This is a genomic window from Saccharopolyspora oryzae (assembly GCF_027853915.1).
Lineage (GTDB): Bacteria > Actinomycetota > Actinomycetes > Mycobacteriales > Pseudonocardiaceae > Saccharopolyspora > Saccharopolyspora oryzae.
The window spans coordinates 112659-159131 of sequence record NZ_JAQGLA010000012.1; the positions used below are offsets into that span (position 1 = coordinate 112659).

The 46473-nt window shown below is 69.8% G+C and carries 44 protein-coding genes, 1 tRNA gene, 1 pseudogene and 1 riboswitch (1 of these 47 cut by a window edge); of the genes and pseudogenes, 35 read left to right on the forward strand and 11 right to left on the reverse strand.

Annotation, left to right across the window (positions count from 1 at the left end; translation table 11 throughout):
• The 5 genes from OU415_RS11275 to OU415_RS11295 form a co-directional block, all read right to left on the reverse strand.
• A protein-coding gene (locus OU415_RS11275) for an antitoxin (RefSeq protein ID WP_270948593.1) crosses the window boundary here: on the reverse strand, nucleotides 1-232 show its 5' portion. Its footprint begins 44 nt before the window's first position; 232 of the gene's 276 nt are visible here — the first part of the coding sequence; it begins with the start codon at nucleotides 230-232; its stop codon lies beyond the left edge, outside the window.
• Between the two features lie 448 nt (nucleotides 233-680).
• Nucleotides 681-1148 carry a large conductance mechanosensitive channel protein MscL gene (gene mscL / locus OU415_RS11280; RefSeq protein WP_270948594.1) on the reverse strand — a complete coding sequence of 156 codons (468 nt, stop codon included), beginning with the start codon at nucleotides 1146-1148 and terminating at the stop codon, nucleotides 681-683.
• Nucleotides 1149-1236: 88 nt separating this feature from the next.
• Nucleotides 1237-1875, reverse strand: a complete 639-nt coding sequence (locus tag OU415_RS11285; RefSeq protein WP_270948595.1) for an SAF domain-containing protein — start codon at nucleotides 1873-1875, stop codon at nucleotides 1237-1239.
• Nucleotides 1876-2083: 208 nt separating this feature from the next.
• Nucleotides 2084-2392 carry an FmdB family zinc ribbon protein gene (locus tag OU415_RS11290; protein ID WP_270948596.1) on the reverse strand — a complete coding sequence of 103 codons (309 nt, stop codon included), beginning with the start codon at nucleotides 2390-2392 and terminating at the stop codon, nucleotides 2084-2086.
• A 97-nt stretch (nucleotides 2393-2489) separates the two neighbouring features.
• Complete coding sequence (locus tag OU415_RS11295) at nucleotides 2490-3086, reverse strand: 5-formyltetrahydrofolate cyclo-ligase (protein WP_270948597.1); 597 nt, start codon at nucleotides 3084-3086, stop codon at nucleotides 2490-2492.
• A 37-nt stretch (nucleotides 3087-3123) separates the two neighbouring features.
• Between OU415_RS11295 and OU415_RS11300 the strand changes: the two genes are divergently transcribed.
• The 12 genes from OU415_RS11300 to OU415_RS11355 all read left to right on the forward strand — a co-directional run bounded on the left by OU415_RS11300 (nucleotide 3124) and on the right by OU415_RS11355 (nucleotide 15923).
• On the forward strand, nucleotides 3124-4038 hold the full coding sequence (locus tag OU415_RS11300; protein WP_270948598.1) for a UTP--glucose-1-phosphate uridylyltransferase: 915 nt from the start codon (nucleotides 3124-3126) through the stop codon (nucleotides 4036-4038).
• Between the two features lie 98 nt (nucleotides 4039-4136).
• Nucleotides 4137-5360: a molybdotransferase-like divisome protein Glp gene (gene glp / locus OU415_RS11305; protein WP_270948599.1), complete on the forward strand. Its 1224-nt coding sequence runs from the start codon at nucleotides 4137-4139 to the stop codon at nucleotides 5358-5360.
• A 6-nt stretch (nucleotides 5361-5366) separates the two neighbouring features.
• Nucleotides 5367-6032: a GNAT family N-acetyltransferase gene (locus tag OU415_RS11310; RefSeq protein ID WP_270948600.1), complete on the forward strand. Its 666-nt coding sequence runs from the start codon at nucleotides 5367-5369 to the stop codon at nucleotides 6030-6032.
• Between the two features lie 300 nt (nucleotides 6033-6332).
• Nucleotides 6333-7100: a divisome protein SepX/GlpR gene (sepX, locus tag OU415_RS11315; protein WP_270948601.1), complete on the forward strand. Its 768-nt coding sequence runs from the start codon at nucleotides 6333-6335 to the stop codon at nucleotides 7098-7100.
• A 95-nt stretch (nucleotides 7101-7195) separates the two neighbouring features.
• Nucleotides 7196-7268, forward strand: a tRNA-Ala gene (locus OU415_RS11320).
• A gap of 388 nt (nucleotides 7269-7656) precedes the next feature.
• Entirely contained in the window at nucleotides 7657-8325 is a 669-nt protein-coding gene (locus tag OU415_RS11325; protein ID WP_270948645.1) for a GntR family transcriptional regulator, read from the forward strand.
• A complete protein-coding gene (locus OU415_RS11330) occupies nucleotides 8322-9113 on the forward strand; it encodes an aspartate/glutamate racemase family protein (protein WP_270948602.1) in 792 nt (263 codons plus the stop codon). The genes OU415_RS11325 and OU415_RS11330 overlap by 4 nt, the downstream gene beginning before the upstream one ends.
• A complete protein-coding gene (locus OU415_RS11335) occupies nucleotides 9110-10534 on the forward strand; it encodes an amidohydrolase family protein (RefSeq protein ID WP_270948603.1) in 1425 nt (474 codons plus the stop codon). The genes OU415_RS11330 and OU415_RS11335 overlap by 4 nt, the downstream gene beginning before the upstream one ends.
• Nucleotides 10531-11253 carry a maleate cis-trans isomerase family protein gene (locus OU415_RS11340; RefSeq protein ID WP_270948604.1) on the forward strand — a complete coding sequence of 241 codons (723 nt, stop codon included), beginning with the start codon at nucleotides 10531-10533 and terminating at the stop codon, nucleotides 11251-11253. Before OU415_RS11335 ends, OU415_RS11340 begins: the two co-directional genes overlap by 4 nt.
• 372 nt (nucleotides 11254-11625) lie before the next feature.
• Nucleotides 11626-13005 (forward strand): MFS transporter, encoded by a 1380-nt coding sequence (locus tag OU415_RS11345; RefSeq protein WP_270948605.1) that lies wholly within the window; start codon nucleotides 11626-11628, stop codon nucleotides 13003-13005.
• Nucleotides 13006-13033: 28 nt separating this feature from the next.
• The gene (locus tag OU415_RS11350; RefSeq protein ID WP_270948608.1) at nucleotides 13034-14485 is read left to right on the forward strand and encodes an amidase; all 1452 of its coding nucleotides are present in this window, start codon (nucleotides 13034-13036) and stop codon (nucleotides 14483-14485) included.
• A gap of 316 nt (nucleotides 14486-14801) precedes the next feature.
• Nucleotides 14802-15923, forward strand: coding sequence for a glycerophosphodiester phosphodiesterase (locus OU415_RS11355; protein ID WP_270948609.1), 1122 nt, complete (start codon nucleotides 14802-14804; stop codon nucleotides 15921-15923).
• A gap of 200 nt (nucleotides 15924-16123) precedes the next feature.
• Here OU415_RS11355 and OU415_RS11360 read toward each other — a convergent pair whose 3' ends face one another.
• Nucleotides 16124-16492, reverse strand: coding sequence for a hypothetical protein (locus tag OU415_RS11360; protein WP_270948611.1), 369 nt, complete (start codon nucleotides 16490-16492; stop codon nucleotides 16124-16126).
• A gap of 159 nt (nucleotides 16493-16651) precedes the next feature.
• Nucleotides 16652-17479, reverse strand: a complete 828-nt coding sequence (locus OU415_RS11365) for an IclR family transcriptional regulator domain-containing protein (RefSeq protein WP_408641836.1) — start codon at nucleotides 17477-17479, stop codon at nucleotides 16652-16654.
• Nucleotides 17480-17589: 110 nt separating this feature from the next.
• Between OU415_RS11365 and OU415_RS11370 the strand changes: the two genes are divergently transcribed.
• From OU415_RS11370 to lat, 7 genes are all read left to right on the forward strand, one after another.
• Nucleotides 17590-18159 carry a flavin reductase family protein gene (locus OU415_RS11370; protein ID WP_270948614.1) on the forward strand — a complete coding sequence of 190 codons (570 nt, stop codon included), beginning with the start codon at nucleotides 17590-17592 and terminating at the stop codon, nucleotides 18157-18159.
• Between the two features lie 45 nt (nucleotides 18160-18204).
• The gene (locus OU415_RS11375; RefSeq protein ID WP_270948615.1) at nucleotides 18205-19779 is read left to right on the forward strand and encodes a 4-hydroxyphenylacetate 3-hydroxylase family protein; all 1575 of its coding nucleotides are present in this window, start codon (nucleotides 18205-18207) and stop codon (nucleotides 19777-19779) included.
• A gap of 23 nt (nucleotides 19780-19802) precedes the next feature.
• Entirely contained in the window at nucleotides 19803-20654 is an 852-nt protein-coding gene (gene catA, locus OU415_RS11380; RefSeq protein ID WP_270948616.1) for a catechol 1,2-dioxygenase, read from the forward strand.
• A gap of 172 nt (nucleotides 20655-20826) precedes the next feature.
• The gene (locus OU415_RS11385) at nucleotides 20827-21612 is read left to right on the forward strand and encodes a cytidyltransferase (RefSeq protein WP_270948617.1); all 786 of its coding nucleotides are present in this window, start codon (nucleotides 20827-20829) and stop codon (nucleotides 21610-21612) included.
• Nucleotides 21613-21962: 350 nt separating this feature from the next.
• Nucleotides 21963-23420, forward strand: a complete 1458-nt coding sequence (locus tag OU415_RS11390) for a catalase (protein WP_270948618.1) — start codon at nucleotides 21963-21965, stop codon at nucleotides 23418-23420.
• 138 nt (nucleotides 23421-23558) lie between these two features.
• Entirely contained in the window at nucleotides 23559-23936 is a 378-nt protein-coding gene (locus tag OU415_RS11395) for an ankyrin repeat domain-containing protein (protein WP_270948619.1), read from the forward strand.
• Nucleotides 23937-24095: 159 nt separating this feature from the next.
• Nucleotides 24096-25463, forward strand: a complete 1368-nt coding sequence (lat, locus tag OU415_RS11400; protein ID WP_270948620.1) for an L-lysine 6-transaminase — start codon at nucleotides 24096-24098, stop codon at nucleotides 25461-25463.
• A gap of 43 nt (nucleotides 25464-25506) precedes the next feature.
• Here the strand turns inward: lat and OU415_RS11405 are convergent, their stop codons facing one another.
• Complete coding sequence (locus tag OU415_RS11405) at nucleotides 25507-26103, reverse strand: response regulator transcription factor (RefSeq protein WP_270948621.1); 597 nt, start codon at nucleotides 26101-26103, stop codon at nucleotides 25507-25509.
• Nucleotides 26100-27278 (reverse strand): sensor histidine kinase, encoded by a 1179-nt coding sequence (locus OU415_RS11410; RefSeq protein ID WP_270948622.1) that lies wholly within the window; start codon nucleotides 27276-27278, stop codon nucleotides 26100-26102. Before OU415_RS11410 ends, OU415_RS11405 begins: the two co-directional genes overlap by 4 nt.
• Nucleotides 27279-27412: 134 nt before the next feature.
• Here OU415_RS11410 and OU415_RS11415 point away from each other — a divergent pair, with 134 nt between their 5' ends.
• Both OU415_RS11415 and OU415_RS11420 read left to right on the forward strand, forming a co-directional pair.
• The gene (locus OU415_RS11415; protein ID WP_270948623.1) at nucleotides 27413-28306 is read left to right on the forward strand and encodes an ABC transporter ATP-binding protein; all 894 of its coding nucleotides are present in this window, start codon (nucleotides 27413-27415) and stop codon (nucleotides 28304-28306) included.
• Complete coding sequence (locus tag OU415_RS11420) at nucleotides 28303-29028, forward strand: ABC transporter permease (RefSeq protein WP_270948624.1); 726 nt, start codon at nucleotides 28303-28305, stop codon at nucleotides 29026-29028. The genes OU415_RS11415 and OU415_RS11420 overlap by 4 nt, the downstream gene beginning before the upstream one ends.
• Before the next feature lie 45 nt (nucleotides 29029-29073).
• Here OU415_RS11420 and OU415_RS11425 read toward each other — a convergent pair whose 3' ends face one another.
• Entirely contained in the window at nucleotides 29074-30648 is a 1575-nt protein-coding gene (locus tag OU415_RS11425) for a dolichyl-phosphate-mannose--protein mannosyltransferase (protein ID WP_408641837.1), read from the reverse strand.
• 227 nt (nucleotides 30649-30875) lie between these two features.
• Here OU415_RS11425 and rsmI point away from each other — a divergent pair, with 227 nt between their 5' ends.
• A complete protein-coding gene (rsmI, locus tag OU415_RS11430) occupies nucleotides 30876-31712 on the forward strand; it encodes a 16S rRNA (cytidine(1402)-2'-O)-methyltransferase (RefSeq protein WP_270948647.1) in 837 nt (278 codons plus the stop codon).
• A 70-nt stretch (nucleotides 31713-31782) separates the two neighbouring features.
• Here rsmI and OU415_RS11435 read toward each other — a convergent pair whose 3' ends face one another.
• A complete protein-coding gene (locus OU415_RS11435) occupies nucleotides 31783-33063 on the reverse strand; it encodes an aminodeoxychorismate synthase component I (protein ID WP_270948625.1) in 1281 nt (426 codons plus the stop codon).
• A gap of 92 nt (nucleotides 33064-33155) precedes the next feature.
• On the opposite strand from OU415_RS11435, the gene OU415_RS11440 reads away from it, so the two are divergent.
• The 13 genes and pseudogenes from OU415_RS11440 to OU415_RS11500 form a co-directional block, all read left to right on the forward strand.
• On the forward strand, nucleotides 33156-34178 hold the full coding sequence (locus OU415_RS11440) for a DUF4185 domain-containing protein (RefSeq protein WP_270948626.1): 1023 nt from the start codon (nucleotides 33156-33158) through the stop codon (nucleotides 34176-34178).
• Nucleotides 34179-34294: 116 nt separating this feature from the next.
• Entirely contained in the window at nucleotides 34295-35143 is an 849-nt protein-coding gene (locus OU415_RS11445; RefSeq protein ID WP_270948627.1) for a lipase family alpha/beta hydrolase, read from the forward strand.
• Between the two features lie 68 nt (nucleotides 35144-35211).
• On the forward strand, nucleotides 35212-37005 hold the full coding sequence (metG, locus tag OU415_RS11450; RefSeq protein ID WP_270948628.1) for a methionine--tRNA ligase: 1794 nt from the start codon (nucleotides 35212-35214) through the stop codon (nucleotides 37003-37005).
• A 115-nt stretch (nucleotides 37006-37120) separates the two neighbouring features.
• The gene (locus tag OU415_RS11455; RefSeq protein WP_270948630.1) at nucleotides 37121-37960 is read left to right on the forward strand and encodes a TatD family hydrolase; all 840 of its coding nucleotides are present in this window, start codon (nucleotides 37121-37123) and stop codon (nucleotides 37958-37960) included.
• 285 nt (nucleotides 37961-38245) lie between these two features.
• A pseudogene (locus tag OU415_RS11460) lies at nucleotides 38246-38491 on the forward strand (transglycosylase family protein); the annotation flags it as partial.
• Nucleotides 38492-39083: 592 nt separating this feature from the next.
• A complete protein-coding gene (locus OU415_RS11465) occupies nucleotides 39084-40586 on the forward strand; it encodes a resuscitation-promoting factor (RefSeq protein ID WP_270948632.1) in 1503 nt (500 codons plus the stop codon).
• Between the two features lie 99 nt (nucleotides 40587-40685).
• On the forward strand, nucleotides 40686-41555 hold the full coding sequence (gene rsmA / locus OU415_RS11470) for a 16S rRNA (adenine(1518)-N(6)/adenine(1519)-N(6))-dimethyltransferase RsmA (protein WP_270948633.1): 870 nt from the start codon (nucleotides 40686-40688) through the stop codon (nucleotides 41553-41555).
• 173 nt (nucleotides 41556-41728) lie between these two features.
• Nucleotides 41729-41816, forward strand: a riboswitch (SAM riboswitch).
• A gap of 4 nt (nucleotides 41817-41820) precedes the next feature.
• The gene (locus tag OU415_RS11475; RefSeq protein WP_270948634.1) at nucleotides 41821-41979 is read left to right on the forward strand and encodes a hypothetical protein; all 159 of its coding nucleotides are present in this window, start codon (nucleotides 41821-41823) and stop codon (nucleotides 41977-41979) included.
• Nucleotides 41980-42067: 88 nt separating this feature from the next.
• The gene (locus OU415_RS11480) at nucleotides 42068-43087 is read left to right on the forward strand and encodes a methionine ABC transporter ATP-binding protein (RefSeq protein WP_270948635.1); all 1020 of its coding nucleotides are present in this window, start codon (nucleotides 42068-42070) and stop codon (nucleotides 43085-43087) included.
• Nucleotides 43084-43767 (forward strand): ABC transporter permease subunit, encoded by a 684-nt coding sequence (locus OU415_RS11485; RefSeq protein ID WP_270948636.1) that lies wholly within the window; start codon nucleotides 43084-43086, stop codon nucleotides 43765-43767. Before OU415_RS11480 ends, OU415_RS11485 begins: the two co-directional genes overlap by 4 nt.
• Nucleotides 43768-43856: 89 nt before the next feature.
• Nucleotides 43857-44663 carry a MetQ/NlpA family ABC transporter substrate-binding protein gene (locus OU415_RS11490; RefSeq protein ID WP_270948637.1) on the forward strand — a complete coding sequence of 269 codons (807 nt, stop codon included), beginning with the start codon at nucleotides 43857-43859 and terminating at the stop codon, nucleotides 44661-44663.
• Nucleotides 44664-44793: 130 nt separating this feature from the next.
• Nucleotides 44794-45750 (forward strand): 4-(cytidine 5'-diphospho)-2-C-methyl-D-erythritol kinase, encoded by a 957-nt coding sequence (locus OU415_RS11495; protein ID WP_270948648.1) that lies wholly within the window; start codon nucleotides 44794-44796, stop codon nucleotides 45748-45750.
• Nucleotides 45751-45899: 149 nt separating this feature from the next.
• Nucleotides 45900-46473: ATP-binding cassette domain-containing protein (locus tag OU415_RS11500; RefSeq protein WP_270948638.1), on the forward strand; the 574-nt coding region annotated here is incomplete at its 3' end.

The window sequence follows — 46473 nt, forward strand, 5'->3', positions numbered from 1 at the left end:
CGTCGTCGGGCTTCGGCGGCTGGCCGTCCGGGTGCTCGCGCTTGAGCATGCCCTCGACCTTGTTGCCGACCGTCTCGATCTTGTCGTGGTACTTGCCGCCCGTGGCCTTGTCCAGGCCCGACTTGGCGGCGTCGAGGCCCTTCGCAGCGCTCGGACCCGCCTTCTCGGCGAGCTCCTCCGCCTTGCCCTTGGCCTGGTTCGCCAGTTCCTTGGCCTTGTCCAGGAAACTCATCTTCTCGCCTCCCGCGGCTGACACCCGGTGAGCCACGCCTGGCGCCGCTCCCGCGGCATTGCGGACCTTGTGCCCCCAACTGTAGTCGACATCACACCCGAACTCGGTGGTATCCCCGCCCGGCTCTCCCCGTGCGGGATGATGGGGGTGCGCCCACCTGCGACGATCGGGCGCGGAGTCGGAGGACTGGAGTTGAACGGCGACACAGGTCGGGAAGAGCGGGAGCGGCGGCGCAAGCTCGCGGAGATCTTCGGCGACGTCCTGCCGGAAACAACCTCGGACGACCGCCCGGACCGAACGCCTGCTGAAGATCAGGAACGCTGGTACCAAGAGAACCGACCCCCGCACCATGACCCACGCTGAACCGGTCGGCTGCCCAGCTAGCCGACCGGGCGAGTGAGGGTGTCAGTTCCGGCGGAACTGACACCCCTCACTCCGTGCTCGTGGCTCAGTTCTGGCCGTTGCTGGAGGTCGTCGTCGTGGTGGTCTTCGCGTCCTGCTCGGGGGCCAGGCCCTTGATGGCGGGCAGGCCCTGCTCGCGGCGCAGCAGGTCGCGGATCTCCTGCAGCAGCTCCACGTCGGTCGGGTCGACCTCCTTCTCCTGCCCCTTCTTGCGCCGATCGTTGATCGTCTTCATCGGCAGCACGAACAGGAAGTAGACCACCGCAGCGGTGATGAAGAAGGTGAGCACCGAGTTGATCACTGCGGCGAAGTCGATGATCGACGCCTGGTTGCCTTCGCGCAGCTGGATGCTCAAGCCGGTGACGTTGCCGCCGCCGGTGGCCGCGATGACGGGCTTGATGATGCTGGTCGTGAAGGACGTGACCAGGGCGGTGAACGCGCTACCGACCACGACCGCGACGGCCAGGTCGACCACGTTGCCGCGCATCAGGAAGTCCTTGAAGCCCTTGAGCACGTTGACGCTCCTCTCAGAACAGGGTGATCCGGCGGGATCACGTGCGGATGAACGCCGAATCGATGGGGTAATCGGCGTAAGATGCTACTCAGCGCAGCGTAACGGTCACGGTCTGGTCGAGTGATGCGGCGGCGACGTTCCCCGCAAGTCGCTCCGGTAGCCCGACGAAGACTAGTCGGCCCTGGTCGCGGTCGTCCGAATCGGCCTGAACCGCGATGACCTGGGCGTTTTCGGCGAGCACCGAACCTTCCCCAGGATGGGCGGCGGCTGTGACGATGTCCACCCGCCTTCCGGGGGTGAGGAAATCCGCGACCTCCGGGTCGGCGAGCCGGATCGGCGCCGAGGCCATCCCGGAGCCGGAAGCCGCGGTCGGGCCGTTGAACCGCGCGTCGGTCAGCAGTTCTCCCCGGCGGGCGGCCGCGCCCAGCACCCGGCCGAGCGCGGCGGGGGAGTCCCGCAGCGCGCCGTCCGGCACCAGGTCGACGGGAATCTCGCGGTGCTTCACATCCACTTCGGACAGAACTCTGCCGGGCGGCAGGTCGCGCGCTGCGACGAGCACCGGTACGCCGGCGCCCGGCGGCCCGTGGTCCTGCACCGCCAATGCGGCGGCGAGCAGCAGCAGTGCGAGCGCCGCTGTTCGGCGGAGCAGCAGAACTCCGCGTCGGGCGCGGAAGAGCGCGGTGATGCGGTCCCGCAGCGATGCGCCGAGTCGGTCCTTCGAGGCCATGGCCAGCTCCTTTTCCTCCGAGGAGATCGAACTCCTCCGAAGTTAGGAGCGGTGTTCGGCGGCGGAAAGGGAGTTTTGGAAATCTGTGGACAAACAAGTCCGATGTGGACAACTCGGATCACACGAACGATCTTTCGGAGATCACCCCGCGCGGACGAAAATCGCCGACCGCAGCAACCGGCGGTCGGCGAACGAGGATCTGGCTAGCTCAGGAAGCGGCAGCCGTCGTGGTCGAGCTGCTCGACGACGACGAGCTGCTGGACGACGAGCTGGACGAGGAGTCGCTCGAGGACGAGGAACTCGAGGAGGAGCTGCTGGACGTGCTGGACGACGAGTTCGACGACCGGTTGTCGGTGCGGTAGAACCCGGAGCCCTTGAACACGATGCCCACGGCGTTGAACAGCTTGCGGAGCCGGCCGGTGCACTTCGGGCACTCGGTGAGCGAGTCCTCGCTGAACGACTGCACCTGCTCGAAACGGTGGTCACACTCGGTGCAGGCGTACTGGTAAGTGGGCACGGCCGCGAACCTCCGGCATCTCGTCTTGGCACTCGAACTACAGGAGTGCTAACACGATGATGCTTCACAACAGGTGTCCAGTGCAAACAGGCATGTGTCACACGGGTAGCGACACAACCCCGCGCCGTGGTGTCAGCACGCCTGTCATCCGCACGTCGTGCGGCTCGCCGGGCAGCTCGGCCACGAACTCCTCGTCCCGGACCACGGCGATCCGCGGCGCCTCCGGCGAGGCCATCGGCAGCGACCGGTCGTAGTAACCGGCACCGCGCCCGAGTCGAACACCCCGCCGATCCACCGCCAGCGCGGGCACCAGCAGCGCCTCGGCTTCCCCGATGGCCGCAGCGCCGAGTAGCTGACCTGCGGGTTCGAGCAGGCTGTAGCCGGCGGGGCGCAGCGAGTCGGGCCCGGTGTAGTCGGCCCACTCCAGCGGTTCGCGGCGGTTCACCACCGGCAGCAGCACCCGCAGCCCGGCCGCGCGCAACGCCTCCAGCAGGTCGGGTGAGCCCGGCTCGCCGCCGACCGGGACGTAGGCCGCGACGGTCCGCACCGGGTGCTGCTCCAGCCAGCCGAGCACGGCCTCCTGCAGCGCCCCGGCCTCAACCGAGCGGGTGGTTTCGTCCACGTCACGGCGTTGGAGCAGCAGCTTGCGGCGCCACTCGTCCTTCGTCGTAGCCGATTCGTCCAGCGAGCTCACACGTCCACTTTAAGGTTGCCCGATAGGCTTCCGGGCCATGAGCAGCCCGACGAGCACGCCCACCGCGTTCCGGACCGCCATCGTGCCCGCAGCCGGATTGGGGACCCGGTTCCTGCCGACCACGAAGGCGGTGCCCAAGGAGTTGCTCCCGGTCGTGGACACCCCCGGGATCGAACTGGTCGCCACCGAAGCGGCCGAGGCGGGCGCACAACGCCTGATCATCGTGACCTCGCCGGACAAGAGCGCGGTCACCGACTACTTCAAACCGCAGCCCGAGCTCGAGCAGACGCTCAAGGAGCGCGGCAAGGACGAACTGCTGGCGAAGGTCCGCCGCGCGCCCAGCCTGCTCTCCGCAGAGACCGCGGTGCAGGACCGGGCCCTCGGGCTCGGCCACGCGGTGGGCTGCGCGGAACCGAACCTGACCGATGACGACGATGCGGTCGCCGTGCTGCTCCCGGACGACCTGGTGCTGCCCACCGGCGTCCTGAAGCGGATGGCCGAGGTGCGCGCCCAGCACGGCGGCAGCGTGCTGTGCGCCTTCGACGTGCCGCGCGAGCAGATCTCCGCCTACGGCGTGTTCGACGTCACCGACACCGGCGACGAGGACGTCAAGCAGGTCCGGGGCATGGTGGAGAAGCCGGCGCCGGAGGAGGCCCCGTCCACCTTCGCCGCGGCCGGTCGCTACCTGCTGGACCGGGCGGTCTTCGACGCCCTGCGCCGCATCGAGCCCGGTGCCGGAGGTGAGCTGCAGCTCACCGATGCCGTAGCGTTGCTGATCTCCGAAGGACACCCGGTGCACGTGGTGGTCCATCGCGGTGGGCGACACGACTTGGGAAATCCTGGCGGTTTCCTCAAAGCTGCGGTGGACTTCGCGCTGAAGGATCCCGAGTACGGACCGGACCTGCGGGCCTGGCTCGTCGAACGGATCGCGGAGAACGACGAACTGTCCTGATCAGCGGCTTGCCGCGCTCGCTTCGCGGCGCCCCGGGGCAGGACGTGACGACAGCCACGCCGGGCGGCGGCTCGGTGCGCGGGAAGAGGACGACAGCCATGCGTTCAGTGGACGAGCAACTCGCACGCGTTCTCACGGCAGCTGTCCGGCCCGCGCCGGTCCGCGTGGCGATCTCCGAGGCGCAGGGTCTGCTGTGCGCCGAAGAGGTCGTCGCCGAACAGGCGCTGCCCGGATTCGACCAGGCCGCGGTGGACGGCTACGCGGTGCGCAGCGTGGACGTGCAGGCCGCCGCCGAGGACGAGGTCGTGCTGCCGGTCGTCGGCGAGATCTCGGTCGGCTCGCGGCAGCCCCGGCGGCTCCAGCCGGGCCAGGCGGTCCGGGTGGACACCGGCGCGCCGCTGCCGACGCTGGCCGACGCCGTGGTCCCGCTTGACCACACCGACGAGCACCCGGCCAAGGTCACCGTGCGCCGCCCGGTGCCCTCGGCGGCGTTCGTCCGCCGCACCGGCGAGGACGTGCAGACCGGCGACGTGGCGGTGCGCCGAGGTGCGCCGATCGGTTCCGCGCAGGTCGGGCTGCTGGCCGCGGTCGGTCGCGACAAGGTGCTGGTGCACCCGCGACCGCGGGTCTCGGTGATCTCGGTCGGCGAGGAGCTGGTGGACGTCGACCGCACGCCCGGCCAGGGCCAGGTCTACGACGTGAACTCCTACGCGCTGTCGGCCGCCGCGCGGGACGCGGGCGCCGAGGTCACCCGGGTCGGGATCATGAGCAGCGACCCGCGTCGGCTGCGGGAGGTCGTCGAGGGCCGCCTGCTGCTGTCGGAGATCGTGGTGGTCGCCGGTGGCGTCGGCGGTGCTGCGGGTGCGGAGGTCCGGGCGGCGCTGGCCGATCTCGGCGAACTGGACGTGACCAGGGTTGCGATGCAGCCTGGTTCGGTGCAGGGCTTCGGACGCCTGGGACCGGACGAGATCCCGACCTTCATGGTGCCCAGCAACCCGGTGAGCGCGCTGGTGGTGTTCGAGGTGCTGGTGCGGCCGCTGATCCGCGCCGCCCTCGGCAAGCCCAACCCGCACCGCCGCACCGTGACCGCCGAGCTGCTCTCGCCGATCACCTCCGCCGAGGGCCGCCGCGGCTTCCTGCGCGGTCAGCTGCTGCGCGACCCGAAAAACGGCTCCTACCTGGTGCAACCGCTGGGCACCTCGGGATCGCACCTGCTCGCCTCGCTGGCCGAGGCGAACTCCCTGATCGTCGTCGACGAGGAGACCACCGAGGTCGGCGCGGGCGAAGAGGTCCAGGTCCGCTTCCTGTCGCAGCGCGCGTGAGCCGCGATGCAACCCACCGACGCTGATGGGTTCCCGATCGGCCGCCACCCCGGTTGGCCGGCCTCGCTCGGCCCGCTGATCACGGCGCGCGGTGCGGTGGCGCTGCGCCCGCCGCGCCTGCGCGACGCCTCGGCGTGGAGCCGCACCCGGCTGCACGACCGCGCCTACCTGCAGCAATGGGAGCCCACGGCGGTCGGCGGCTGGCAGGAGCGCAACGCCAGGACGGCTTGGCCCGGGCAGTGGGCTGCGCTGCGCGGCATGGCTCGACGCGGCCAGGCGCTGCCGTTCAGCATCACCGTGGACGGCGAGTTCGCCGGTCAGCTGACCATCGGGAACATCGTGCGGGGCGCGCTGCGCTCCGGGTGGATCGGCTACTGGGTCGCCGAGCGGCTGGCCGGGGGCGGCGTGGCCACGACGGCTGTCGCGCTCGCCGTCGACCACTGCTTCGGCCCCGTGGGACTGCACCGGCTGGAAGCCACCGTGCGGCCCGAGAACCAGCCCAGCGTCCGCGTGCTGGAGAAGTCCGGATTCCGCCGCGAGGGGCTGTTCCACCGCTACCTGGACGTGGCCGGGGACTGGCGGGACCACTACGTCTACGCGCTCACCGCGGACGAGATCCCGGGCGGCGCGGTCGCCCGCCTGATCCAGAGCGGCGGCGCCAGCCGGCCCTGAGCGGTCCTGGGCAAAACGACCGCTAAACGAGCCCGAGATCTTGATCACTGACGGTCACCGCCGCGCCCGCCGTTCTCCGAGGAAATTGAGCCGAACGGACCAGCGAAAGACGTCATTCGGCGGTGCAGGAAGCGACACGCCGATGTCGATGTTGCTGCTGACTCCGCTGAACGTGCGGTTTTCTGGGCCGCGGGGGAACCGGCCGTGCTCGGCGTGGCTCCAACACAGGAGTGACAGATGTGACTAGCGTGGCGATCGCAGACTTGTGTGCTGCCGGTGGCCAGGGGGAGGTGGCGAGGCATGCCCAGTTCGTTGATCTTCGCTGCGCTGGCGGCGGCGTGGCTGGTGGTGCTCGTGCCGATGTTCGCCCGCCGCCGCCAGGAAGTGTCCAAGACCACTGATTCCGCGCTCGCCGCGCGAGTGGTCCGACGCGGGAGCGGTCGGCGTCCGGCAACGCCCGGAGCCGCGACAACCGACAGGGTGCAGGAGGCGTTCGGGATGTCTGACACCGAGCTGGACGACGCGGTCGAAGAACACGACACCGAGGACAACTCGTGGCGTCGCGTGCACAGCGACGACGCCCGCGCCGGGCGCCGCTACCGCCCCGGCCGCGGCGGATTCGACCCGGAAGCCGCCGCGCTCGCGGCGCGCGCCAAGTACGCCCGGCGCCAGCGCATCGTCCTCGCCATGCTGGCGGCCGCGATCGCCACCGCACTGGTGGCGGCCATGTTCTGGCCGGTCGTGTGGTGGCTGCACGGCATCGTCGACCTGTCGATCGTCGGCTACCTGACCTACCTGCGCCGCCAGGTCCGCATCGAAGAGGACGTCCGCGCCCGCCGCCTCGCCCGGATGAACGGCGAGCACGACGAGCTCGAGTACGACGACGACTACGACGAAGACCTCCACGACGACGAGTACGAGGAAGACGCGGAGGACGACGTGGCCGAGCGCCGCGAAACCCGCCCGGCCGCCCGCGCCGTCCGAGTCGAGATCGACGACGAAGACCCCATGTTCGATGAGCTGGACGAACGCACCTGGGAGCCCTACCGCCGCGCAGCCGGCGAGTGACCCACCCGCCTTAACAGGGGGGTGCTGCGGAAGCCGATTTCGGGCTTGCTAGAGTACTAATCACAACAAAGCCGAGAGGCAAGTCCTCGAGGCAAGGGGCTGTAGCGCAGTTGGTAGCGCGTCTCGTTCGCATCGAGAAGGTCAGGGGTTCGATTCCCCTCAGCTCCACGCAATGGGAGGCTCGTGCTCGCTGAGAGCGCGAGCCTTTTTGCGTTTCGCGTATCTGTCGCGGGGGCCGAGCCCCCGCGGGCCCCCACGGTGCGGTGGTCACCTTTATCGGGCTTCTCGCCGTGGGTGGGGTTCCCGGCCTGGTCTTGGACCAGCATTTCGGTCCGCTTTTATCGGGCTTCTCGCGGTGGGTTCGATCTGGCGTGCATGAAGTCGGGTATCTGGAGTCCAGGCGGGTGCTGAGGTTCCGCTACCGGCACCGTATTGGGTTTGTGGGCTGGAATTTGAGCCCATGTTGGGGTTGTTCGGTGACTGGGGTCACTTCTAGGTTTGGTCGGGATCCCAGGGTGGGATCCCGCGGCTTTGCGGCGGGCTTGGAGGGCGCGTGATGGTGGAGGGGGCGTCGGGCGGTAAGTCGCAGCCCCTGCGGGAGCAGGTGCACGAAACCCTTCGGCAGCGGATCTTCGAGGGTTACTACGTTCCTGGGACTCGGTTGGTCGAACGGGCTCTTGCCGAGGAGTTCACCGTTTCCCGACTTCCCGTCCGGGAAGCTCTTCGGATGCTTCGGCAGGACGGGTTGGTCGTCGAGAAGGACGGTCGGGGCGTCGTCGTGGCCGGGTTGAGCGAGAAGGAAGTCCGGGACCTCTTCGACCTGCGTGCTGCGCTTGAAGTCCTGGCTTGCCGGTTGGCCGCGGAGCGGGGGAGCCGGGAGGACTTCGCCGAGCTCGGCGAGCTGCTCGAAGCCGCGTCCAGCCAGTTGGCCGCCGGGCGCTACCGGACCGCTCAGAAGATCAACAACGATTTCCACGACAAGGTCACCGAAATCGCCGACAACGATCTCCTGCGGAGCGCGCTCGAACCGCTCATCGGCCGGTTGCACTGGTTGTTCCGGCACGCCGAGGACCTCGAGGAGCTCATCGACGAGCACCGGCGGCTGCTGGCGGCCATCGCCACCGGCGACCCCGACGTCGCGGCCCGCCAATCCGCCGAGCACATCGCGAAGTACCGCGCCCAATTCCCCGACCTTCACGCGGAAGTGACTGGAGGGAACCAGTGAAACTTCTGGTCATCAACCCGAACATCTCCACGGACGTCAGCGAACTCATCGAAGCCGAATCGCGCCGGAACCTCCACCCGGGGACCGAGCTGACCGTGGTCACGGCCCGCGCCGGGATGCAGTACATCGAGACGCGCTTGGAGTCGCTCATCGCCGCACCGGCGGTCGCGCAGGCCATCAGCGAGCACCGCGGAGCCGATGCGGTCGTCGTGGCCGCGTTCGGAGATCCCGGGCTGCCTGCGTTGAAAGAACTCGTCGACGTCCCCGTCGTCGGCATCACCGAGGCCGCGCTGGCGGCTGCTTCGCTGCTGGGCAAGCGGTTCTCGATCATCGCCATCTCCGGGCGGATCACCGCTTGGTACCGGGAATGCGTGGACCTGCACGGATATCTGCCGCGATTGGCCTCGATCCGGAGCCTGCAGGACCCGCTCGAGGCGATCGGCACCGTGCAGGACGACTTCCGGACGCAGCTGGTCGAACTGGCCAACCGCGCCGTCCGCCACGACGGGGCCGACGTCATCATCCTCGCCGGTGCGCCGCTGGCCGGGCTGGCTCGCGAGGTCGTCGACGAGATCCCGGTGCCGGTGGTCGACGGCATCGCCGCCGGGGTGAACTTCGCGCAGTCGCTGGTCGCCATGAACACCGGTGCCCACCGGGCCGGTTCGTTCTCCGCCCCGCCGGCCAAACCGCGGTCCGGGCTGTCCCCGGAGCTCGACGAGCTGCTCGGGGAGCGACAACGACTGCGCTCGCCGTCCGCCGACCCCGCCGTTGTGGAGGAACAAGCATGAGCGCCCCGCGGAAGTCCACATTGGTCGTTGCCAACGCGACCATCGCCAATGCGAGCGGACGCAGGTCCGGGCACGTCCTCGTGGCGGACGGCGTCATCGCCGACGTCCTCGACGCCTCGGCGCCGGTACCGGACGCCGATCGCGTGATCGATGCCAGCGGCCGCATCGTCATCCCCGGCGGGGTCGACGGGCACTGCCACATCGCCCAGGTCACCGGGGGTTGGCGGACCACGGACGACTACGCGACCACGACCCTCGCGGCGCTCGCAGGCGGAACGACGACCGTGATGGACTTCGGGATCCCGGCGGGCCCGGAGGAGTCCCCGCTGGCGGCTGCCGAGGCGAAGATCGCGATGATCGCCGAGGCCCGCTGCGACGTCGGTCTGCACGCTTCGGTGATCGACTGGGACGACAGCGTTCCCGCGCAGCTCCGGAGCCTGGCCGAACGGGGAATCCGGTCGGTGAAGCTCTACACCACCAACCGCGGGACCACGATGGCCACGCGGGACACGATCCTCAAGGTCTTCGAGGAGATGACCCGGATCGACGGCCTGAGCTACGTCCACGCCGAGCACGACGAGATCATCGTCGCGAGCACGGACCGCCAGGCCGCGACCGGGCGCATCGACATCCGCCAGCTGGGCGTGACGCGGCCGGAACTGGCGGAGGAGGCCAGCGTCCGGGAAGTGATCGCGCTGGCGGAGTACATCGGGGCGCCGGTCTACTTCGTCCACCAGTCGACCCCCGGTGCGGTGGACCTCGTCACCGAGGCCCGAGGACGCGGATTGCCGGTGTACTCCGAGACCTGCCCGCACTACATCGCGCTGAACTCGGAGGTCTACGACGGGCCGCTGCCCGAGTTCTACGCCTGCTGCCCGCCGATGCGCGATCGCAAGACGATGGAAGCCCTGCGGTCCCGCCTGCTCACTGGCGACGTCGACGCGATGTCGTCCGACCATTCGGCCTACGACCTCGGCCAGAAGCGTGCGCGCGCCGACGACATCCGCTTCATGCCGCACGGGCTGCCCGGCGTGGAAACGCGCCTCCCCGTGAGCTTCACGCACATGGTGGCCGAGGACCTCACCGGCCTCGAGAACTTCGTGTCGGTGTTCGCCGCGGAACCGGCCAGGCTCAACGGGCTCGACGGCAAGGGAGCCGTGGAAGCCGGTCGCGACGCCGATCTCGTGGTCATCGACCCGGGCCACCAGGCGGCCGTCGACGGATCCGCCCTGCACATGGGAACCGACTTCTCCCCGTTCGAAGGGATGGCGCTGCGCGGCTGGCCGCAGACCGTCATCGCGGCGGGACGCGTGGTCGTCGACTCCGACGGCGTTCACGACCCCGGGCCGGTGGGGAGATTCCTCCAGCAACGACCGTTCAGCACGATCCCGGGCCGCGACCCGGTGGAGGTGGCCGGATGACCGCGCAACGCCCGTTCAGGCTCGGGATGATCGTTCCCTCCTCGAACACCTGCCTCGAACCGCAGACCTACCGGATCCTCGGCGACCGCACCGACGTCACCGTCCACTCCGCGCGGACCGAGGTCACGCGCATCGGCCTCGACCAGGACTCCGACCGGCAGTTCGACGTGTCGGCCATGCGCGAGGCAGGGGAGCTGCTGGCCACCGCGAAGGTCGACGCGATCGCGTGGAACGGCACCAGCGGGTCCTGGCTCGGGATCGAGCACGACCGGGAGATCACCGCGGCGATCACCGACGCGACGGGGATCCGGGCGACCACCAGCAGCCTCGCGCTGCTCGAACTCCTGCGCCGGCACGAACTCGGCAGGATCGCTCTGCTCACGCCGTACACCGACGACGTCAACGATTCGGTCGCCGCCGTCTACGACGCTCACGGGATCGAGGTGACCTCGAGCGTCGGCTGGTCGCTGTCGGACAACGAGGCCTTCGCCGGTGTCGCTCCCGACGAGCTCCTCGAACCGTCCCGGAAGTTGTTGCGGGAGAAGCCCGATGCCCTCGTGTACCTGTGCACCAACCTCTACGGTGCGCCGGTCGTCGCACCGCTGGAAGCCGAATTCGGCATTCCGGTCCTCGACTCCGTGGCGGTGACCCTCTGGCACAGCCTGGTGCTCGCGGGTGCTCCGCTGCTCGACCCGCGCTGGGGATCGCTGCTGAGCTGAACGTGAGCGGACCCCGGTTCGCGGGCGCGCGTCCCGCGAACCGGGGTCCTGTCATGTCCTGGACCGGTCCTGATCTCGGGCGATGCCGGAACCGGGATGGAATTTCAGCCCAGCGAGCCCTTGAGCCGTGATTTGCCCCATCCAAGAATGGTTCTGGGATCCAGATCCGGGATCCCAGAACGACGATCGGCGCGGACGACCCGGCGCCACGTTCGATTCCGCGGAGTGCGCAGCGGACCGGAACGCACGAATCGTGCGGGATTCACCGCGCTTTCCCACTTCCGCCGAGAAATGCACGCGGGGCGAGAAGTCATCACCATCCGAATCGCATCATCGCGAATCGCCCGGATGGCGCTCAACGAGGAGAAACCGATGACCGATATCAAACAGGGCGATCCGGGCGGCGGCGTTGTCGCTGCGGCGAACAGCGCATCGAAGAGCACTGCGAACGGGACCGATCAGCGGTCCGTCAAACGGGTCGTCCTGGCGAGCTTCGTCGGCACCACGCTCGAGTACTACGACTTCTTCGTCTACGGCACGGCCGCGTCGATCGTGTTCCCGGTCCTGTTCTTCCCGGCGGGGGACGCCACCGCCGGTTTGCTCCTGGCGCTCGCCACCTACGCCGTCGGCTACGTCGTCCGGCCGTTGGGCGCGGCGCTGTTCGGGCACTTCGGCGACCGGATCGGGCGCAAGAACGTGCTCATCGCGACCCTGCTGATCATGGGCCTGGCCAGCGCCCTGGTCGGTGTCCTGCCGGTCTACGGAAGCGTCGGGCTGCTCGCCCCGATCATGCTCGTGATCCTGCGCTTCGTCCAAGGCCTCGGAATCGGCGGCGAGTGGGGCGGAGCCGCGCTGATGGTGACCGAATCCGACGGCAAGGGGCGGCGCGGACTGCTCGGCAGCCTCGTCCAGGTCGCCGCCCCCGTCGGACTCCTGCTGGCCACCGGGATCTTCTCGCTCACGAGCGCCCTGACCACCGACGAGCAATTCATGGCGTGGGGATGGCGGATTCCGTTCCTGATCAGCTTCGCGCTCGTGGCGATCGGTTTCTACATCCGCATGAAGGTGGGCGAATCCCCCGTTTTCGCCGCGGCCGAGGAAAAGGAGAAGGAACAGCGGGAGGCCGAGGTGAGGGCCCCGCTGATCCACGTCTTCAAGCACTACAAGAAGGAACTCGCGCTCGCCGTCGGTGCCCGCATCGGCAGCGACATCGCCTTCTACATCTTCGCCATGTTCATCCTCGTCTACGGTCCCGAGCACCTGGGCATGGATCCGTCGCTGGCGCTGGCGGCGTCCACCCTGTCGGCGGTGGCCCAGTCGATCGCGATCCCGTGCTTCGGGCACCTGTGCGACAAGCTCGGACGCCGCCCCGTGATGATCGGCGGAGCGCTCGCCGGGATCGCGTACAGCTTCCTGTTCTTCGCGATGATCGACTCGGGCAGCACGTTCCTCGTCCTCATCGCGCCCGGCATCGGTCTGGCGGTCGTCGCCGCGATGTACGCGCCCATCGCCTCGTTCATCCCGGAGCTCTTCGCGACCAACGTGCGCTTCACCGGGGCCGCTGTCGGTTTCCAGATGGCCGGCGTGTTCGGCGGTGGCTTCGCGCCGCTGATCGCGATGGAGCTCATCGTGCTGACCCAGACCGGTTTCTCCGTGGCGGGATACCTCTCGGCGACGCTGGTGCTCATGGTGGTGTGCGTGGCCCTGGCGAAGGAGACCTCGAAGATCTCGATGACGAATGCCGGCAAGTAAGTCTCAGAGCAGGACAGCGGGAGAACCGGTGGAGAACACGGACACGACGATGGACATCGCTGCGGCGTCGGCGACGGAGATCGCGGCAGCGATTCGCGGTGGTGAGGTCTCCGCCGCCGAGGTGGTGGACGTCTGCTCGGCGCGGGTGCGCGATCGCGGGCCGGTGCTCAACGCGGTCGTGGCCACGAATCCGCAGGTCGAGCAGGACGCTGCTCGTGCCGACGAGGAGGCGGCGAGCGGTAACTTCCGCGGCCCGCTGCACGGGGTGCCGTTCACCGTCAAGGACACCCTCGCGCTCGCCGGACTGCCCGCGACCGCCGGAAGTCCGCTGCTGGCCGACCACGTCCCCACCGCCTCGGCGACCGCGGTCGACAGGTTGCTGGCGGCCGGGGCGATCCCGGTGGGCAAGACCAACTGCTCGGAGTTCGCGGTCGCCACGCACAGCTCGAACCCGCTGTTCGGGGACACCTGGAACCCGTGGGACTCGCGTCTGACCTCGGGCGGGTCGAGCGGCGGGGATTCCGCGGCGGTGGCGGCGGGCATGGCGGCGTTCGGGCTCGGCACCGATTTCGGCGGCTCGATCCGGTGGCCGGCGCACTGCACGGGATTGACGAGCATGCGCCCGACCGTCGGGCTGATCCCGCAGACGGGGATGCTGCCGTTCGTGCCCGGCGGCGGATTCCCGGTCCCGCCGTCGTTCTCCGTGCTCCACCGGCTGGGCACGATCGGTTGGCTGGCCCGGAGCGCCGCCGACCACGCAGTCCTGCTCGAGCTGCTGCGCGGACCGGACGGGGTGGACCCGAACACCGTGCCGGTGACGCCGGGCGGCCAGGACGTGGAGATCTCGGGACTGCGTTGCGCCTGGTTCGCGGGGGAGGGGACCGTCCCCGTGCGATCCGACGTCGTCGAGGTGGTCCGGGGCGCTGCCGCGGCGTTGGCGGCTCGGGGCGTCGAGGTGTCCAACACCCGCCCGCCCGGCGTCGACCGGGCCGCCGAGGTGTTCGTCGAATTGCGGACGGCCGCCGGGATGCCCGACGTGGTCCGGCTGGCGGCCGGTCGCCATGACCTGGTCAGCCCACCGCTGCGGGAGAGCTTGCTCGAGGAGCCGTCGCAGCCCGTTTCCCGGTTGTTCGGTGCTTCTCGCGCCCGCGACGAGATCCTGCGCGAGGTCCTGTCCTTCATGGACGACCACGACGTCCTGCTGCTCCCGGTGGCGAGCGTGCCCGCCGTCGACCCGGCCGAGGCCGAGTTCGAGATCGACGGGCAGCGCGTGCCGTGGAACCAGCTGGGGTCGAGCTGCCGGGCGATGAGCATCCTCGGGTTCCCCGTCGTCGTCGTGCCGTGCGGGTACTCGGCGGAGGGCTTGCCCGTCGGCGTGCAGGTCGTCGGCAGGCCGTTCGAGGACCACCTGGTGATCCGGGTGGCTTCGGAGCTGGAAGAGGTCTTCGGTCGGTTCACCGCTCCGGACCCGCGGGGCTGAACGACGGCGGCGACGTCCGTCGATGTGGCCTTGGCGACGCGGCCGCCGGTGGGACTCGTCGTGGCGGTGGCCGCGTCGCGTGCCGTCGACCAGTCAGCTTGGTTACCGGAGCGTGCGGCACGCGACTTTGGCGCGGACCCCGTCAACCCATGCGCGAACGCGCCGAGCGACGTCTGCCATACGGGTCGCTCCCATTTAGTTCATCCGGCGGTCGTCGTGGGGTCGCTCCGGCTTGCGCGAATGGTCGATCACAGCGGTCAGTGTTTGGCCCGAAGGTGCCGCAATGATCGACTGCGCGCGAGACGCAGGAGGACAGATGAAAATCCAGGTTCGACTGACGGCGCTGGCCGTCGCGGGCGCAGCCGCGCTGGGGCTGGTCACCGCGTCCGCCATGGCCGCACCGAACCGGCCGGACCAAACCGAGCGAGTGGAGATCTTCGCGCATCGCGGTGCCCCGGGGTACCGACCGGAGCACACGCTGGCCTCCTACGAGCTGGCCGCCCGGATGGGCGCCGACTACATCGAACCCGACCTGGTGTCGACAAAGGACGGTGTGCTGGTCGCCCGGCACGAGAACGAGATCGGCGGCACCACCGACGTCGCCGCGCACCCCGAGTTCGCCAGCCGCAAGACCACTAAGGTCGTCGACGGCAATTCGATCACCGGCTGGTTCACCGAGGACTTCACCCTCGCCGAGCTCAAGACCCTGCGCGCCAAGGAGCGCATCCCGGACGTCCGGCAGCACAACACGATCTACGACGGCCGTTACGAGGTGCCGACGTTCCAGGAGGTCCTGGACCTGCGTGCGCGGCTGTCCCGGGAACTCGGCCGGGACATCGGCGTCGTCCCTGAGACCAAGCACCCCAGCTACTTCGCCAAGCTCGGCCTGCCCATCGAGCCCGGGCTGATCAAGTCGCTGAACAGCAGCGGCCTGAACCGGCCGGATGCCAAGGTCGTCGTGCAGTCCTTCGAGGTCAGCAACCTCAAGGAGCTCAACAAGACGTTGCAGGTGAAGCTCGTGCAGCTGATCAGCGACAACGGCGCGCCGCAGGACTTCGTCGAAGCCGGGGACCCGCGCACCTACGCCGACCTGGTCAAGCCGGAGGAGTTGCGGAAGATCTCCGAGTACGCCGACATGATCGGCCCGGACCTCGCGTACATCCTGCCGACGAACGCCAACGGCTACCTCACCCAGCCGACCACCGTCGTCGCCGACGCGCACCAGGCCGGGCTTGAGGTGGTCCCGTACGAGATTCGTGCCGAGAACAAGTTCCTGCCCGCCGACTTCCGGTCCTCGACCGTCCCGACTGATTTCGGCAACGTCTTCGGATACGCCCGGAAGCTGTTCGACCAGGGCATCGACGGGGTCTTCAGCGACTTCCCCGACATCGCCGTCACCGCCCGCGACAACTTCGCCGCAGCCACTGCTGGCCGCTGACCCCGCCCCGCAACGGCCTGCTCATCACCCGGATGGGCGGGCCGTCCTGGTTCCGCGAATCCGCAGTTTCAATTGAAACTGCAAATCCCACCCACGACGGATCGCAGTTTCAATTGAAACTGCGGTTCCCCGCAGCCGGTAGTTCACCTGGTCGGGCGGGGGCTGTGATCAGGATCTGAACGACGTCGAACGAGCGCAAGTCAAGTGGAGGTCGGCACGATGTAGGTCGCTGCTACTGCTGCGGCCGTCGCCGTTCCGATCACGAACCACTTGGTCAGGGTTCCTTGTGACTCGATGTCCTTGCTGTTCAGTCCTTTTTGGCGGGCTTCGCGCTTTCTCACCAGCGCGGCGATCACGGATCCCACGACCAGGCCCTGGATCACGCACAGGATCGGGTAGACGAAGACCAGGGCGACCATCTGGCCCATCGAGTGCCACTCGCGTGGCCCGCCCGAGATGAGGATCTCTACCTCCGCCAGGGAGAGGAAGGGCACCACTGCGCAGGCCGCCGCACAACCGGGGTTGAAGCCGTCGCGACCGCTCGTCGACGTTCCGGCCTGGTCGGTCAACGCTCCACCTTCCGAGCGAGATCACGTGCCGCGCCATAGTGCACGTGCCGCCGGACGAATTGGTCCGCGTTGCCGGACTTCGCGTGAAATCTTGGGCTGCAGAGAACTAGAGATCGCTGTACGCATAGCGGGCATTCAATACGCTACGCGTACATTCGATCAGAAGAAACCCTCGAAGCCCTTGCTGGGGGTGGGGGTCTCGTACTCGTCGTCGGTCCTCAGGCCGAACTCCTTGCTGATGCGCGCCGCGGTGCGCACCACCAGCGGGACCAGTTCCTCGCGCAGCTGCTCGACGTCGGCCCGGCCGGCGGACGTCGACGACGCGAGCGCGGCCACGACCGTCCCGGTCTGGTCGCGCACCGGTGCGGCGACGGACAGGAGGCCCTCCTCGAGCTCTCCGGCGACGATGGCCCAGCCCTGCTGGCGGACCTTCCGGAGCTCCTCCCGGAAAACGGCCTGGTCGGTGATGGTGCGCGAGGTGTACGCCTTGAGTCCCGACTGCTTGATCGCGTGCTCGACCTCCACCGGTGATGCCCATGCCAGGAGGACGCGCCCCATGGAGGTCGCGTGCGCCGGGACCCGGGTGCCGAGCGAGACGTTGATGCTCATGATCCGGCGCACCGGCACCCGTCCGATGTAGACGATCTCGCCGCCGTCCAGGGCTGCCAGCGAAGCGGATTCCTGCGTCCGCTCGGCCAGTTCCATCAGGTGCGGCTGGGCGAGGTCGGTCATCGCGTTCGACGCGGAGTAGTGCTGCCCGATGCTGAGCACGCGCGGGGTCAGGGCCCAGCGGCTGCCGGTGCTGCGGACGTAGCCGAGGCGCTGGAGGGTGATCAGGATGCGGCGGACGGCCGGCCGGGAGAGGCCGGTGGCGGCAGCGATCTCGGCGAGGGTCGGGTTCGGCCGCTCGGCGTCGAAGGCGAGCAGCACCGCGAAGCCCCGCTCGATGCTCTGGATGTAGTCGCGGTCGGTCTCTCTGGTGGTCATCGCCGCCATTTTCCCGCATGTCCCCCTTGACTCGAACCTGTGAGCCAGTGCACCCTCCTTTGAACGCATAGCGTTCAAACTGCACGCATAGCGTACAGGAGGTATCGCCGATGGGACTCGACCACCGAGAACTCCGCAACGGACTGGGCCGGTTCGCCACCGGTGTCACCGTGGTGACCTGCCGCAACCACGAGGGCCAGCCGCACGGCGCAACGGTCAACGCGTTCACCGCGGTGTCCCTGGACCCGGCCCTGTGCCAGGTGACGCTGACCCGGAAGTCGAAGGCGTGCGCCTACCTCGACGGGGCGCCGTTCGCGGTCAACGTGCTCGCCGAGGACCAGCTCGCCACCGCGTGGCACTTCGCGGGGCGCCCCCAGGAGCCCCAGCCGGAATGGGTGGAGACCCCGCTGGCCCCGGTGCTCGTGGGCAACGCGGCGACGCTCACCTGCCGGCCGTGGCGCACTTACGACGGGGGCGATCACCTCATCGTCATCGGCGAGATCGCCGCCATCGAGGTCGCCGAGGCCGAACCGCTGCTGTTCTACGCGGGCGGGTTCCGCGCGCTCCGCGAGAAGGACAAGGCCCACTGGGCGGCGTCGGTCGACTGCCCGGACGCCGGCTGGTTCGACGCCGGCACCGACTTCTCACCGCTGCGGCGCGAGCGAACCGCGGCTTCCTGACCGAATTCCCGCCAGCACGACCGTTTCAACGAAGAAAGGTCCAGCATGACCACGCACCAGGAGCACGAGACCCGCAGCCCGTCGGCGGCCAAGCCCACCGCGTCCCGGCCGATGACCGGCGAGGAGTACGTGGAGTCCCTGCGGGACGGCCGCGAGATCTTCCTCTACGGCGACAAGGTCGACGACGTCACGACGCACCCGGCGTTCCGCAACTCGGTGCGGATGACCGCGCGGATGTACGACGCGCTGCACGACCCGGACAAGCAGGACGTGCTCACCACGCCGACCGACACCGGCAACAACGGGTTCACGCACCCGTTCTTCCGCACGCCGCGCAGCCGGGAAGACCTCGTCGCCGACCGCGACGCGATCGCCGAGTGGGCGCGGATGAACTACGGCTGGATGGGGCGCAGCCCCGACTACAAGGCCTCGTTCCTCGGCACGCTCGGTGCGAACTCCGACTTCTACGAGCCGTTCGCGGACAACGCCCGGCGCTGGTACACCGAGTCGCAGGAGAAGGTCCTGTACTGGAACCACGCGATCATCAACCCGCCGGTGGACCGGGACAAGAACCCCGACGACGTCAAGGACCTGTTCATCCACGTCGAGAAGGAGACCGACGACGGGTTGATCGTCTCCGGCGCGAAGGTCGTGGCGACCGGGTCGGCGATCACGAACTACAACTTCATCGCCCACTACGGCCTGCCCATCAAGAAGCGCGAGTTCGCGCTGGTGTGCACCGTCCCGATGGGCACGCCGGGGATGAAGCTGATCTGCCGCAACTCCTACTCCCACGTCGCCGACTCGACGTCGAGCCCGTTCGACTACCCGCTGTCCAGCCGGTTCGACGAGAACGACACGATCTTCATCCTGGACAAGGTGAAGATCCCCTGGGAGAACGTCTTCATCTACGGCGACGCGGAGAAGGCCAGCACGTTCTTCCCCGGCTCCGGATTCCTGCACCGCTTCACCTTCCACGGCGTCACGCGGCTCGCCGTCAAGCTCGACTTCCTCGCGGGCCTGCTGATGAAGGGCGTCGAGGTCACCGGCACCAAGGACTTCCGCGGCATCCAGACCCGCGTGGGCGAAGTGATCGGGTGGCGCAACATGTTCTGGGCGCTCACCGACGCGATGGCGGCGAATCCGGACGAGTGGAAGAACGACGCGCTGCTGCCGAACCTGGACTACGGGCTGGCCTACCGCTGGTTCATGACCCTCGGCTACCCGCGGATCCGGGAGATCATCATGCAGGACCTCGGCAGCGGGCTGATCTACCTGCCCTCGCACGCCGACGACTTCAAGTCCCCGGAGATCCGCCCGTACCTCGACCAGTACGTGCGCGGCTCCAACGGGTACGACTCCATCGAACGGGTCAAGCTGATGAAGCTCATCTGGGACTCCATCGGCAGCGAGTTCGGCGGCAGGCACGAGCTCTACGAGCGCAACTACTCGGGCAACCACGAAGCCGTGCGCGCCGAGCTGCTCTTCGCCGCGCAGCAGTCCGGGAGCGCCGACGCGATGAAGGGCTTCGCCGAGCAGTGCATGTCCGAGTACGACCTCAACGGGTGGACGGTGCCCGACCTGTTCAACCCCGGCGACACCGCCCTGCGGTCCCGCTGACGCTGCTCGTCGAGGAGATTCCCATGACCACCGCAGAACATTCGCCGACCGCCGCCGGTTCCGGCGCGTCGGCCACCGAGTCCTTCCGCGCCGGCCGGCGGGACCACGTCGCCGCCGACGTCCCGCCGGAGCGCGTCAGCGCCGTCGTCGGCGCGGTGCTGGCGGGCGTGCACGACGCGATCCGGGAGCACGAGGTCAGCTACGCCGAGTTCCAGGCCGCCAAGCAGTGGCTCATCGACGTCGGCGAAGGCGGCGAATGGCCGCTGTTCCTCGACGTCTTCGTCGAGCACGTCGTCGAAGACGTCGCCGCCCGGTCCCAGCAGGGCACGAAGGGGAGCATCCTCGGGCCGTACTACCTGCCGGACCAGCGGAAACTCCCCGCCGTCGCCGACCTGCCCGCCCGCCCTGACGAGCAGGGCACTCCGCTGGTCTTCACCGGCCAGGTCCGCGACACCAGCGGAAACCCCATCGCCGGGGCGGAGCTGGACCTCTGGCACGCCGATTCCGAGGGCTACTACTCGGGATTCGCCCCCGGCATTCCCGAGGGGAACCTGCGCGGCGTGATCGTCGCCGACAACCAGGGCCGGTTCCAGATCCACACGATCAAGCCCTCCCCGTACCAGATCCCCACCGACGGGCCGACCGGGAAGCTCATCACCGCCGCGGGCTGGCACCCGTGGCGCCCGGCCCACCTGCACCTCCTGGTGCGGGCGCCGGGACACCGGACCATCACCACGCAGCTGTACTTCGAAGGCGGCGAGTGGCTCGACAGCGACGTCGCCGAGGCCACCAAACCCGAGCTGGTGCTCGACCTCCGTCCGCACGGCGACGGCGCGTTGCGCGCTGACTACGACTTCGTCCTCGAACCGGCCTGATCAACGCCTCCGCCGGGCCCGCGCAACGGAGGGCGGGCCCGGCGGAACCCCAACAGAACGAGGATCTGATGAACGACGCGCGGATCGACCGCATCGACACCGTTCTGCTCGACATCCCGCTCATCCAGGTCACCCCGCTCGCACAACACCCCGCCGACCTGGCAGCGCAGCCATGACCGCCGCGACGACCTCCCGCGCACGGCTGTGGCGCGGCCTCGGCGACATCCCCGCCGGACGGGGCCCGTGCGTGACCACGCTCGGCGTCTTCGACGGCGTCCACCGCGGACACGCGCACCTGATCGGCCACGCCGTCCGGCGCGGACGCGCGCTCGGACTGCCCGCGGTGATGGTCACTTTCGACCCGCATCCGGCACGAGTGGTCGGCGCGCCGCGCGACACGGCGGCGCTGACCACCGTCGAGTGGCGCGCCGAGCTGGCCTGCGATCTCGGCGTGGACGCGGTGCTAGTGCTGCCGTTCACCCGCGGATTCGCGCAACTTCCGCCGGCGAGCTTCGTCGAGCAGGTGCTCGCCAGCGGTCTGCGAACCGCTGCTGTCGTCGTGGGCGCCAACTTCACGTTCGGCCACCGGGGCAGCGGCACCACGGCCACGCTGCACGAACTCGGCGCCGATCACGGCTTCACGGCCCACGAAGTTCCCCTGGTGCAAGCGGGAGAAGCACCGCACTCCTCCACGCGGATCCGGGAGTGCCTGCGCCGCGGCGACGTCCGGGCCGCAGCACGCGCGCTGGGCAGGCCCCACCGCATCGACGGGCACGTCAGCGGCGGAATGCTCCGCGCCGCAGCAGGAACCGCGATTCCTGCGGAGGGGCGCTACTCCGCCAGAACCGGCAACGGGCAGGCCGTCGACGTCGAGGTGCGCGCGGGGGAGCACGTCGCGCTTCCCGGCATGCCGTCCGGTCCCGCGAGCATCGAATTCCTCGCCCGCCTGAGCTGCTGATCGACAGCCGCCTTGGTCGGTCGAGGGGGCTGGGACATCACTCGTTCGGGTTGTCCGGGATGGCTCGGGTGGGTTTGCCGGGGCGTTGACGTGCGGGTTCGGCGAGGTGAACTCCCTCGCTCCGACGTCGATCGAGGGGCGTGTTTATTTGACTCGTTCCAGAAAAGCTGATAGCTGTTGGACGTGCCGTCCGCTGCCGAGCGACCCGGCTTCGGGTTGCCGTGCTCGTGATGGTCTCGGAGCATCCGCATGCGGGCGCCGACGCTGTTGCGACCGCTGAGGCAGCAGCCCCGACTGCTTCGGCTGCACCGGGCGAACGACTGACTGAAGACCCCACCGAGGAGCGAGTTTTGACTGAGAACAACCAGAAACCGTTGACCACGGTGGCCGGTGCCCCGGTCCCGGACAACCAGAACTCCCTGACCGCCGGTCCGCGCGGCCCGATGCTGCTGCAGGACGTCTGGTTCCTGGAGAAGCTGGCGCACTTCGACCGCGAGGTCATCCCGGAGCGGCGGATGCACGCGAAGGGTTCGGGCGCGTTCGGCACCTTCACGGTGACCAACGACATCACCCAGTACACCAGCGCGAAGATCTTCTCCGAGGTCGGCAAGAAGACCGACCTGTTCGTCCGGTTCTCCACCGTCGCCGGTGAGCGCGGTGCGGCCGACGCCGAGCGCGACATCCGCGGCTTCGCCGTGAAGTTCTACACCGAAGAGGGCAACTGGGACCTCGTCGGCAACAACACCCCGGTGTTCTTCTTCCGCGACCCGCTGAAGTTCCCGGACCTTAACCACGCGGTGAAGCGCGACCCGCGCACCAACATGCGCAACGCCGAGAACAACTGGGACTTCTGGACGAACCTGCCCGAGGCGCTGCACCAGGTCACCATCGTGATGTCCGACCGCGGCATCCCGGCGTCCTACCGCCACATGCACGGCTTCGGCTCGCACACCTACAGCTTCATCAACGCCGAGGGCGAGCGGTTCTGGGTCAAGTTCCACCACCGCACCCAGCAGGGCATCAAGAACCTGACCGACGCCGAGGCCGAGGCCCTGGTCGGCAAGGACCGCGAGTCGCACCAGCGCGACCTGTACGAGTCGATCGAGAACGGCGACTTCCCGAAGTGGAAGCTGTACGTGCAGATCATGCCGGAGGCCGACGCGGAGAACTACCGCTTCCACCCCTTCGACCTGACCAAGGTCTGGTCGAAGAAGGACTACCCGCTGATCGAGGTCGGCGAGTGGGAGCTCAACCGCAACCCGGAGAACTACCACGCCGAGGTCGAGCAGGCCGCCTTCAACCCGGCCAACGTGGTCCCGGGCATCAGCTTCTCCCCGGACCGGATGCTGCAGGGCCGGCTGTTCTCCTACGGTGACGCACAGCGCTACCGCCTGGGCGTGAACCACCACCAGATCCCGGTCAACGCGCCGAAGAACCCGGTGAACTCGTTCCACCGCGACGGCGCCATGCGGATCAACCAGGGCGGCACCCCGGCCATCGAGCCGAACTCCTACGGCCGCTGGCAGGAGCAGCCGGCGTACCGCGACCCGGCCCAGGCCGTGGGCGCCGTCGCCGACCGGTTCAACTACCGCGAGGACGACGACAACTACTACGAGCAGCCGGGCAACCTGTTCCGCAGCATGTCGGCGGAGCAGCAGCAGGTGCTGTTCGAGAACACCGCGCGGGCCATCGACGGTGCCTCCGAGGCCACCAAGGAGCGCCACATCGCCAACTGCACGAAGGCCGACCCGGCCTACGGCGAGGGCGTGCGCAAGGCCATCGAGGCGCTCGCCGCGGGCGAGCTCTGAGAACTTTTATAGAACTCGTTTTGCGTGGCGGTGCGGGTAGCGAAGTCAGGCGCTGAGAGCCTGTCGGACGACCCAGTAGCGGGGCGGCGGTCGCTTTGGCGGCCGCCGCCCCGATCCTTGTTCTGACCAGGAGGACTCATGAGCGGACTCACCCCGGAGCAGGTCCAGCGCGTCGTGGAGCTGGCGATGGACCTGGCGCGCGAAGGGCGGACCGAGCAGCTCTTGGAGTTCGTCGACCACGGCCTGCCGGTCAACACGACGGACGAAGCGGGCAACAGCCTGCTCATGCTCGCGGCCTACCACGGCCACGCCGGCACTGTGCGCGCGCTGCTCGACCGCGACGCCGATCCGGACCTGCGCAACGACCGCGACCAGTCGCCCATCGCGGGAGCGCTGTTCAAGGGTGAAGAAGAGGTCGTGCGGGTGCTCCGCGAAGCGGGCGCCGACCTCGATGCGGGCACGCCCAGCGCCCGCGCCGCGGCCACCATGTTCGGCCGCGAACACCTCCTCGGCTGAGCCGTGCCCTTCCCCGCAGGTCGGGGACCCTCCTGCCGCCAGCGAAAGAAAATCTTTCGCCTTCACGCAGTCTTGTCGGAAAGATGTTGCTTCTTCTCGCAACCCTGATGTAATTCTTGTTGACAAGTGATGCGTGACACGGCGTCCGGGAGGCCGAAGATGACCGCTCAGCACGAGACCGTTCGCGACGTGGCACCGACTGGCGTACCCGCGCCGCGCGAGGCGGGGACCGACGTCGTGGAGGCCCTGAAAGCGCAGGTCACCGGCGACCTGATGAACATCGTCGTGGACCTCGACGCGGGCGATGGCTGCAAGCTGCGCGACGCGCGCGACGGCACCGAGTACCTCGACCTGACGATGTTCTTCAGCTCGGCGCCGCTCGGGCACGGCCACCCCGGCCTGCGGACCTCCGAGTTCGAGGCCGCGCTGGTGCGCGCCAGCCGGGTGAAGCCGTCCAACCCGGACTTCGCCACGTTCGAGCAAGCCCGCTTCGCCGAGACGTTCCGGCGCGTGGTCGGCATCGACGAGCTGCCGCTGCTGTTCTTCATCGACGGCGGCACCCTCGCCGTGGAGAACGCGCTGAAGGTGGCCTTCGACTGGAAGACGAAGGTCAACGCGCGCAAGGGGATCGGCGTGCGCGGCTCCCGCGTGCTGCACCTGGAGAAGGCCTTCCACGGCCGCAGCGGCTACACGATGTCGCTGACCAACACCGACCCGACGAAGATCCGCGACTACCCGATGTTCGACTGGCCGCGCATCCCCAGCCCGGCGATCGAACCGGGGGAGCGCTGGGACAGCGCCGAACTGCTGCCCGAGGAAGTGGTGGCCCTCGACGCCGCGCGCGCCGCCGTGCAGCGCTACGGCCGGGAGATCGCCTGCTTCGTCTACGAGCCGATCCAGGGCGAGGGCGGCGACCGCCACCTGCGCCCCCAGTTCCTGCAGGCGGTGCAGGCGCTGTGCCGGGAGAACGACGTGCTCACCGTCGCCGACGAGGTGCAGACCGGCATGCTGACCGGTCAGGCGTGGGCCCACCAGGCGCTCGGCCTCGAACCGGACCTGGTGGCGTTCGGCAAGCGCCTCCAGGTGTGCGGCGTGATGGGCGGGCGCCGGGTCCTGGAGATCGCCGACAACGCGTTCCGCGAGCCCAGCCGGATCAGCTCCACCTGGGGCGGCTCCCTGGTCGACATGGTCCGCGCGACCCGCATCCTCGAGGTCGTCGAGGCCGAGGGGCTGCTCGAGCACAGCCGCCAGATGGGCGAGCTGCTGCTCGGCGAGCTGCGCGACCTGGCGGCGGAGTTCCCGTCGCTGGTCAAGGCCCCGCGCGGCCGCGGCCTGATGTGCGCGATCACCTTCCACGACCCGGCCCAGCGGGACCGGGCCCTGGCGATCGCCCGGGACAGCTACAAGACGCTGTTCCTCCCGTCCGGTCCGGACTCCCTGCGCGCCCGCCCGCCGCTCTCGGCCCGCCCGGAGGAGCTGGTCGAGGCGGTCGCGGCACTCCGCAAGACCCTCGCCGACCTCGCCTGACCGCAGCGAGTGCGGGGCGCCTCGGCCGAGGCGCCCCGCACCGTCAGATCCAGCCCTCCTGCCAGGCCTTTCGGGCGGCTTCGTGCCGGGTCGAGACGCCCAGCTTCGTCATCGCCGAGGAGAGGTAGTTGCGAACCGTGCCCGGGGCGAGGTGGACCGCCGTCGCGATGGTGGCGATCGTGCCGCCCTGCAGGGTGTGGGTGAGCAGTTCCAGCTCCCGGTCGGTGAGCGGGCAGGCGTCGCTGGTGAGCGCGCTGGCCGCGATCTCCGGGTCGATGTAGCGACCGCCGTCGTGCACGTCGCGCAGGATCACCGCCAACCGCGATGCGGGCGTCGTCTTGGGGACGAAACCGCGGATCCCCGCCTGCAGGGCGCGTTTCAGGACGCCGGGGCGCGCGTGCCGGGTGACCAGCACGACCGGCACCTCCGCGCCGATCTGGCGGGCGGCCTGCACGCCGTCGAGCTCGGGCATCTCCAGGTCGAACACCGCGACGTCCGGCGCGTGCTCGCGCACCGCGCGGACCCCCTCCGATCCGTTGCTGCACTGGGTGACGACGGACAGGTCCGGTTCCAGGTCCAGCAGCGCCGCGAGGGCACCTCGGATCAGGTCCTCGTCGTCGGCCAGCACCACTCGGATCACGACGTCCTCCCCGGTTCCGCGGCGGTTCCGCGCAGTTCGAACCAATCGTCCACCAGCCTCGCCTCGACGTGACCGCCCATCGCGCTGAACCGCTGGCGCAACCCGTCGATGCCCGAACCCGCCTCTCCGTTCGGCGGTTTCACGCGGTCGTTGCGCAGCACGATGCTGGTGCGCGCACCCTCGACGGCGATGCTGAGCCGGCAGTTCTCCGCGCGCGAGTGGCGCAGGACGTTCGTCGTGCCCTCGCGCACCAGCGCGCCGAACAGCGGTTGCAGCGGTGGCGGCACCGCCGTCGCGTCACCGTCCACAGTGGTCTTGGCCCCGGCGGCTTCCAGGATCTCGCGGGCGTTGTCGAGCTCGGCGGTCAGCTTGCTGCCGCGGTAACCGTGCACCACGTCGCGGGTGTCCTTCAGCGCGGTGCGGGCGAGTTCGGCGATCTCGGCGGCCTGTGCGCGCGCCGCCGCGTCGTCGTGGCCGACCAGGCGCTCGGTCAGCTCGCCCTTCAACGCGATCACCTGCAGGTGGTGGCCCTGGATGTCGTGCAGGTCGGCGGCGAACCGGAGCCGCTCGTTGGCGACCGCCAGCTCGGCGCTGACCGTCCGCGCCCGGTCGAGCTCGAGCACGATGTCCCAGAACCACACCGCGGCCAGCACCAGCGACATCACGATGGACACCAGGACGGCGGTGAAGACGCCGGGAATCAGCCCGCGCAGCGGGTCGCCCGGCGAACTCGCGAACGTGCCGATCACCGCCACCGCCAGCGCGGTGCCGATCGCCAGCGGCCAGCGCAGCCGGTACGGCGCGGCCGAGACGTGCACCCCGGCCAGGCCGCTGACCACCATCGACCACAGCGCACCGCTGCCGTCCTTGTGCATCGTGTAGGCCATCGCGGCCATCGCGGCGGCGAACACCACGACGTGCACCACCGGGCGGTGCTTCCCGTGCCCGAGGCCCTGCATGAGGCTGGTGGCCATCCACGTGCCGTCGATCGCGGCCAGCACCGCGACCACCGCAAGCAGCACCACCTCGACGGTGCTGTAGCGGCCCTTCGAAGCTCCGACCAGCAGGAGGAGCAGCGGGGCCAGCACGTAGAACGGCTGCATCGGCACGATCGACCACCACGTGTACCGGCGCAGGCGCCGGATGCGGCGGGGGTCGAACTCGGGGGTCGTCACGGGTACAGCATCGGACATTCCCGGCGATCGGCCGATCGAAATGACATGAGTCATCGATTTCGCTGACAGAACTGCGCCCGAGCGCTGACGGAACGCGCTACCGGCGCACTTCCGGCCCGGCGACGCTGGTTCCCATGACGACACCAGTGATCAGCGTGCAGGGCTTGCGCTGCCGCTACGGCGAGTTCGAGGCAGTCCGGGGGATCGACTTCGACGTGCAGGCCGGTGAGCTGTTCGCCCTGCTCGGCACGAACGGCGCCGGCAAGACGACCACGCTGGAGACCATCGAAGGGCACCGGGAGCCGAGCGGCGGAGTCGTGCGGGTCTTCGGGGAGGACCCGCGGCAGGACCGCTCGATCCGCCGCCGCATCGGCATCATGCTGCAGGAAGGCGGTTTCGCCGGGGACCTCACGGTGCTCGAAGCGGCGGAACTGGGCAGCGCGCTGACCAGTCGCCCGTCCGATGTGGACGAATCGCTGGCCGCGGTCGGGCTGGCCGGGCGGCGCGCGGTGCGCGTCCGGCAGCTCTCCGGCGGCGAGCGCCGTCGCCTCGACCTGGCGCTCGCCCTGCTCGGCGACCCGGACCTGCTGTTCCTCGACGAGCCGACCACCGGGATGGACCCGGAATCCCGCCGCGCCACCTGGGACCTGGTGCGCGGACTGCTCGCGCGCGGCACCACCGTCCTGCTGACCACGCACTACCTCGAAGAGGCCGAACGGCTCGCGCACCGACTGGCCATCATGCACGAGGGGCGGATCGCGGTGTCCGGTCGGCTGGTCGACGTGCTGGCCGCGCACCGCGCGCGGATCACCTTCGACGTCCAGCGCGACGCGGTGCTGCCACCGCTGGCCGGGACGGCGACCGTGACCGGCACGCACGTCGAGGTCCGCACCCCCGACCTGCAACAGGACCTGCACGCACTGCTGTCGTGGGCGGACGGCCGGCTCGAGCTGAGCGGTCTGCGCGCGCACCACGCATCGCTGGAGGACGTCTTCCAGGGCGTTCGTGAGGAGGCACTGGTCGCATGACTTCGGCTGTTCTCGCCCTCGGGCGCACGGAGTGGAAGCTGCTGTCGCGGAACAAGGCCGTGCTGCTCAGCGCGACGACCGTGCCGCTGCTGCTCGGATTCGCGTTGGCCAACCACATCCCCGACGGCGCGGGCCCGCTCGCCTGGGCCGGAGCGCTGGGCATGCAGCTGCTGGCCGTCCAGGGCTTCACCGTCTACTTCACCACGACCGCGACCCTGGCCAGCCGCCGCGAGGACCGCTACCTCAAGCGGCTGCGCAGCGGAGAGGTGTCGGACGCGGTGGTCTTGGGCGGGCTGCTGCTACCGGTGGTCCTGCTGGGACTCGCTCAAACCGCGGTGGTGATCGCCATCGCCTTCGCCATGGGCGCCCCGACACCGGTCAACCCGCTCCCGCTGGTGCTGGCCGTGCTGCTCGGGACCGCGATGTTCCTGGCAGCGGGCGCGGCCACCAGCGCCTGGACCGCGAGCTCGGAACAGGCGCAGATCACCACCATGCCCTGGTTCATGGTGCTGATCGGCGGAGCGGTGTGGCTGTCGATGAGCGCCGAGGTCGCGCCGCAGATGTACCTCGTGCCCAGCAGCGGCGTGATGGACCTGGCGCGCGCGGCGATGACCGGCGCAAGCGCGCTGGACGTCCTCCCGGCCCTCGGCTCCCTCCTGGGCTGGACGGCCCTGCTGGCGCTGCTCTCCCGCACCTGGTTCCGCTGGGAACCCCGCGCTTGAGCGGCAGCCGGTTTCGCGAGCTCGGGGGTCTCGCGAAACCGGCCCTCAGCGCCAGGAGGGGAGCCAGAGCTCCGCTTGCCAGTGCTCCGGGGTGATCGGGTCGCCGTTGAGGACCGGCCAGAGCCAGATGAAGTTCGCGACCACCAGGCCCACGTACAGGGCCACCGCGAGCAGGCCGGTCCGGCGCCGTTCGAAGTTGTGCTGCCGGGTGCCGAGGACCTCGCCCAGCACCAGCACGATGCCCAGGACCAGGAACGGGGCCAGCGGCGTCGCGTAGAAGTAGTACATCTGGCGGTCCAGGTTGAGGAACCACGGCAGGTAGCCCGCGCCGTAGCCCACCAGCACCGCGGCGTAGCGCCAGTCCATCCGGCTCGTCGCCCGCCAGACCGCCCAGCCCGCGACCGGCAGCGACAGCCACCACATCGCCGGCGTGCCGATCAGCATCGTCGCCTCGACGCAGTTGGCCCGGCCGCAGCCCGGCATCCCGGACTCGTAGTAGTAGAGCATCGGGCGCATGCCCATCGGCCACGCCCACGGCTTGGACTCCCACGGGTGCGGCGTCTTCGGCGTCACCAGGTGGGTGTGGAAGTCCAGCACGTTGAGCTGGTAGAAGATCAGCGACCGCAGCGGATCCGGCAGGAACCCGGCGCCGACGTCGTCGTGGAGGAGCACGGCGTGCCGGTCGGTGGCCGTCTCGCTGGCGAACCACATCGCCCAGGTGCCGAAGTACACCAGCAGCGGGATCGCCACCAGCGACCACAGCGCGGGCGCGGTGTCGCGCAGCAGCGCGGCCCGCCACGGGCGCGGCACCCCGGCCGAACGCCGGGCCAGCGCATCCCAGATCACGCTGAGCAGGCCGAACGCCATGATGTAGTAGATGCCGTTCCACTTGACGCCGCAGGCCAGCCCGAGCATCAGCCCCGCGCCGAACCGCCACCAGCGGAACCCCAGCCGCGGACCCCAGCGGCTGTCGGCCAGCCTGCCGTCCACGCAGACCTGCCACATCCGGCTGCGCACCTGGTCGCGGTCCACCAGCAGGCAAGCGAACGCGGCCAGCAGGAACATCGCCTGGAAGATGTCGAGCATCCCGACGCGGGACTGCACGTGGCTGACCCCGTCGCAGATCAGCAGGATGCCGGCGATCGCGCCGAGCATCGTGGAGCGCGTCATCCGGCGGGCGATGCGCACGACCAGCAGCACCATCAGCGCGCCGCTCAGCGCGGCCACGATCCGCCAGCCCCACGGGTTGTAGCCCAGCAGCCACTCGCCGATCGCGATCATCTGCTTGCCGACCGGCGGGTGCGCGACGAGCTCGTAACCGGGGTTGTCCTCGTAGCCGCCGTTGCGCAGCATCTGCCACGCCTGCGGCACGTAGTGCTTCTCGTCGAAGACCGGCGTGCCCTCGTTGGTCGCCCGGCCGAGATCCCACAGCCGCACGACCACGGCGACCAGCGTGATCGCGAGGGTGACGAGCCAGCCGCGGAGCCGGTCGGAGGGCATCGTCACGTCCAGCAGCGGGAGCGGATCGCTCTCGCCCGGTTGCCGCGCCGGTGGTGTGCGGCCGACGTGGACGAGGTCGTCGGCGCTGCGGCCACCGGGATTGGGGACGAGGACGCTCACGACCCCCGATCGTAGGAGACAAGAGCTCCTCCCGGTCCGGCGACGGGGCAGGTCGCTCGTACCGGGGGCTCGCAGTTTCAATTGAAACTGCGATTTCCCGTGCCTGGGTTCCGCAGTTTCAATTGAAACTGCGGTCCACGGGCGTGTCGTCGGCCCGACATGCCGGGGCGCGTCGGGGTGATGACCGGCGGGGAGCCGGGGTGCTGTCGTCATTAGGCTTGGCGGTCATGGACTCCGGCACGTTGCTGCTCGCCGCCACGCCCCTCGGGGACATCCGCGACGCCTCCGCGCGGCTGATCGAGGCGCTCGGCTCGGCCGACGTCGTCGCCGCCGAGGACACCCGCAGGGTCCGGGCGCTGGCCAGCTCCCTCGAAGTCGCGTTGACCGGCAAGGTCGTCAGCTACTACGAGGCCGTCGAGTCCGCACGAGCCCCGATGCTGCTCGACGCTCTGCGCGAGGGACGCACGGTCCTGCTTGTCACCGACGCCGGCATGCCCAGCGTGTCCGACCCCGGGTACCGGCTGGTGACGGCGTGCATCGAGGCGCAGCTGCCGGTGACCTGCCTGCCGGGGCCGTCCGCGGTCACCACCGCGCTGGCGGTGTCCGGGCTGCCGTCCGACCGCTTCTGCTTCGACGGCTTCCCGCCGCGCAAGCAGGGGGAGCGGCGGCGCTGGTTCGGCCGGCTGGTCGCGGAAGAGCGGACCTGCGTGTTCTTCGAAGCGCCGCACCGGCTCGCCGACGCGCTGGCCGACGCCGTGGAGGTGCTCGGCGGGGAGCGGCGCGCGGCGGTGTGCCGCGAGCTGACCAAGACCTACGAGGAGATCCGCCGCGGCACCCTCGCGGAGCTGGCGGACTGGGCCGCCGAAGGCGTCCGCGGGGAGATCACCGTGGTGCTCGGCGGAGCCGAGCCGGCGGCGCCGTCGGACCCGGCGGAGCTGGTGGACCAGGTGGAGCAGCGCGCAGCGGAAGGCATGCGCCTGAAGGACGCGGTGGCGGAGGTCGCGGAGCTCTCGGGCGTCCGGAAGAAGGAGCTCTACGACGCGGTCCTAGCCGCCCGCCGCTGACCCACCGTGGTCCGCAAATTCAATGGAAATCGGACCTCCGATTTCCATTGCATTTGCGTCGGGGGACGAGCTAGGGGCGGTCGTCCGGGGTGAGGAGGGCCAGGGCCGGGGCGGCTTTGGCGAGGACTTCGCGCCATTCGAGGTTCGGGTCCGAGTCGGCGGTGATCCCGCCGCCGACGCCCAGGTGGAACAGTCCGTCGGCGTGTTCCAGGGTTCGGATGGCCACGTTGAGCTCCAGGCCCGCGACCGGCGAGAACATGCCGACCGCGCCGCAGTAGACGTCGCGCGGCTGCGACTCCAGCTCGGCGATGATCTCCAGCGCCCGCACCTTCGGCGCACCCGTCACCGAGGCGGGCGGGAACGTCGCCGCCAGCAGCTCCGAGTTCGGCAGGTCTTCGGGGACTTCCGCCCGCACGTCCGAAACCAGGTGCCACACGCCCGGGTGCGGTTGCACGTCCAGCAGCCGCGGCACGGTGACCCGCCCGACCTCGGCGACGCGGCCCAGGTCGTTGCGCGCCATGTCCACGATCATCACGTTCTCCGCGATGTCCTTCGCGGACGAACGCAGCAGGTCGGCGTTGCCGTCGTCCTGCGGGCCGCGGCGCGGCAGCGTGCCCTTGATCGGGCTGGAGTGCACCACGCGCCCGCGCCGGGTCAGGAACAGCTCGGGGGACAGCGACGCGATCGCGCCCCACCGCCCGGCCACGTACGCCGCCCGCGCCGGCCGGAAACGCGAACTGCCCTCGGCGAACACCTCCAGCGGATCGCCCTCGAACGGCACCTCGAAGCGGCTGCAGATGTTGGCCTGGAAGATCTCGCCCGCGCCGATCGCCTCGACGCAGCCCAGAACGGCCTTGCCGTGCTCGTCGGGATCCGGGCCCCGCACCGGCCCGGCCGTCCACCCGGCAGGCGGCGGGTCCTCCGCGCGGACCAGGTCGGCGAGCTCGGCGATCAGCTCGGGCGGAACCCCGCCCAGCGCCTCGAACCACCACTGCCCGCTCGAGTCGCGTCGGAGCACGTGATCGGCCCACCCCCACGCGGCCGTCGGCAGCCGGCGGGGGTGCAGGTGCTGGCCGGGATCGGTGAGCCCGTAACCGAGGTAGCCGATCCAGCCGCCGCCGACCGTGCCGGGCTCGGCGGACGTCGCAGCGGTGTCCAACGTCGTGAAGGCGCGCTCGGGCGGGACGGCGTCGATCCGCACCGACGGTGCGAGGACGGCGGAGCCGCCGAACCAGTCGCCGGTCAGCGCGGCGGGCGGAGGCAGTCCGCGGCGGCGCGCGCGAACCGCGAGACGGCGCAGCACCTGCTCGGCGCTCGCCGTCCCGTCGATCGGCTGGGTGAGGACGGGCACGGCGCCAGTATGGCCCTGCCCGACATCAAGGCCCACGGCCGCCAACAGCCTTCCTTGCCTGCGGAAACATCATTTCCGCGTACGGTGTCGGCATGGTGCGCGTGTTGGGTGCGACGAGGCTCACCCGGATCACCGGCGAGGATTCGGTCAACCGCACCGCCAGCCGGTTCGGGATCACCGCGACTGACCTGGGGATCTTGTGGGACGACGGGCGGGGCGGGGTGCTGGTCGCGTTCGGCGACACCTACGGCGAGGGCTGGGGCGGGCACGGCGCCGGGCCCAAGCACGCCGACTGGCGGTTCAACGTCATCGCCCGGTCCACCAACACCGATCTCGACGCCGGGCTGAAGTTCGACTGGGTCTTCCCGCGCGATGACGGAACCGCTGGTCAGTGCCTGCCCGGCGACCCCGGCTGCCGCGAGCACACCGTCATCCCGACCGCCGGCATCGCCGTCGGCGGCCGCAACTACCTGCACTACATGTCCGTGCGCCGCTGGGGGATGCCGGGCGTGTGGCACACCAACTACGGCGCGCTGGCCTACTCCGACGACGGCGGGCTGACCTGGGCGAAGTCGACGACGGCGGTCTGGCCGAACCGCGGCCAGCGCTGGTGGAGCCGCTTGCGGCGGCGGAACCCGGGCGGCCACCCGTTCCAGATGATCGGCTTCGCCGGGGTCGTGGACGGCCGCGTGCACCTCCTCGGCACGCCGAGCGGGCGGTTCGGCGCCGGGCACCTGGCCCGCGTCGACGCCGACGGCCTGCTGGAACCGGCGGCGTACGAGTACTGGACCGGCACCGGCTGGAGCAGCGACGCGTACGCCGCCGAACCGGTGCTCAGCGCCCCGGTCGCAGAGCTGTCCGTGCAGTTCAACAGCCACTTCGGGGAGTGGTTCGCGGTCCACCTGGACGAGCACCGCGCGGCGATCGTGCTGCGCACGGCCCCGGAGCTGACCGGCCCGTGGACCGACGGCGAGGTCCTCGTCTCCGGCGCCCAGTACCCCGCCCTCTACGGCGGCTACCAGCACCCGTGGTCCGCCGACGGCCCGGCGATCCACTTCACCCTGACCCAGTGGGGTCCCTACAACGTCGACCTCTTCCGCGCCGACCTCGCCTGACCCGCCCCGGCGCGCGTACGGGTGAACTCGGCGGTCGATCAGGCGCGTCGCGTCACCTCGGCGATCCGAGTCCGTTGTGTTTCGGAAAACGCCCCGCGACGAGGTGAGGTCGGAACATGCGGATCAGAGGTGTCCTGGCCGGACTGGCGGCGCTGCTCGCGGTCACGGCGACCCCGGCGGCTGCCGCGCCAGCCAACGTCGAGCCCGCCCCGCCCGGCGTCAACGACTGGAGCTGCCAGCCCAGCGAGCAGCACCCGACGCCCGTGGTGCTGGTGCACGGCCTCGGCGGATCCGCCCCGACGAACTGGGCGTACCTGGGGCCGAAGCTGGTCGACGAGGGCTACTGCGTGTTCGCGCTGACCTACGGACGCCCACCGCTGGTGCCGCCGCTCACCGGCGGCTTCTCGCCGATGGAGGAGAGCGCCCCCGAGCTCGCGGCCTTCGTGGACGAGGTGCTGGCCGCGACCGGTGCGGAGAAGGTCGACCTGGTCGGCCACTCCGAGGGGACCGTGATGCCGCAGTACTACCTGAAGTTCCTCGGCGGCGCCGACGAGGTTCAGCGCTACGTCGCGATCACCCCGCTCTACGACGGCACCACGCTGCAGAACACCACCGAGCTGCTCGACCGGATCGCCGAGGAGATCCCGGTCGTCGGCCAGATCCCGGACGAGCTGTGCGGCGCGTGCCGGCAGTTCTTCAAGGGCTCCGACTTCATGCAGAAGCTCAACGAGGGCGGCGCGGCGGTCCCGGGCGTCGAGTACACGACGATCATGACGAAGTACGACCAGCTGGTCACCCCGTACACCAGCGGCTACCTCGACGCCCCCAACGCGACCAACACCGTCCTCCAGGACGTCTGCCCGAACGACTACTCCGAACACGTCGCGGTCGCCTTCAACCCCCACGTCGCCGACCTCGTCCTGAACGCCCTGGATCCGGCCAACGCCCGCCCGGTCCGCTGCTGACCTGATCGCGCGGGCGGAACCAGGAACCCGTTCGAGGTCACACCTGCTCGAACCGTAGGCTGGTCGCTATGAGTGCCTCTGTGTTGACCGCTGTGGCTTGGCCCTACGCCAACGGTCCGCGGCACATCGGCCACGTCTCCGGCTTCGGTGTGCCCTCGGACGTCTTCTCGCGCTACCAGCGAATGGCGGGCAACCAGGTCCTCATGGTGTCCGGCACGGACGAGCACGGCACCCCGATCTCGGTGCAGGCCGAGAACGAAGGCCTGACCACGCGTCAGCTCGCGGACAAGTACAACCGGGTCATCGCCGAGGACCTGCAGGGCCTCGGGCTGTCCTACGACCTGTTCACCCGCACCACCACGGGCAACCACTACGAGGTCGTCCAGCAGATCTTCCTCGCGCTGCACCGCAACGGCTACGTGCTGCCCAAGACCACGACCGGCGCGATCAGCCCGTCCACCGGCCGCACGCTGCCCGACCGCTACATCGAGGGCACCTGCCCGATCTGCGGTTACGACGGCGCGCGCGGCGACCAGTGCGACAACTGCGGCAACCAGCTCGACCCGGCCGACCTGATCAACCCGGTGTCGCGGATCAACGGCGAGAAGCCGGAGTTCGTCGAGACCGAGCACCTGTTCCTGGACCTGCCCGCCTTCACCGAGTCGCTGGGCAAGTGGCTGTCGACCCGCACCGGCTGGCGGCCCAACGTGCTCAAGTTCGCGCAGAACCTGGTCGAGGACATGCGGCCGCGCGCGATCAGCCGCGACCTGGACTGGGGCGTGCCGATCCCGCTGGACGGCTGGCGCGACCAGCCGATGAAGCGGTTCTACGTGTGGTTCGACGCGGTGATCGGCTACTTGTCGGCCAGCGTCGAGTGGGCCCGCCGGACCGGTGACGCCGACGCCTGGAAGCAGTGGTGGACCGACCCGTCGGCCAAGGGCTACTACTTCATGGGCAAGGACAACATCACCTTCCACGCCCAGATCTGGCCGACGCTGCTGATGGGCCACAACGGCCAGGGCGACAAGGGCGGCACGCCCGGCCCGTTCGGCGAGCTGAACCTGCCGGACGAGATCGTCTCCAGCGAGTTCCTCACCATGAGCGGGTCGAAGTTCTCCACCTCCCGCGGCACGGTGATCTACGTGCGGGACTTCCTGCGCGAGTTCGGCCCGGACACCCTGCGCTACTTCATCTCGGTGGCCGGCCCTGAGAACCAGGACACCGACTTCACCTGGGACGAGTTCGTCCGCCGCACCAACTTCGAGCTGGCCAACGAGTGGGGCAACCTGGTCAACCGCTCCATCTCGATGGCCGCGAAGAACAACGGCGCGGTGCCCGCCCCGACCGCCCCGCAGGCGGCCGACCAGGAGCTGAAGACGTTGTCCCGCAACGCTTTCGAGACGGTCGGCAAGCACCTGGAGCAGTCCCGGTTCAAGGCCGCTTCGCAGGAGGCGATGCGGGTGGTCTCGGCCGCGAACAAGTACCTGTCCGACCAGGAGCCGTGGAAGCTCAAGGAGGACCCGGACCGGCGCGACGCCGTCCTGCACACCGCGCTGCAGGTGGTCTCCGACGCCAACACGCTGCTCACCCCGTTCCTGCCGCACTCGGCGCAGAAGGTGCACGAGCTGCTGGGCGGCACCGGGGTCTGGGCGGCGCAGCCGGAGATCCGCGAGGTGCAGGACCTGGACGACGCGAGCATCGAGTACCCGGTGCTGATGGGCGAGTACGCGGCCGAGCAGGCGAAGTGGGAGTCCACCGACATCGAGGTGGGCCGCCCGCTGAACAAGCCGACGCCGCTGTTCGCCAAGCTCGACCCGAAGCTCGGCGAGACGGGCCCCGAGTGGGCCCCGATCGAGAGCTGATCCGTCTTGTCGAGGGGCATCCGCGGCCGATCGGTCGCGGGTGCCCCTCACCCGTGCTGAACGACCGGAACTCGCGGTCGACGACCTGGGTGCCGCCGGTATTGGGAGGGGTGCGATGAGCAAGCGGGACCGGAAGCGGGAGCTGCCGCCGGTGCCGGAGGCGTTGCCGGCGCTCGCGGTGGACGCCCACACCCACCTGGACGCCTGCGGCGCGAAGACGCCCGACGAGGTGCGGGCCATTGTGGACCGCGCCGAGTCCGCGGGCATCGGCCGGGTCGTGACGGTCGCCGACGACATCGCCTCCGCCCAGTGGGCGGTCGAGGCGGCCACCTGGGACGACCGGGTTTTCGCCGCCGTCGCGCTGCACCCGACCCGCACCAAGGACTTCGCCGATGCGGAGCGCGGCGTGCTGGAGGAGCTCGTCGAGCACCCGCGGGTGGTCGCGGTCGGCGAGACCGGCCTCGACTACTACTGGGACTACTCGCCGCCGGAGCCGCAGCAGGAGGCGTTCCGCTGGCACATCGACCTGGCCAAGCGCAGCGGCAAGCCGCTGATGATCCACGACCGCGACGCGCACCAGGACATCCTGCGGATCCTCGAGGAGGAGGGAGCGCCGGAGAAGGTGGTGTTCCACTGCTTCTCCGGGGACGCCGACTTCGCGCGCGCGTGCGTGCGCGCGGGGTACGTGCTGTCGTTCGCCGGCACCGCGACCTTCCGCAACGCCAACGCCAAGGGCTTGCGCGAGGCGGCTCAGCTGGTGCCGCTGGAGCAGATGGTGGTGGAGACCGACGCGCCGTTCCTGACCCCGCACCCCTTCCGGGGACAGCCGAACGAGCCGTACTGCGTCAATTACACCTTGCGGGATCTTGCCGAACTCCGTGGCATGACACTGGAAGAACTCGTCGTAGCGACCACCGCCACGGCCGAGCGGCTCTTCGCGCTCGATCCGGTGTAACCCGGGGCCGCATCCGTTCACCGGCAGTTTCTTGATATTGGGCGTTCGACCGCGCCCGCTTGCAGTCCGCTGCGCCCTCCTTACCGTCCACTTCGGAAGCCGGGATGGAGGGCATCCCCCGAACTCCGCCGCTGCTAGGCGGAGGCCCTCCTGCCCGGAGGCACAGCAGTCAGGATTGCGATGAAGTTCCGTATTTTCGCGAAGTCGACCGCGGCTGCGGCCATCGTGCTCTCCGGCGCGGTGACGGGCGCGGCGGTGTCGCCGAGCACTGCCGAGGCCGCCGGAGTCTGGGACCGGCTGGCGCAGTGCGAGTCCGGTGGCAACTGGGCGATCAACTCCGGGAACGGCTACTACGGCGGCCTGCAGTTCAACCGCTCGACCTGGCGGGCCTACGGCGGCGAGCAGTTCCAGCGCTTGCCGCACCTGGCGACGCGAGAGCAGCAGATCGCCATCGCCGAGTCCTTGCGCGCGGATCGAGGTGGCTACTCGGCTTGGCCCGCCTGCGCGCGCAAGTTGGGACTGCCGAGATGAGGGGAACGACTCGCCCTGGGACGTAGAGATCCCACGGTGAGGGGAGGGGAGCCCGGCTCGAGCACGCAGCGCGCTCGAGCCGGGCTCGTGTCGTCTTCTCGCCACGGAGGCCGGAAAACGGCCGTTTTGCTGCGCTAACAGTCGGCGTCGGGCCCGTGTGATATGTCACCAGAACGCCTTCGCTAACCAGTTAACGCACCTGCTTCGGTACCTCCGAACGGGGCAAATTCGGGCGATTTAGCTAACTGATCGTGGTTGGTTGCCCGGCAAACCGGCGTAACCCAGATCACAGCGGCGAGCGGGGTTCTTGGCTGCACCCATTGATCACGCTAGAGTCTCGGCCTCGTAACCGATGACAACCAGTCATGGGGAACGCCCGTTAGTCTCGCCGGTGTACGTCGGGGAAGCGGGCCGGAGCACAGGACGCCCCGGTCGGCTGGACGGCAGTTGGCTTGCGGGAGTCGGATACAGACACGAAGCACGAAGGTTGTGCGCCTGCCGGGAGTGAGGAGTTGAGCGAAGACATGGTCTCGCCCGACGCGATCCTCGTCCCGCACCAGCGCGACTTCCGCCTTCGGGAGGTAGCGACCCTGTGAACGGACGCGGCGAACCCAGCTATCCCGGTCATCGGACCGAGGGTTACTGGGCCGATTCCTTCGACTCTGCGACGGACTGGTTCACCCCGGTGGGCCCGGCCGAGCAGCACACCGCCGTCGGCCTGCTGGAGCGGCCCGACGACGCGTACCCGGCCTACCCGGCCGAGGACCACCCCAGCTTCCCGCCGGGTGCTCTGGACATCACCCCGGCGGACATCTACGAGGCCCTCGGACCCGACGCCGAGGACATGCTCGCCACCGCCGAGATCGACGTCGACGAGGTCATCCGGCTGATCAACGCCGAGACCACCGTCCTGCCGCCCCTGGTCATCCCGGACGCGCTCCCGGAGGCCGAGGAGAGCGAGGCTCCGCCCGCGGAGGTCGTCGAAGCGGTCACCACCTGGAAGCGGCGCTTCCTCAAGGGTGCGGTGGCCGGCGTGCTGCTCACCCTCACCGGCACCGGCGGCGCGGCCGCCGCGATGGACAAGTCGGTGACCGTCGAGGTCGACGGGCACGAGACCACCGTCAACACCTTCGACAGCACCGTCGGCGAGGTCCTCGCCGAAGAGGGCATCGCGGTCGGCCCGCACGACGCGCTGAGCCCGTCCCCGCAGGCCAAGGTCGGCCACGGCGACACCATCACCCTCGACCGCGGTCGCCTGCTCAAGCTCAACGTGGACGGCGAGATCCGCGAGGAGTGGGTCCGCTCGGTCACCGTCGGGCAGGCGCTGCAGCAGCTCGGCGTGCCCACCGACGGCGCCTGGCTGTCCGCCGACCGCGGCATGGCTGTGCCCTCGGACGGCATGGAGCTGGTCATCAAGACCAGCAAGGACATCACCGTCATCGACGGCGCCAACGAGCCGCGCAAGATCACCACGACCGCCGCGAACATCGACGAGCTGGTCAAGGAGCAGAACCTCAAGCTCGGCGCCGAGGACACCATCACGCCCGGCGGCGACCAGCGGCTGGTCAGCGGTGCCGAGGTCAGCATCGTGCGCAACAGCAGCACGGTGATCAACGTGACGATGCCCGTCGAGCCGCCGGTCCGCGAGATCGTCGACAACTCGATGTTCAAGGGCGAGGAGCGGGTCGAGTTCCCCGGCGTGCCCGGTGAGAAGATCGTGACCACCCGCGTGACCACTCGCAACGGCGAAGAGGTCAACCGCGAGACGGTCGGCGAGAAGGTCACCAAGGAAGCGCAGGAGAAGGTCGTGCGCGTCGGCGGCAAGCAGCCGCCGAGCAGCGCCAGCGGTGTCTGGGACAAGCTCGCGCAGTGCGAGGCGACCGGCAACTGGGCCATGAACAGCGGCAACGGCTACTACGGCGGCCTGCAGTTCGACAAGTCCACCTGGGACGCCTACGGCGGCGACCAGTACGCCCCGTACCCGCACCAGGCCAGCCGCGACCAGCAGATCGCGATCGCGGAGAAGGTCCGCGCAGCCCGCGGCGGCAGCTACGGCGCCTGGCCCGGCTGCTCCTCCAAGCTCGGCCTGAGCTGACTCCTCCCGTGAAGGGCACCTCCAGAAGCCTGGAGGTGCCCTTCACGGCGTTCGGCACCTGCTCGGGGTGGTGGTGGGGGGTGCGGGTAGTTTTTGACTGTGGACGACCAGCAGGCGGCGCTGCTCGGCCCGGCCGACGTGCGTCGGCTGGCCGGGGAGTTGGGCATTCGACCGACGAAGAAGCTCGGGCAGAACTTCGTGCACGACCCGAACACGGTGCGGCGCATCGTGTCCTCGGCGTCGGTCACCGCTGACGACGTCGCCCTGGAGGTCGGGCCCGGGCTCGGCTCGCTGACGCTCGCGCTGCTGCCGGCCGCTGGTGCGGTGACCGCGGTCGAGATCGATCCGGTGCTCGCTGCGCGGTTGCCGCGCACCGCCGAGGAGTTCGCGCCGGGGTTGGCCGACCGGCTTACCGTGATCGAGGCCGACGCGCTGCGCGTGCGTGCTGAGGACTTCCCCGTGCCGCCGACCGCGCTCGTCGCGAACCTGCCCTACAACGTGGCCGTTCCGGTCGTGCTGCACCTGCTGGCGGAGCTGCCGAGCCTGCAGCACGGGCTGGTCATGGTGCAGGCCGAGGTCGCCGACCGGATGTCCGCGGAACCCGGCAGCCGGGTTTACGGCGTGCCGAGCGTCAAGGCCGCCTGGTACGCCGACGTGCGGCGGGCGGGTCCGGTGCCGCGCAAGGTGTTCTGGCCGGTGCCCAATGTGGACTCCGGGCTGGTGTCGTTCCGGCGCGTCGACCCGCCGTCGACCGCGCGGCGCGAGGACGTCTTCCGCGTCGTGGACGCGGCGTTCGCCCAGCGGCGCAAGACGTTGCGCAGCGCGCTGTCCGGCTGGGCCGGTTCCGCGGCGCGCGCGGAGGCCCTGCTGCGCGCTGCCGGCGTCGAGCCGACGGCTCGCGGGGAGCAGCTGCAGATCGCTGATTTCGCTCGCATCGCGGAAGCCGCGGCTGCCGACGGCGCTGCCTGATCCACCCGTCTGGGCGCTTGCCAAGCGGAACCGGGCCGCTACTCCGGGTCACCCGCATCCCTTGATGTCCAGGGGTTTCCTGCTCGTCCGGGTGTGTGATTTGGCGAACGATTCCAGAAAGTGACGACTATCAACTTGCGCTGGAATCCGCCAGTGGGTTCTACTATTCGGGAAATCCATCCCGAGCGGCCGAGAGACCTGGCTCCGCGACGCCGCAGCAACCACCCGATGGGCAGGTGCTAACGCCAGGACCGATGGAGTAGCTGTGGATTCCAACGCGCTGTTAGCCAGTCCGCCTGCGGGTGACACCCCCGTGCTGCTGGCCGGATCGTCGTCGCAAAGCCACATCCGGAGGCTGCTGACGCAGCGTCGCGTCATCGACCACGGGCGACGCACCACCACCGCCTGTCGTCGCGCGATGTGACCCAGCCCCTTTCCTCCGTTTCCGAAGTTCCCTGGCCCGCTGCTCCCGCGGTGGAGCGCGGCCGTCGCGAGCTGATGTGGAGTCGATCGTGATCACAGTCGAGAACCTGACCAAGTCCTTCCAGAGCGGCAACGGGTCCGTGCGCGCCCTCAACGGCGTCACCATGGAGGTTCCGGCCGGCGCGGTGTGCGGTGTGGTCGGCCCGAGCGGTGCCGGCAAGTCGACGCTGGCGCGGTGCATCGCGCTGCTGGAGAAGCCGGACTCGGGCGCCATCCGGGTGGACGGCACCGACCTGGTTTCCCTGGACGGCCGTGCCCTGCGCGCCGCTCGCCGGCAGATCGGCGTTGTCCCGCAAGGGGATTCGCTGCTGCGCCAGCGCACAGCCGCGGGCAACGTCGCGCTGCCGCTGGAGGCGGCAGGCGTGTCCGGGCCGCAGCGGCGCACCCGCGTCGGCGAGCTGCTGGACCTCGTCGGCCTGTCCGACAAGGCTTCGGTCTACCCCGACCAGCTCTCCGGCGGGCAGCGGCAGCGGATCGCGGTCGCCCGGGCGCTGGCCGCCAAGCCGTCGGTCCTGCTGGCCGACGAACCGACTTCCGCGCTGGACCCCGGCACCACCGACTCGGTGCTGACCGTGTTGGACCGCGCCCGCGCCGAACTCGGCGTCACCGTCCTGGTGGTCACCCACGACATGGCCGTGGTGCGCAAGATCGCCGACGACGTCGCGGTGCTGGAGGACGGTCGCGTGGTGGAGCACGGCAAGGTGCTCGACCTCGTCTCCGAGCCCGGCAGCCGGGTCAGCTCCTCGCTGCTGCCCGCCACCGACCAGGCCGAGCCGCTGCGCCCGTCCGACGGCCGCCACGACGTGGTCGCCGAGGTCGTGCTGGTCGGCTTCGCCGCGGTCGGGGCACTGCTGCCGGAGGCGGCGAGCCGGTTCGGCGTGGAGCTGGCGATCCTCGGTGGCGGGCTGACCCGCCTCGGTGACACGCCGGTCGCCAAGTTCAAGGTCGGCCTGAGCGGTGAGCGCTCCGAGTCCGCCCTGAAGTGGATGGTCGAGCGGGACGCGCACGTGCGCCGCGCCCCGGTTTGTGTTGACGGAGTTGCTGCGTGAGTGATGTGACCCCCTGGTCGGAGGTCTTCTCGGTTCTCGGTGAAGCAACGCTCGGCACGCTCTACATGGTGTTGATCTCCACCCTGCTGGCAGTGCTGGGAGGCCTGCCGCTGGGAGTTCTGCTGCACCTGAGCTCGCCGGTCGGGCTGAACCCGAAGCCAGTGCTGTACCGGGTGCTCGGCGTCGTCGTCGACGTCGTGCGCTCGGTGCCGTTCGTGGTGCTGCTGGTGGTGCTGGCCTCCTTCACCCGGCTGCTGATCGGCACGTCGATCGGCAGCACCGCGGTGATCGTGCCGCTGACCATCGGTGCGGTGCCGTTCTTCGCGCGGTTGACGCAGAACGCGTTGCGCGAGGTCAGCTTCACCGTCGTGGAAGCGGCGATCACCACCGGCTCCAGCCGGTTGCGGATCGTGTGGACGGTGCTGCTCGGCGAGGCGCGGGCCGCGCTGGTCGGCGCCGTCGGCGTCACCGCGGTGGCGCTGATCGGCTACGCCGCGATGGCGGGCGCGATCGGCGGCGGTGGCCTGGGCACGACGGCGATCCAGGACGGCTACCAGGGGTACGACGACCGGCTGCTGTACGGCTCCGTCGTGGTGCTCGCGGTGCTGGCCTTCGCCATGCAGCTGATCACGGATCTCACGGCCAAGCTGGTCGACCGCCGCCGCGTCGCGGCCGGCTGATCCCCCCGGAACTTCACGGGTCCGAGGACCCGATTCCCCCTTCGTTCGGGACCTTTCCCGTTCTGCACGTCCAGAAAGGACAATCCCTGATGCGTTTGCGCTTCGCTGCCCTGGTGGCTGCCGCCGGTCTGGCGCTGACCGCGTGCGGTGGCACGTCCGCGGCCGAGGACCCCAACGCGCCCATCCGCGTCGGCGTCAACCCGACCCCGCACGGCGAGATCCTCGAGTACGTCAAGGACAACCTCGCCGAGAAGGCCGGGATCCAGATCGAGATCACCAAGTTCGACGACTACAACCGGCCCAACGAGGCGCTGACGCACGGCGAGCTGGACGCGAACTACTTCCAGCACCAGCCCTACCTCGACGAGTACCGCCAGCAGCGCGGCGGCGACTTCGCGTGGGTCGCGCCGGTGCACCTGGAGCCGCTCGCGGCGTACTCCAAGCAGTTCAAGTCGCTGAACGACATCCCGAACGGCGCGACCGTGACGCTGTCCAACGACCCGGCCAACCAGTTCCGCGGCCTGAAGCTGCTGGAGCAGGGCGGGCTGATCAAGCTCAAGCCGGAGGCCTCGGTCGGCACCCGGTTGGCGGACGCGATCGCGGAGAACCCGAAGAACATCGACTTCAAGGACCTGTCGCCGGACCAGCTGCCGCGCTCGGTCGACGACGCGGCCGCCGCGGTGGTCAACGGCAACTACGCGATCAAGGCCAACCTGAAGGACCCGGTCATCGTGGAGAGCCCGGAGAACAACCCGTACGCCAACGGCCTGGTGACCACCCCGGCGCTGGCGAAGGACCCGCGGATCGCGAAGCTGGCGGAGCTGCTGCGCTCCCCGGAGGTCAAGGACTTCATCAACAAGAAGTGGGGCGGCGTCGCCGTCATCCCGGCTTCCTGACCGGTCGCACAGCGGTGGAGGGCACCCTCCGGGCCACGGCCCGGTCGGTGCCCTCCACCGTTTCCGGCCTCGTGTGCAGGGAAGTAAGCGGTGGGGTTCCGGGGACACGTAGGCTTTAGCTGTGCTCTCCGTGGTTCCTACCCCCATCACCGTTCGCGTTCCGGCGAAGGTGAACCTGCACCTGTCGGTCGGCGATGCGAGGCCGGACGGCTACCACGAGCTGGTCACCGTCTTCCAAGCGTTGTCGATGACCGACGAGGTCACCGTGCTGGCGGCCGAGGAACCCGGCATCGACGTGCAGGGCGAGGGCGCCGACTCGGTGCCCACCGACGCCACCAACCTGGCCTGGAAGGCGGTGCGGCTGCTCGCCGAGCACAGCGGTCGGGACCCGGAGGAACCCGGCGTGCGGGTGTCGATCAACAAGGGCATCCCGGTCGCCGGCGGCATGGCCGGGGGCAGCGCTGACGCGGCCGCGACGCTGCTGGCGCTCAACCAGCTCTGGCGGCTCGAACTGGGGCGCGACGAGCTCAGCGAGTTCGCCGCGAAGCTGGGCAGCGACGTCCCGTTCTCCCTGCAGGGCGGCACCGCGCTGGGCACGGGCCGCGGCGAGCGGCTGGTGCCGGTGCTGGCCCGGCACACCTTCCACTGGGTGATCGCGCTCGACAAGGAAGGCCTGAGCACCCCCGCCGCGTACGGCGAGCTGGACCGGCTGCGGGCGGAGTCCCGGCCGAACCGCGTCGGCGAGGTCGAGCCGCTGCTGGAGGCGCTGGCCTCCGGAGATCCCCGCCAGCTCGCGCTGCTGCTGGGCAACGACCTGCAGGCCGCGGCGGTGTCGCTGCGCCCGGGTCTGCGCCGCACGCTGCGCGCGGGCGTGCAGGCGGGTGCGCTCGCGGGCATCGTCTCGGGCTCCGGTCCGACCTGCGCCTTCCTGTGCACGGACGCGGACGCCGCGGTGCGCGTGGCGGCGGAGCTCTCCGGCGCGGGCGTGTGCCGGACGGTCCGGGTGGCCCACGGCCCGGTGCCGGGCGCGAAGCTCGTGTCCGAGGAACCGGCCCACCGACCCACCCCGCCCCAGGTCCACGCCTAGGTGTCAGCCTGGCGGGTGATGCTCCGGGCGTCCCATTCCACAGTTTCAATTGAAACTGCGGAACCCAGGCACGGCGGATCACAGTTTCCATTGAAACTGTGGTCGACCCCTGACCACGCAACGCAGTTGATGGAGTAGACGATCACTCGATGGTGAACCTGGTCAATCTCGAATCGGTCCACAAGAGCTACGGCGTGCGCCCGCTGCTGGACGGCGTGTCCCTCGGCGTGTCCGCTGGCGAGCGGGTCGGGGTCGTCGGGCTCAACGGCGGCGGCAAGACAACGCTGCTCGAGGTGCTCGCCGGTCTCGCCGAACCGGACGACGGCCGGGTGAGCCAGTCGCGCGACCTGCGGATGGCCGTGGTCACGCAGCGCACCGAGCTCCCCGAGGACGCCACCGTGCGCAACGCCGTGCTCGACCCGCACGGCTTCACCGCCGAGCACGAGTGGGCCGCCGACGCGAAGGTCCGCTCGGTGCTCAGCGGGCTCGGCATGACCAGGCTCGGGCTGGACACCCCGGTCAAGGACTTCTCCGGTGGCGAGCGCCGCCGCGTCGCGCTGGCCGCCGCGCTGGTCCGCGACATCGACCTGCTGGTGCTGGACGAGCCGACCAACGACCTGGACATCGACACCCTCCAGCAGCTGGAGGACCTGCTCGACACCTGGCCGGGCACGCTGGTGGTCGTCTCGCACGACCGGTACCTGGTGGAGCGGGTGTGCGACA

Coding starts and splice junctions, on each gene's coding strand:
- OU415_RS11285 (WP_270948595.1), bottom strand. CDS start 1,875: ATGGCCTCGAAGGACCGACTCGGCGCATCGCTGCGGGACCGCATCACC.
- OU415_RS11300 (WP_270948598.1), top strand. CDS start 3,124: ATGAGCAGCCCGACGAGCACGCCCACCGCGTTCCGGACCGCCATCGTG.
- glp (WP_270948599.1), top strand. CDS start 4,137: ATGCGTTCAGTGGACGAGCAACTCGCACGCGTTCTCACGGCAGCTGTC.
- OU415_RS11310 (WP_270948600.1), top strand. CDS start 5,367: ATGCAACCCACCGACGCTGATGGGTTCCCGATCGGCCGCCACCCCGGT.
- sepX (WP_270948601.1), top strand. CDS start 6,333: ATGCCCAGTTCGTTGATCTTCGCTGCGCTGGCGGCGGCGTGGCTGGTG.
- OU415_RS11325 (WP_270948645.1), top strand. CDS start 7,657: ATGGTGGAGGGGGCGTCGGGCGGTAAGTCGCAGCCCCTGCGGGAGCAG.
- OU415_RS11335 (WP_270948603.1), top strand. CDS start 9,110: ATGAGCGCCCCGCGGAAGTCCACATTGGTCGTTGCCAACGCGACCATC.
- OU415_RS11340 (WP_270948604.1), top strand. CDS start 10,531: ATGACCGCGCAACGCCCGTTCAGGCTCGGGATGATCGTTCCCTCCTCG.
- OU415_RS11345 (WP_270948605.1), top strand. CDS start 11,626: ATGACCGATATCAAACAGGGCGATCCGGGCGGCGGCGTTGTCGCTGCG.
- OU415_RS11355 (WP_270948609.1), top strand. CDS start 14,802: ATGAAAATCCAGGTTCGACTGACGGCGCTGGCCGTCGCGGGCGCAGCC.
- OU415_RS11365 (WP_408641836.1), bottom strand. CDS start 17,479: ATGACCACCAGAGAGACCGACCGCGACTACATCCAGAGCATCGAGCGG.
- OU415_RS11370 (WP_270948614.1), top strand. CDS start 17,590: ATGGGACTCGACCACCGAGAACTCCGCAACGGACTGGGCCGGTTCGCC.
- OU415_RS11375 (WP_270948615.1), top strand. CDS start 18,205: ATGACCACGCACCAGGAGCACGAGACCCGCAGCCCGTCGGCGGCCAAG.
- catA (WP_270948616.1), top strand. CDS start 19,803: ATGACCACCGCAGAACATTCGCCGACCGCCGCCGGTTCCGGCGCGTCG.
- OU415_RS11385 (WP_270948617.1), top strand. CDS start 20,827: ATGACCGCCGCGACGACCTCCCGCGCACGGCTGTGGCGCGGCCTCGGC.
- OU415_RS11395 (WP_270948619.1), top strand. CDS start 23,559: ATGAGCGGACTCACCCCGGAGCAGGTCCAGCGCGTCGTGGAGCTGGCG.
- lat (WP_270948620.1), top strand. CDS start 24,096: ATGACCGCTCAGCACGAGACCGTTCGCGACGTGGCACCGACTGGCGTA.
- OU415_RS11415 (WP_270948623.1), top strand. CDS start 27,413: ATGACGACACCAGTGATCAGCGTGCAGGGCTTGCGCTGCCGCTACGGC.
- OU415_RS11420 (WP_270948624.1), top strand. CDS start 28,303: ATGACTTCGGCTGTTCTCGCCCTCGGGCGCACGGAGTGGAAGCTGCTG.
- rsmI (WP_270948647.1), top strand. CDS start 30,876: ATGGACTCCGGCACGTTGCTGCTCGCCGCCACGCCCCTCGGGGACATC.
- OU415_RS11440 (WP_270948626.1), top strand. CDS start 33,156: ATGGTGCGCGTGTTGGGTGCGACGAGGCTCACCCGGATCACCGGCGAG.
- OU415_RS11445 (WP_270948627.1), top strand. CDS start 34,295: ATGCGGATCAGAGGTGTCCTGGCCGGACTGGCGGCGCTGCTCGCGGTC.
- metG (WP_270948628.1), top strand. CDS start 35,212: ATGAGTGCCTCTGTGTTGACCGCTGTGGCTTGGCCCTACGCCAACGGT.
- OU415_RS11455 (WP_270948630.1), top strand. CDS start 37,121: ATGAGCAAGCGGGACCGGAAGCGGGAGCTGCCGCCGGTGCCGGAGGCG.
- OU415_RS11490 (WP_270948637.1), top strand. CDS start 43,857: ATGCGTTTGCGCTTCGCTGCCCTGGTGGCTGCCGCCGGTCTGGCGCTG.